General features: G+C 60.7%; 51 protein-coding genes and 1 tRNA gene (1 of these 52 running past the window's edge). 15 read left to right on the forward strand and 37 right to left on the reverse strand.

What is annotated here, in order from left to right:
* The 3 genes from AC13Q5_RS06125 to AC13Q5_RS06135 form a co-directional block, all read right to left on the reverse strand.
* Window positions 1-269, reverse strand: partial view of a hypothetical protein gene (locus AC13Q5_RS06125; RefSeq protein ID WP_457880535.1) — the 5' portion only. 322 nt of this gene lie to the left of the window's left edge; the window shows 269 of its 591 coding nt (coding positions 1-269); the start codon lies at window positions 267-269; its stop codon lies beyond the left edge, outside the window.
* A 3-nt stretch (window positions 270-272) separates the two neighbouring features.
* Complete coding sequence (guaB, locus tag AC13Q5_RS06130; RefSeq protein WP_075855685.1) at window positions 273-1757, reverse strand: IMP dehydrogenase; 1485 nt, start codon at window positions 1755-1757, stop codon at window positions 273-275.
* A 208-nt stretch (window positions 1758-1965) separates the two neighbouring features.
* A complete protein-coding gene (locus AC13Q5_RS06135; protein WP_488501103.1) occupies window positions 1966-2154 on the reverse strand; it encodes a hypothetical protein in 189 nt (62 codons plus the stop codon).
* A gap of 74 nt (window positions 2155-2228) precedes the next feature.
* Between AC13Q5_RS06135 and AC13Q5_RS06140 the strand changes: the two genes are divergently transcribed.
* Together AC13Q5_RS06140 and plsY are read left to right on the forward strand one after the other, a co-directional pair.
* The gene (locus AC13Q5_RS06140) at window positions 2229-2597 is read left to right on the forward strand and encodes an NIPSNAP family protein (RefSeq protein WP_075855686.1); all 369 of its coding nucleotides are present in this window, start codon (window positions 2229-2231) and stop codon (window positions 2595-2597) included.
* A 66-nt stretch (window positions 2598-2663) separates the two neighbouring features.
* A complete protein-coding gene (gene plsY, locus AC13Q5_RS06145) occupies window positions 2664-3329 on the forward strand; it encodes a glycerol-3-phosphate 1-O-acyltransferase PlsY (protein ID WP_488501104.1) in 666 nt (221 codons plus the stop codon).
* Between the two features lie 53 nt (window positions 3330-3382).
* Here the strand turns inward: plsY and AC13Q5_RS06150 are convergent, their stop codons facing one another.
* A complete protein-coding gene (locus AC13Q5_RS06150; protein ID WP_488501105.1) occupies window positions 3383-4255 on the reverse strand; it encodes an MBL fold metallo-hydrolase in 873 nt (290 codons plus the stop codon).
* 446 nt (window positions 4256-4701) lie between these two features.
* Between AC13Q5_RS06150 and AC13Q5_RS06155 the strand changes: the two genes are divergently transcribed.
* Entirely contained in the window at window positions 4702-6132 is a 1431-nt protein-coding gene (locus tag AC13Q5_RS06155) for an MFS transporter (RefSeq protein WP_075855689.1), read from the forward strand.
* An 80-nt stretch (window positions 6133-6212) separates the two neighbouring features.
* Here the strand turns inward: AC13Q5_RS06155 and AC13Q5_RS06160 are convergent, their stop codons facing one another.
* The 5 genes from AC13Q5_RS06160 to AC13Q5_RS06180 all read right to left on the reverse strand — a co-directional run bounded on the left by AC13Q5_RS06160 (window position 6213) and on the right by AC13Q5_RS06180 (window position 10706).
* Window positions 6213-6947, reverse strand: a complete 735-nt coding sequence (locus AC13Q5_RS06160) for an RlmE family RNA methyltransferase (RefSeq protein ID WP_075855690.1) — start codon at window positions 6945-6947, stop codon at window positions 6213-6215.
* Complete coding sequence (locus AC13Q5_RS06165; protein WP_457880541.1) at window positions 6944-8521, reverse strand: Ppx/GppA phosphatase family protein; 1578 nt, start codon at window positions 8519-8521, stop codon at window positions 6944-6946. Before AC13Q5_RS06165 ends, AC13Q5_RS06160 begins: the two co-directional genes overlap by 4 nt.
* A gap of 145 nt (window positions 8522-8666) precedes the next feature.
* Complete coding sequence (locus tag AC13Q5_RS06170) at window positions 8667-9470, reverse strand: anti-sigma factor family protein (protein ID WP_488501106.1); 804 nt, start codon at window positions 9468-9470, stop codon at window positions 8667-8669.
* Window positions 9463-10104 (reverse strand): RNA polymerase sigma factor, encoded by a 642-nt coding sequence (locus tag AC13Q5_RS06175; protein ID WP_488501107.1) that lies wholly within the window; start codon window positions 10102-10104, stop codon window positions 9463-9465. Before AC13Q5_RS06175 ends, AC13Q5_RS06170 begins: the two co-directional genes overlap by 8 nt.
* Window positions 10105-10163: 59 nt before the next feature.
* Window positions 10164-10706: a tetratricopeptide repeat protein gene (locus tag AC13Q5_RS06180; RefSeq protein ID WP_075855693.1), complete on the reverse strand. Its 543-nt coding sequence runs from the start codon at window positions 10704-10706 to the stop codon at window positions 10164-10166.
* 197 nt (window positions 10707-10903) lie between these two features.
* Between AC13Q5_RS06180 and AC13Q5_RS06185 the strand changes: the two genes are divergently transcribed.
* The 3 genes from AC13Q5_RS06185 (at window position 10904) to AC13Q5_RS06195 (ending at window position 13819) form a co-directional block, all read left to right on the forward strand.
* Window positions 10904-11956, forward strand: coding sequence for a type III polyketide synthase (locus AC13Q5_RS06185; RefSeq protein ID WP_488501108.1), 1053 nt, complete (start codon window positions 10904-10906; stop codon window positions 11954-11956).
* Window positions 11956-12441 (forward strand): isoprenylcysteine carboxyl methyltransferase family protein, encoded by a 486-nt coding sequence (locus AC13Q5_RS06190; RefSeq protein WP_488501109.1) that lies wholly within the window; start codon window positions 11956-11958, stop codon window positions 12439-12441. Before AC13Q5_RS06185 ends, AC13Q5_RS06190 begins: the two co-directional genes overlap by 1 nt.
* A gap of 130 nt (window positions 12442-12571) precedes the next feature.
* Window positions 12572-13819, forward strand: a complete 1248-nt coding sequence (locus tag AC13Q5_RS06195; protein ID WP_488501110.1) for an NAD(P)/FAD-dependent oxidoreductase — start codon at window positions 12572-12574, stop codon at window positions 13817-13819.
* A gap of 9 nt (window positions 13820-13828) precedes the next feature.
* Here AC13Q5_RS06195 and AC13Q5_RS06200 read toward each other — a convergent pair whose 3' ends face one another.
* From AC13Q5_RS06200 to AC13Q5_RS06250, 11 genes are all read right to left on the reverse strand, one after another.
* On the reverse strand, window positions 13829-14356 hold the full coding sequence (locus AC13Q5_RS06200; protein ID WP_488501111.1) for a gluconokinase: 528 nt from the start codon (window positions 14354-14356) through the stop codon (window positions 13829-13831).
* Window positions 14357-14623: 267 nt separating this feature from the next.
* Window positions 14624-15577, reverse strand: a complete 954-nt coding sequence (locus tag AC13Q5_RS06205) for a peptide ABC transporter ATP-binding protein (RefSeq protein WP_075855698.1) — start codon at window positions 15575-15577, stop codon at window positions 14624-14626.
* Window positions 15574-16590 (reverse strand): ABC transporter ATP-binding protein, encoded by a 1017-nt coding sequence (locus AC13Q5_RS06210; protein WP_075855699.1) that lies wholly within the window; start codon window positions 16588-16590, stop codon window positions 15574-15576. Before AC13Q5_RS06210 ends, AC13Q5_RS06205 begins: the two co-directional genes overlap by 4 nt.
* Window positions 16590-17498: an ABC transporter permease subunit gene (locus AC13Q5_RS06215; protein ID WP_075855700.1), complete on the reverse strand. Its 909-nt coding sequence runs from the start codon at window positions 17496-17498 to the stop codon at window positions 16590-16592. The genes AC13Q5_RS06210 and AC13Q5_RS06215 overlap by 1 nt, the downstream gene beginning before the upstream one ends.
* 9 nt (window positions 17499-17507) lie before the next feature.
* Entirely contained in the window at window positions 17508-18512 is a 1005-nt protein-coding gene (locus AC13Q5_RS06220; protein WP_075855701.1) for an ABC transporter permease subunit, read from the reverse strand.
* Between the two features lie 89 nt (window positions 18513-18601).
* Complete coding sequence (locus tag AC13Q5_RS06225; protein WP_075855702.1) at window positions 18602-20197, reverse strand: ABC transporter substrate-binding protein; 1596 nt, start codon at window positions 20195-20197, stop codon at window positions 18602-18604.
* Window positions 20198-20540: 343 nt separating this feature from the next.
* On the reverse strand, window positions 20541-21029 hold the full coding sequence (gene rirA / locus AC13Q5_RS06230; RefSeq protein ID WP_075855703.1) for an iron-responsive transcriptional regulator RirA: 489 nt from the start codon (window positions 21027-21029) through the stop codon (window positions 20541-20543).
* 118 nt (window positions 21030-21147) lie between these two features.
* Window positions 21148-22251 carry a M48 family metallopeptidase gene (locus AC13Q5_RS06235; protein WP_488501112.1) on the reverse strand — a complete coding sequence of 368 codons (1104 nt, stop codon included), beginning with the start codon at window positions 22249-22251 and terminating at the stop codon, window positions 21148-21150.
* Complete coding sequence (locus AC13Q5_RS06240; RefSeq protein WP_488501113.1) at window positions 22223-23290, reverse strand: YjgN family protein; 1068 nt, start codon at window positions 23288-23290, stop codon at window positions 22223-22225. Before AC13Q5_RS06240 ends, AC13Q5_RS06235 begins: the two co-directional genes overlap by 29 nt.
* Window positions 23291-23519: 229 nt before the next feature.
* Window positions 23520-23867, reverse strand: coding sequence for a VOC family protein (locus tag AC13Q5_RS06245; protein WP_488501114.1), 348 nt, complete (start codon window positions 23865-23867; stop codon window positions 23520-23522).
* Between the two features lie 142 nt (window positions 23868-24009).
* Window positions 24010-25506: a CoA-acylating methylmalonate-semialdehyde dehydrogenase gene (locus tag AC13Q5_RS06250; protein ID WP_075855706.1), complete on the reverse strand. Its 1497-nt coding sequence runs from the start codon at window positions 25504-25506 to the stop codon at window positions 24010-24012.
* Window positions 25507-25647: 141 nt separating this feature from the next.
* On the opposite strand from AC13Q5_RS06250, the gene AC13Q5_RS06255 reads away from it, so the two are divergent.
* Window positions 25648-26529: a LysR family transcriptional regulator gene (locus tag AC13Q5_RS06255; protein ID WP_488501115.1), complete on the forward strand. Its 882-nt coding sequence runs from the start codon at window positions 25648-25650 to the stop codon at window positions 26527-26529.
* 39 nt (window positions 26530-26568) lie between these two features.
* Here AC13Q5_RS06255 and AC13Q5_RS06260 read toward each other — a convergent pair whose 3' ends face one another.
* On the reverse strand, window positions 26569-26778 hold the full coding sequence (locus tag AC13Q5_RS06260; protein WP_488501116.1) for a hypothetical protein: 210 nt from the start codon (window positions 26776-26778) through the stop codon (window positions 26569-26571).
* Window positions 26779-26805: 27 nt separating this feature from the next.
* On the opposite strand from AC13Q5_RS06260, the gene AC13Q5_RS06265 reads away from it, so the two are divergent.
* On the forward strand, window positions 26806-27117 hold the full coding sequence (locus AC13Q5_RS06265) for a hypothetical protein (protein ID WP_488501117.1): 312 nt from the start codon (window positions 26806-26808) through the stop codon (window positions 27115-27117).
* Between the two features lie 53 nt (window positions 27118-27170).
* Here AC13Q5_RS06265 and AC13Q5_RS06270 read toward each other — a convergent pair.
* Window positions 27171-27247, reverse strand: a tRNA-His gene (locus AC13Q5_RS06270).
* Window positions 27248-27464: 217 nt separating this feature from the next.
* Window positions 27465-27911, reverse strand: a complete 447-nt coding sequence (locus AC13Q5_RS06275) for a phasin (RefSeq protein WP_069612335.1) — start codon at window positions 27909-27911, stop codon at window positions 27465-27467.
* Window positions 27912-28133: 222 nt separating this feature from the next.
* On the opposite strand from AC13Q5_RS06275, the gene AC13Q5_RS06280 reads away from it, so the two are divergent.
* On the forward strand, window positions 28134-31808 hold the full coding sequence (locus AC13Q5_RS06280) for an ATP-binding protein (RefSeq protein WP_488501118.1): 3675 nt from the start codon (window positions 28134-28136) through the stop codon (window positions 31806-31808).
* 18 nt (window positions 31809-31826) lie between these two features.
* Here AC13Q5_RS06280 and AC13Q5_RS06285 read toward each other — a convergent pair whose 3' ends face one another.
* Both AC13Q5_RS06285 and AC13Q5_RS06290 read right to left on the reverse strand, forming a co-directional pair.
* A complete protein-coding gene (locus AC13Q5_RS06285) occupies window positions 31827-32225 on the reverse strand; it encodes a GFA family protein (RefSeq protein WP_488501119.1) in 399 nt (132 codons plus the stop codon).
* Window positions 32226-32342: 117 nt separating this feature from the next.
* Window positions 32343-33233: a LysR family transcriptional regulator gene (locus AC13Q5_RS06290; RefSeq protein ID WP_457877696.1), complete on the reverse strand. Its 891-nt coding sequence runs from the start codon at window positions 33231-33233 to the stop codon at window positions 32343-32345.
* 175 nt (window positions 33234-33408) lie between these two features.
* Between AC13Q5_RS06290 and AC13Q5_RS06295 the strand changes: the two genes are divergently transcribed.
* Window positions 33409-34305: a DMT family transporter gene (locus tag AC13Q5_RS06295; RefSeq protein ID WP_075855712.1), complete on the forward strand. Its 897-nt coding sequence runs from the start codon at window positions 33409-33411 to the stop codon at window positions 34303-34305.
* A 17-nt stretch (window positions 34306-34322) separates the two neighbouring features.
* Here the strand turns inward: AC13Q5_RS06295 and chrA are convergent, their stop codons facing one another.
* The 4 genes from chrA to AC13Q5_RS06315 all read right to left on the reverse strand — a co-directional run bounded on the left by chrA (window position 34323) and on the right by AC13Q5_RS06315 (window position 41028).
* Complete coding sequence (chrA, locus tag AC13Q5_RS06300; RefSeq protein WP_488501120.1) at window positions 34323-35726, reverse strand: chromate efflux transporter; 1404 nt, start codon at window positions 35724-35726, stop codon at window positions 34323-34325.
* 6 nt (window positions 35727-35732) lie between these two features.
* Window positions 35733-36545, reverse strand: coding sequence for a chromate resistance protein ChrB domain-containing protein (locus tag AC13Q5_RS06305; RefSeq protein ID WP_488501121.1), 813 nt, complete (start codon window positions 36543-36545; stop codon window positions 35733-35735).
* Window positions 36546-36796: 251 nt separating this feature from the next.
* Window positions 36797-38719 (reverse strand): DEAD/DEAH box helicase, encoded by a 1923-nt coding sequence (locus AC13Q5_RS06310; RefSeq protein WP_488501176.1) that lies wholly within the window; start codon window positions 38717-38719, stop codon window positions 36797-36799.
* A gap of 356 nt (window positions 38720-39075) precedes the next feature.
* Window positions 39076-41028 (reverse strand): acetoacetate--CoA ligase, encoded by a 1953-nt coding sequence (locus tag AC13Q5_RS06315; RefSeq protein ID WP_488501122.1) that lies wholly within the window; start codon window positions 41026-41028, stop codon window positions 39076-39078.
* A gap of 166 nt (window positions 41029-41194) precedes the next feature.
* Here AC13Q5_RS06315 and AC13Q5_RS06320 point away from each other — a divergent pair, with 166 nt between their 5' ends.
* Complete coding sequence (locus tag AC13Q5_RS06320) at window positions 41195-43090, forward strand: AsmA family protein (RefSeq protein ID WP_075855753.1); 1896 nt, start codon at window positions 41195-41197, stop codon at window positions 43088-43090.
* Between the two features lie 33 nt (window positions 43091-43123).
* On the opposite strand, the gene AC13Q5_RS06325 is transcribed toward AC13Q5_RS06320, so the two are convergent.
* The 4 genes from AC13Q5_RS06325 to AC13Q5_RS06340 form a co-directional block, all read right to left on the reverse strand.
* Window positions 43124-43939 carry an ABC transporter permease subunit gene (locus AC13Q5_RS06325; RefSeq protein ID WP_075855716.1) on the reverse strand — a complete coding sequence of 272 codons (816 nt, stop codon included), beginning with the start codon at window positions 43937-43939 and terminating at the stop codon, window positions 43124-43126.
* A 3-nt stretch (window positions 43940-43942) separates the two neighbouring features.
* On the reverse strand, window positions 43943-44854 hold the full coding sequence (locus tag AC13Q5_RS06330) for an ABC transporter permease subunit (protein WP_075855717.1): 912 nt from the start codon (window positions 44852-44854) through the stop codon (window positions 43943-43945).
* A gap of 2 nt (window positions 44855-44856) precedes the next feature.
* On the reverse strand, window positions 44857-45999 hold the full coding sequence (locus AC13Q5_RS06335) for an ABC transporter ATP-binding protein (RefSeq protein WP_075855718.1): 1143 nt from the start codon (window positions 45997-45999) through the stop codon (window positions 44857-44859).
* Between the two features lie 188 nt (window positions 46000-46187).
* The gene (locus AC13Q5_RS06340; protein WP_488501177.1) at window positions 46188-47276 is read right to left on the reverse strand and encodes a polyamine ABC transporter substrate-binding protein; all 1089 of its coding nucleotides are present in this window, start codon (window positions 47274-47276) and stop codon (window positions 46188-46190) included.
* Window positions 47277-47617: 341 nt separating this feature from the next.
* Between AC13Q5_RS06340 and AC13Q5_RS06345 the strand changes: the two genes are divergently transcribed.
* On the forward strand, window positions 47618-48616 hold the full coding sequence (locus tag AC13Q5_RS06345; RefSeq protein WP_488501123.1) for an aldo/keto reductase: 999 nt from the start codon (window positions 47618-47620) through the stop codon (window positions 48614-48616).
* 37 nt (window positions 48617-48653) lie between these two features.
* Here the strand turns inward: AC13Q5_RS06345 and AC13Q5_RS06350 are convergent, their stop codons facing one another.
* Window positions 48654-49526 carry a LysR family transcriptional regulator gene (locus AC13Q5_RS06350; protein WP_075855721.1) on the reverse strand — a complete coding sequence of 291 codons (873 nt, stop codon included), beginning with the start codon at window positions 49524-49526 and terminating at the stop codon, window positions 48654-48656.
* A 100-nt stretch (window positions 49527-49626) separates the two neighbouring features.
* On the opposite strand from AC13Q5_RS06350, the gene AC13Q5_RS06355 reads away from it, so the two are divergent.
* Entirely contained in the window at window positions 49627-49872 is a 246-nt protein-coding gene (locus tag AC13Q5_RS06355; protein WP_488501124.1) for a hypothetical protein, read from the forward strand.
* Here the strand turns inward: AC13Q5_RS06355 and AC13Q5_RS06360 are convergent.
* From AC13Q5_RS06360 to AC13Q5_RS06370, 3 genes are all read right to left on the reverse strand, one after another.
* Window positions 49848-52385: a methyl-accepting chemotaxis protein gene (locus tag AC13Q5_RS06360; protein WP_488501125.1), complete on the reverse strand. Its 2538-nt coding sequence runs from the start codon at window positions 52383-52385 to the stop codon at window positions 49848-49850. The genes AC13Q5_RS06355 and AC13Q5_RS06360 overlap by 25 nt on opposite strands.
* A 324-nt stretch (window positions 52386-52709) precedes the next feature.
* On the reverse strand, window positions 52710-52853 hold the full coding sequence (locus AC13Q5_RS06365) for a hypothetical protein (RefSeq protein ID WP_167376544.1): 144 nt from the start codon (window positions 52851-52853) through the stop codon (window positions 52710-52712).
* Window positions 52854-53007: 154 nt separating this feature from the next.
* Window positions 53008-54189 carry a BaiN/RdsA family NAD(P)/FAD-dependent oxidoreductase gene (locus tag AC13Q5_RS06370; RefSeq protein WP_488501126.1) on the reverse strand — a complete coding sequence of 394 codons (1182 nt, stop codon included), beginning with the start codon at window positions 54187-54189 and terminating at the stop codon, window positions 53008-53010.
* Between the two features lie 137 nt (window positions 54190-54326).
* On the opposite strand from AC13Q5_RS06370, the gene AC13Q5_RS06375 reads away from it, so the two are divergent.
* Both AC13Q5_RS06375 and AC13Q5_RS06380 read left to right on the forward strand, forming a co-directional pair.
* Window positions 54327-55763, forward strand: coding sequence for a glutamine synthetase family protein (locus tag AC13Q5_RS06375; protein WP_075855725.1), 1437 nt, complete (start codon window positions 54327-54329; stop codon window positions 55761-55763).
* Between the two features lie 12 nt (window positions 55764-55775).
* Window positions 55776-57074 carry an NAD(P)/FAD-dependent oxidoreductase gene (locus tag AC13Q5_RS06380; RefSeq protein ID WP_488501127.1) on the forward strand — a complete coding sequence of 433 codons (1299 nt, stop codon included), beginning with the start codon at window positions 55776-55778 and terminating at the stop codon, window positions 57072-57074.
* The last annotated feature ends 44 nt before the right edge of the window (window positions 57075-57118 follow it).

The following is a 57118-nucleotide window of genomic DNA, read 5'->3' on the forward strand; positions in this document are numbered from 1 at the left end:
AGCGGGAAGATCAGTTCAGGCCCGAGATACATGGAATGCAGGATCGCAGCCGGATCGGGATGATCCTTGAGATAGCGCAGCATGGCGATGACGTCTTCGCTCTCATAGCCGCCGATGCGCGCATCGAGCATCGACTGGCCGGCTGCGGTATCGCTGAATGCCCGGACGAAGCCGGCCTGTATCCAGGCGAAAAGTGCCAGGGAAAGAGCTGCAAGGATCGCCGCCAGACCCTGCAAGGATCTGGCGTTGCCCGAAGCGCGATCAGTCATCAATCAGCCGCCTGCGCCCGGATAGTTCGGGCTCTCGCGGGTGATCGTGACGTCGTGCGCATGGCTTTCACGCAGGCCCGCGCCGGAGATGCGCACGAAGGTCGCGCGCTCCTGAAAATCCTTGAGGTCGGAGCCGCCGACATAGCCCATGGCCGCCTTGAGGCCGCCTGCGAGCTGATGCAGCACGCCGGAGACCGAGCCCTTGTAGGGAACCTGGCCTTCGATGCCTTCCGGCACGAGCTTCAGGGTGTCGCGGACCTCGGCCTGGAAGTAGCGGTCGGCCGAGCCGCGCGCCATGGCGCCGACAGAACCCATGCCGCGATAGGCCTTGAAGGAACGGCCCTGATAGAGATAGACCTCGCCCGGGCTTTCATCCGTGCCGGCGAGCAGCGAGCCGATCATGGCGGCGGAAGCGCCGGCGGCGATCGCCTTTGCCAGATCGCCGGAGAACTTGATGCCGCCATCGGCGATGACCGGGATGTTCTGATCCTGCGCTGCCTGTACAGCCGACATGATGGCGGCGAGCTGCGGCACGCCGACGCCAGCGACGATGCGCGTCGTGCAGATGGAGCCAGGGCCGATACCGACCTTGACCGCATCAGCGCCGGCATCGATCAGCGCCCGCGTGCCGTCATAGGTGGCGACATTGCCGGCCATGATGCGGACCGAGTTTGACAGCTTCTTGACGCGGGTGACGGCATCGAGAACACGCTGGGAGTGACCGTGGGCGGTATCGACGACCAGAAGGTCGACGCCGGCGTCGATCAGGCGCTCGGCGCGTTCGAAACCGTCATCGCCGACGCTGATGGCGGCGGCGGCGCGCAGGCGGCCCTGGGCGTCCTTGGAAGCGTTCGGATTCAGCTGCGACTTCTCGATATCCTTGACGGTGATCAAACCGACCAGACGGCTGTCGCCATCGACGACGAGCAGCTTTTCGATGCGATGCTTGTGGAGCAGGCGCTTGGCTTCCTGCTGCTGGACGCTTTCCGCGACCGTGACCAGATTTTCTCGGGTCATCAGCTCATAGATTTTCTGAGAGGGGTCGGAAGCGAAGCGGACGTCGCGATTGGTGAGGATGCCGACGAGACGATGTGACTTTTCAACGACCGGGATGCCGGAAATGCCATGCGCCTTCATCAGGGCGAGCGCTTCGGCAAGCGTGGCGTCCGGGCCGATGGTAACCGGATTGACCACCATACCGCTTTCGAACTTCTTGACCTGGCGGACCTCTTCGGCCTGCTGCACCGGCGTCAGATTGCGGTGGATAACGCCCATGCCGCCGGCCTGGGCCATGGCGATCGCAAGGCGGCTTTCCGTAACCGTATCCATGGCGGCAGAGAGGATCGGCAGGTTGAGCTCGATGTCCTGGGCGATGCGGGTGGCGATATTCGTCTGGCCCGGCATGACCTCGGAGTGTCCCGGCTGCAGGAGCACGTCGTCGAATGTCAGAGCATCCAACCCGGTTGACGTTTCAATAATGCGTGCCATGGCCAATTCCTTCGTCTGTGAAAAACAGGAAAGCCCGGAACGAATCGTCTACCGGGCGATCTTGCAAGTGTTGCTTGGAAGTTGGCGAGGGCTGGTAACACGTCTATGACAGGAAGGGAATAGCAAAAAGCGACGGGCAGATATGCCGATCATGGGCATCAATGCGGGATTCGGCTGCAATGTTCAGAGATTTTCATGCGGGGTGTTGTCAAACACATGCAAAAGCCCAGCCTGCCGGCGTCTTTGCCACCACCCGCACGAAGCCGGCGGTATTGAGATCGAGGCCATCGACAAATGCCTTGATGAAGTGGACCGGATTGTCCGGCCCCACGTAATCGCCGGCCGCTTCCGGCAGGAGCAGCAATTGCGGGCGGTCTATTCCAGAAAGGTGCGCCATGGCATAAGGTATTCACGGTCGATTGGACGCAGGAATCCTGGTGCCTGCTTGTGACCTAAAGAGATGACCTTTCAATGCTCAAAAGCCCGGTTACGTGCGAAGTTCGCTACCGCATCGATCATCACAGAATTTCGGAATTTGAAGCTTACAGTCGGATTTGGATTCAGCTCATCGAACGTCATGGCGGAACACATCACGGCTATTTCATACCCAGAGACAAGCCGGCAGAGGCCGGAGTGAGCTTTCCGGGCATGGCTGAGGAAGGACCCGACGACGTCGCCGTCGCACTATTCACATTTCCGGATGAGACAAGCTACTTGCAATACCGCAAGCGTGTTGCAGCCGATCCGGACGGAATTGCCGCGAACGAACGCTTCGGCAAAAATCCGCCATTCATTAGCTACGAGCGCACTTTCTTGCAGCCGGTGCTACGAGCAAACTGACACCAGCATAGGACCGCTTCTGCTCGTGATCGACGATGGGCAAAAACTTAGACAGAGATGACACTCATGGGTTTCTGGATAGCAAGTGCCGTTGGATTGGCGATTGCCTATTTCTTCGGCTCCATACCCACGGGCTACCTGGCGGGGAGACTGCTCAAGGGCATCGATATCCGTGAGCACGGTTCCAGATCGACCGGCGCGACGAACGTATTGCGGATCCTTGGGAAATGGCCGGCCTTGGTGGTGCTCCTGGTCGATGTGCTGAAAGGTGCCGCGGCCATCGTCTTCGCCCGTTGGTTCTATGCTTGGCTACAAACACTGCCAACCGTGCTTGATCTGCAGAATCAGCAAAATTGGGTTCCCTGGGCTGTTTGTCTGGCAGGATTTGCTGTGCTGCTGGGGCATAGCCGCCCGATTTGGTTGAACTTCAAGGGCGGCAAGTCAGTCGCGACCGGGCTCGGTCTGCTGCTGGCGATATCCTGGGCAACGGGTCTAGCCGCTCTGGCGGTTTTTGGCCTCGTGCTGGCTGTTTTTCGGATTGTCTCCCTTGGTTCGATCCTCGCGGCCTTGACGGCGATTGCGCTCATCTGCAGCTTTGACCAGCCGTTGCCCTATCGGCTGCTGGTGATTGCAGGCGGCCTTTATGTGATCATACGCCATCGGGCCAACATACAACGGCTGCTGGCAGGAACGGAGCCTCGCCTCGGGCGAAGTGCCGTGGTCCAGAACTGAAACAGGATCGCACATCCAGCGCGGGCGATCCCGTTTGCCGTGGCTAGCTTATCTCAAATGTCGAGCTGATAGGTTTTCGGAATGTAGCGGAAGCCTTCCGGCTGCTTTTCGACGAAGCCGATGGCGGGGAAAGGCATGTGGAAGCCGAGGAAAGGAATGCGATCGGCGGCGATCATGTCGAAGATGCGGCGGCGGGTCTTGGCGGCCTGTGCCTTGTCCGCATCGAAGCGAACTTCCCAATCCGGACGGCCGAGCGACAGGACATAATGGTTGGCGGTGTCGCCGGTCATGACCAGCTGCCTGCCGGCGGATTCGAGATGAAAGACGAGATGGCCGGGCGTGTGGCCCGGAGCCAGCATGGCAGTCATGCCGCTGACGATCCGGTCGCCATCCCTAAGGAAGGTCATCTTTTCGGCGAAAGGTACGACATTGGCGAGCACGGCCTTGTGACCGCCTTCCGCCGGCGTTCCCTCGCGCGCCTTGTCAGTCCAGAACCCGTACTCGATCTCGCCGGCGACATAGCGAGCGTTCGGAAAGGCCGGGGCGCCGTCCTCCATCAGTCCGTTGATGTGATCGCCATGCAGATGCGTCAGGGCGACGACGGTCACCTGCTCCGGCGTATAGCCGGCAGCCTTCAGCCCCTCGCGGAAACGGCCGAGACCACGGGCACGGCCAGCCGCACCAAAGCCCGTATCGACGACGATCACGTCGGAGCCGTTATCGATGATGGCCGGCGTATAGCTGTTGACGAACTTTTCCGTTGGCAGGAAATTCTGCTCCAGCAGTTTGCGAACGGTGTCCGGCGTCTGGTTCGAGCCGAAGGTCTCCCAAGGGTTATCCATGACGTTGGCGCCGTCCTTGACGACGGTGATGGTGCAGGATCCCAATTTGAACCGGTGCGTATCCGGGGGCAGGACGGCAGTCATGAACTCACTCCTTGTGTTGATGCGCAGCGTAAGCTGCGCCTATCGGCATCGCCGGCGGCAACGGCCCGGAAGGTCATCGTCCTCGACCGGAATTTTGGTCATGACAAGACAATCCAAATCCGCTAATAGACCGGACGACGTTTTATGCGTTTAGCATTTCCATGCTCTTAGCATATGTCAAATCCTGCATTCCACCCCGTGTGGCAGTGGATATCACGAAGACGTGATCCCCAAGCCTTGATGGAGCAAAATCCGGGATTGGCAGCTGCCTCGCATAGGACTACAGAGCGGCTGATCGCCCTGCAGCGCCGTGCGCCACATGTGACGCGCAATGGTCGCTGTAGCACTTTCAGTCTGCTGAATAATTCCTCAAATCGATTCCGATTTGAGGAATTATTCAGTGGGCGGCAGCCTTCCCGAAGACCGACCCATCAAGGCAGATGCCTATGAATCGCATCGTTCCGTTGATCCTCGCCGTAGCCCTTTTCATGGAACAGATGGATTCCACCGTCATCGCGACAGCGCTGCCGGCCATCGCCAATGATCTCCATGTCGGCCCGATCACACTCAAGCTGGCACTGACCTCCTACATGGTGTCGCTCGCCGTCTTCATCCCGATCAGCGGCTGGATGGCCGATCGCTTCGGCGCGAAGAACATCTTTCGCATCGCCATCTGCATCTTCGTCATCGGCTCCATCATGTGCGCGGCCTCCGGCGGCCTCCTGGAATTCGTCTTTGCTCGCTTCCTGCAGGGCGTCGGCGGCTCGATGATGACGCCGGTCGGACGCCTCGTGCTGGTGCGCACCACACAGAAGAGCGATCTGGTTTCGGCCATGGCGCTGCTCTCCATTCCTGCACTTGTCGGTCCGCTCGCCGGCCCGCCGCTCGGCGGTTTCATCACCACCTATGCCTCCTGGCACTGGATCTTCCTCATCAACGTTCCCGTCGGCATCCTCGGCGTCATCCTGTCATCGATCTTCCTGCCCGACGTGGAAGCGACCATGCCGCCAAAGCTCGACTTCATCGGCTTCCTGCTGACATCCTTCGCGGCCTCCGGCGTCGTCTTCGGCATGTCCGTCATCAGCCTGCCGGCGCTGCCGCCCTATATCGGCATCTCTGCCGTCGTCATCGGCTTTATCTGCGGCTTCCTCTATATCGGCCATGCACGCCGTCACCCGGCGCCGATCCTCGACCTCACGCTGTTGAAAAACGCCACCTTCCGCGCCTCGGTGACCGGCGGCACACTGTTTCGCATCTGTATCGGCGCTATGCCCTTCCTGACACCGCTGATGCTGCAGCTCGGCTTCGGCCTCAATCCGTTCCAGTCCGGCCTCATCACCTTTGCCGGCGCCATCGGAGCGATTTCCACGAAGTTCATTGCACGCCGCGTCTTCACCGCCGTCGGCTTCAAGACGGCGCTGTTGTCGGCCGCTGCGATCACCACCATCACCACGATCTGCACCGGCTTCTTCCAGCCCTGGACGCCGCATCTCGTCATCGTGGCCATATTGCTGATCGGTGGCTTCTCGCGCTCGTTCTTCTTTACCGGCATCAATGCACTGGCTTTTGCCGATATCAGCGACAAGCAGGCAAGCCAGGCGACATCGATGAGCTCGGTCATGCAGCAGATCAGTCTGGCGCTCGGCGTGGCCGTCGCCGCCATGATCCTGGAAGCCTCGACCTTCTTCAGCGGTACGGAGTTGCAGGTGCGCGATTTCCATATCGCCTTCTTCTGCATCTCGATCCTGACCGTCGTTGCGACCATTCCGTTCATCCGGATGGATCGCAGCGCAGGCGCCATGGTCTCCGGCCACAAGGCCGGCCTCAAGCGCGTTGCGGCACTCCAGCCGCAGGTTCAACAGCCGGCCGCGAAGTGATGATATGATCCTCGCTATGCTTCGACCAAGCCGAGGCATAGCGAAGGTTTCGTCGATTTATTGATTAAGGATCGCCGGGTTTAGCGATCGGTGACGGCGTCTTCTTCCGTCTCGCCTTCCGGCTTCCGGCCCTTGAAGCCCTTCGCCAGCAGGAACATTTCCACCGACTCGGCTCTCGATGCGCCGGGCTTCACATGGATGACCTGACGGAAATTCTGCTTCAGGAAGGTCAGGAGATCGCGCTCTGTGCCGCCCTGGAAGGTCTTGGCAAGGAAATGCCCACCCTCGGCCAAAACTTCGACCGCGAAATGCGCCGCGACTTCGCAAAGGTGCATGGTCCGCAGATGGTCGGTGCGGTGATGGCCCGTCGTCGGCGCCGCCATATCGGAGATCACGAGATCCGGCGTGCCGCCAACGGCATCGATCAGCCGCTGCGGCGCGGCCGGATCAAGGAAATCGAGCTGCAGGATGCTGACACCCGGGATCGGTGCCATTTCGAGAAAGTCGATAGCTGCGACGCGGATATCCTCTTCGGTCGAGTCCGTCACCTTGGCGGCGATCTGCGACCAGCTGCCCGGTGCCGCACCCAGATCGATGATCCGGCGTGCGCCCTTCAGGATGTGATGCTTCTCGTCGATTTCCAGCAGCTTGAAAGCGGCGCGGGCGCGATAACCCTCAAGCTGCGCGCGCTGCACATAGGGATCGTTGATGTGCCGCTGCAGCCATTGCCGCGACGAGGCCTTCAGCTTCTTTTTCTTGACGCGCTGGCCGAGCTTGCGGCCCGTGCGGTTGCCGGCGATAGTTGGCTTGGTCACGTCTGCGGCCCCTTCATATCCCTCGGTCGATGACCCCGGCGCGAGCGGCCCCGCCGCCAGACGCCATCGTCTGCCATCATATCGGTCAGCAATCCCTCGCGGAGGCCGCGATCGGCAACGCGCATGCGCGGGCTCGGCCAACGGCGGCGGATCGCCTCCAGAATGGCGCATCCCGCCAGCACCAGATCGGCGCGATCCGGCCCGATGCAGGGATTGGCGGCGCGGCCGGCAAAATCCCAGGACAACAGCTTGGCCTGCATCGCACTCACTTCATCGTCCGACAGCCAGACGCCGTCGACCCTGCGACGATCGTAGCGCGGCAGGTCGAGATGGACGCCGGCAAGTGTCGTCACCGTGCCCGAAGTGCCGATCAGATGGAAATCCCCACTATCGCGCGCCGCGCCATGGACCGGCGGGCAATCGAAACGCTCGAGCATGCGCTGGACTTCGCAGACCATCGTCTCGAACAGCTCGGGCGTCACGTCGCGTCCGCCATGCCGCTCAGAAAGCGTCACGACGCCGACGGGCAGCGAGGTCCAATGGGTGATGTGATTGGCAAGTCGGCTGGAGCGGTTGTCACCGATACGGATGACGGCGATTTCCGAGGAGCCGCCGCCGATATCGAACAGCACGACCGAGCGCGCCTCCGGCCCGACGAGCGACGAGCAACCGGAAACGGCAAGCCGTGCCTCGGTCTCGCGGTCGATGATCTCCAGCCTCAGTCCCGTCTCTTCGGTGACGCGCGAAAGGAACGCTTCACCATTGTCCGCGGCGCGGCAGGCTTCGGTCGCAATCAGCCGCATGCGGCGGATTTCGCGTGTCTTCAGCTTGGCGGCGCAGATGCGCAGCGCTTCCACGGCGCGATCCATGGCGTCGGTCGACAGGCGCCCGCTGGCCCCGAGCCCCTCACCGAGGCGCACGATGCGGGAAAAGGCATCGACGACGCGGAATTGACCTGGGCGGGTCGGCTGAGCGATCAGCAGGCGGCAATTGTTGGTGCCGAGGTCGAGGGCGGCATAAAGGTCGAGCGGACGGGAATCGGCGTCGGCATAATGATGATGCCCCTGGCCTTCACGCCGTGGCTGCGATTGCCGGTTCTGGCGGTGATCGTCATGGGCTGGAGCATGCGCGTTCGAAGGCGCATTAGCGGGTGCGACGATCTGCGCCGTCTTCTCATGCACCAGCGGTCGACCTTGTAGCCCACGCTTGCTGCGATGCTTGCGCCGGCTCTTGCCGCTCTTGTGCGAAGATGGATGGCCATGATCCGGCGAAGCACGATGCTCCGCCGGTGCCGAAAGCTGTTGTGTCTGGGAAGCAGGTTGCCCGTCATTTTGAGCTGCGCCGCGCGCACGACGTCGACGCTTGCGCTTTCTGGCCGGAGAACCGGCCTCATCCTCTACTGGGCGTTGCGCCACCTGGCTGGACTTGCCTGCCTGGCTGGCCTCCGCAGAATGAGCGTTCGGGCGGCCGTGACCGCGCTTGCGCTTCGCGCGCCGGGAGGATTTACCCTTCCTGCGCTCTGCTGCCGACGCCCCGTCTGCCTGCGGCGCTGGGCCGCTGTCGGGGTCACTCACGTATCTTTTCCACCGCGCCGCGCAAGGCCTTGGAGGCATGCTGCTGGCACTCGTTCGATTTTCGTTGGGCAAAGAATACCAGCAGGATGGGTTTTCGCCAAATTCTTTTTGAATTACGCCAATTTGGCGTTGGCCGAAGCAGCCCTCAGGCGATCAGATGCGCCCTGACATCAGCTGCAAGTTGCTGCATCCGGTCGATCGGCGCATGGCCGATCAGCATGAAGGCATGGGTGGCGCTCGACCAATAGACGACGTTCATGCCTTTGCGATTTTCCATGTCCGGCGCAGCAACACCCTTGGTGGATTGGACGATGCAAAGCGCCATGGGACCGCTTTCCGGATCGAGATAGGCGATCTGTGCGAGCGGCTTGCTGTCATAATTCAGGATCTGGGCACGTTTGAACTCGACATCAGGCATGGCAACAGCTTCGGGCGCCAGTGGCAGATCCAGTTTGGCTCCGACCTCATTCAATTGTGCAACCTGTTGCGCATGATCACCAGCCGGAGCGCTCAGCGTATCAGCCGTATAGAGCGAAAGATATTCCGCAACCACAGCACGCCATTCCGCATCCTCGTCCGGCTTCGAAAGCCGATGGCCGATGCCGATCACGGCGCGGTCGACGGCAATGGCGGCGACGAAGCTTGCGGCCATTGCGGCGAGGAAACCGCGGCGACCGATGCGAGCATCGCGGACGTTGCTCTCCTGCGTCGAGGGAATGGCGGCAAGCATGGCGTCCAGCCTTGCAGCCGGCGCTTCGGCAAGCATCGGCTGAAACGCATCCGTGAAGGGCAGCGTGCCGCGCGACAGGAAATCGAAACGCTCCGCCACGCGCTCATCGCTGGCGATCAGCCCCTCGATCCTGTTGCGGTCGGCAGCATTCAGCTCGCCATCGATGAAGGCGGTGAGCTGCTCGTCCGTGACCATCTGTCCTTTGTTCAATTCAGTCATTTCCATTCCCCAGTCGCCCACCTCCGGACGCTTTTCCGTCAGCCGCCGCCATGCCTTCAGCGAGTTTCGCCCGCGCCGCCGCCAGCCGGCTCATGACCGTTCCGATCGGCACATCAAGAACTTCGGCCACCTCGCGATAGGAAAGCCCTTCGACATAGGCCAGGAATACGGCCGTGCGCTGCGCCTCCGGCAAGGCTTGCACGCGCTGCAATACCTGCCCGGCGAGAACATGCGTTTCGGTTTCCCGCGCGCCGTCAAACACCAGCGACTCGTCGGCATCGACGAAGCCCTGCCCCATACGCACCCGGCGCGAACGGATCTCGTTCAGCCATATCGAATGCAGGATGGCAAACAGCCAGCGGTCGAGCCTCGTGCCGGCGGTAAACTGCGCCGCCCGCTCCAAAGCCCTGACGCAGGTCGCCTGCACGAGATCATCCGCCACGTCGCGCTGGCGCGACAGCACGACGCCGTAACGCCACAGCCGCGTCAGGTGCTGGGACAGGCCTGCCCTGATATGCTCTTCGCTCGCTATGGCATCCTCCGCGGCATTCGCACATCCGGAAGCCGCCGACCTTTTCGGCGGCTCCGTTGCCATCAGACTATAAGCAGAAATCGCGCTACGAGCGACCGGCATCACTCCCATATCCCTCGCAAAGCTCCCTGCTTATGCCTCACCTTCGATCCCGACCGACCTTAGAGGCTGGACGGGTTCATGATCGCGGCGTGAAGGTCACGGTATTCCTCGCAGCTTGTATTGCCGCAAAGCGTCTTGATCGTGCTCAGCTGATCCTTGGCGAGATCCATCTGGCCCTTGATGACATAGGCTTCGCCGAGATATTCGCGAACGAGCGTGTACTTCGGGTCCATGGCGACGGACTTCTTGTAGTAGGAAATACCCTCATCCGTGCGGCCGAGCTTGCGGGTGACATAACCGCGGTAGTTCAAGGCCTCAGCCGTATTCGAGTTCTTCATCGTGTCCAGAACCGCCAGAGCTTCCTCGTAGCGATGATCCTTCTTGGCGAGCGAATAGGCGTAGTCGGCGCGGTTTTCATCGGTGACGTTGGCGCTCTGCTGCTTGACGCATTTCTTCGCCTTCTGATCGTAGATCTCGCCCTTCTTGCAGGTCGGCGTCGTGCTCGAATCGTCGCCGGCGGCAAAGACGGGAACGGCGAAAGCGCCGAGGGTCAGGCTTGCACCGAGAGCGATGGAAGCGAGGCGAAATGCTTTGGTCGTCATGGACTGTCTCCTTGGCAAAATGAACGTTGCGAGGAGAGAACACACCACCTGCACATTTTATTCGGACGGTGCTCTAAATTTTTTCGGCGCGTCCCATGTCGGGATGCCGTCACTCTTTTGTGACCGCTCCTGCATCGAATAGACCGTCGCCATCGCGTGTTTTCGCAACATGCCCCTCAAGGGCGCAGGAGAAACTCGTGACCGATACCGTCAAACTTCTAAGCCTCGCCGTCGCGACGCCGGATAACATCATCCTCCAGACCGATGCTGCCGAGACGGCAGCCCGTCTGTTCTCGGACCGCTTTCAGGACTTCAAATATCTTGCCCGCGTGTTCGAGAGCACGGGCATTCGCAAGCGCCACGTGGCGCGGCCGCTGTCTTGGTTCGAAGAGCCGCATGGCTGGCAGGATCGCATGGCCGCCTATACGGAGGTGGCCTCCGAGCTTTTCCGCCGTTCGGCAACGGCGGCGCTGCAACGTGCCGGTCTCGAAGCCAGTCAAGTCGATTGCATCGTCACTGCATCGTCGACCGGGCTTGCGACGCCGAGCCTTGAGGCGCGGCTTGCGGGCGAGATGGGCTTCCGCTCGGATATCGAACGCGTGCCGATCTTCGGGCTCGGATGCGCTGCCGGCGTATCCGGCCTTGCCGTCGCAACGAAGATGGCCAGAAGCCGGCCGGGAGCCGTCGTGCTCTTCGTTGCGATCGAACTCTGTTCGCTCGCCTTCCGCCTGGACGAACTGACCCGGCCTAATATCATTGCAACCGCCCTGTTCGGAGATGGAGGGGCGGCCTGCGTGCTCAGGACCGGCGAGAGCGGCATTGCGGAGGTCGAATCGACGGGCGAACATCTCTTCCCCGATAGTCTCGGCATCATGGGCTGGAAGATCGATGATACAGGTTTCGGCATCATCCTCGAACAATCGCTGCCGGTCTTTGCCGAGACGCATCTGAGGAACGCCGTTGCCGGCATTCTGGAGCGCTCCCGGCTGTTGCTCTCCGATATCGACCGCTTCATCTGTCATCCGGGCGGCGCCAAGGTGCTGTCGGCCCTCGAGAAGTCGCTCGGTCTTGAAGATGGTTCGCTCGATCTCGAGCGCGAGGTGATCGGCGACTACGGCAACATGTCCTCGCCCACCGTGCTGTTCGTGCTGGAGCGCGCCATTGCAGCCGGCTTGCCGGAGCGCTCCGCGCTCCTCGCCATGGGGCCGGGATTTTCGGTAAGCTGCATTACCCTGAGGAGGGTCGCCTGATGCTGTGGCCTTCGATCGCGCTTCTTGCCTTCGTGACGCTGCAGCGGCTGGCGGAGCTCATATATGCCCAGCACAATACTGCCTCCCTGCTTGCCCGCGGCGCTAGAGAATATGCCCCAGAGCACTATCCCTTCATGGTGGCGATGCATGCCGCCTGGTTGATCGGATTGTGGTTCTTCGCCATCGGCCGGCCGGTCGATCCCGGCTGGTTTCTGCTGTTCATGCTGCTGCAAGGGCTGCGTCTCTGGGTGCTGGCGACGCTTAGGGAACGCTGGACGACACGCATCATCATCTTGCCCGGTGCAGCTCTCGTGACCACTGGCCCCTATCGCTTTCTCAACCATCCCAATTATGCCGTCGTCATCGGCGAGATCGCCGTGCTGCCGCTTGCCTTCGGTATGCCGCTCTACGCCGCAGTCTTCTCAGCGTTGAACGGCATCATTCTCGCCATCCGCATCCGGGCTGAAAATGCCTGTCTCAGATAGAGTGCGGGCTGATCCGCACTTTTCCATTGCGCCGCTAAAATTTGGCAGGCATTTTCGATGCTTAGAGCGCGTCCCGGCTATGTCGAAGGACCGGGCGGCAATGCAATAAGCATGCGGATAGCAGGGTAAGATGACAAAGGACGCAATCGTTCTCGGCGCAGGCATCGTCGGCGTTTCTACGGCAATCCATCTGCAACGGCGGGGACGACAGGTTGTCCTCGTCGACCGGCAGCCACCGGGCCAGGGAACATCCTTTGGCAATGCCGGGCTCATCCAGCGCGAAGGCGTGGTGCCCTACGGTTTCCCGCAGCAATTCGGCCTGCTGCTGCGCTATGCTTTCAACAACCGCATCGACGCGCATTACCATTTGCGGGCGCTGCCCGCACAGATCGCCTTCCTCGCCCGCTATTGGTGGAACTCCAACACCAAGCGCCATGAGATGATTTCGCGCGCCTATGCGCCGTTGATCGAACATTCCGTCAGCGAACACAACGACCTCATCGAGGCCTCGCATGCCGAAGAGCTCATTCGCAAGAACGGCTGGGTCGAGCTGTTTCGTTCGAACGAGAAGCGTGACGCGGAGTTTGCCGAGGCCGAACGCCTCAGTCGCGAATTCGGGATCGGTTACGACGCCTTGAGCAGTGCGGAGATCACGGCCGCAGAGCCGCATCTCCGAGGCAACTTCGCCGGGGCATTGCGCTGGCGCGACCCCTGGTCGGTGCTGGACCCGCATGGGCTGACATCAGCCTATCGCCGCTATTTCGAAAGTATCGGCGGCCGCGTGACGACGGGGGATGCCGTCTCGCTCGGCATGGCCGGTTCCGCCTGGAGAATGGTGACGGCGGAAGGATCGATCGAGGCGGAGGATGTCGTCGTCGCACTCGGCCCCTGGGCCGATATCGTGACGAAACGCTTCGGCTATGCCTTTCCGCTCGGCGTCAAGCGCGGCTATCACATGCACTATGCCGCCGAGGGCAATGCCGTCCTCAACAACTGGACGCTGGATGCCGAACGCGGCTATCTGCTGGCGCCGATGAGCCGCGGCATTCGGCTGACCACCGGCGCCGAATTCGCCCTGCGGGATGCGCCGAAAACACCGGTGCAGCTCGACCGTGCCGAGGCCGTCGCCCGCACCGTTTTCCCGCTTGGCGAACGGCTCGATCCGGAGCCCTGGATGGGTGCGCGCCCCTGCACCCCTGACATGATGCCGATCATTGGCAAGGCCCCGCGCCACAACGGCCTTTGGTTTGCCTTCGGCCATGCCCATCATGGCCTGACGCTCGGGCCGGTGACCGGCCGCGTGCTTGCCGAACTCATCACCGGCGAGACGCCGTTCATCGACATTTCCGCCTATGCTCCGGGCCGGTTTGCGCCGTAAGCCTATGATTTAGAGGATAGCCTTGAGGCTTTTGACAGAAGCGTCGACGATCTCCCCGATCGTCGCGTCGATGCCCACTGTGACGACGCCAGGTTCGCCCGTAGGCACTTCCAGCGTCTGCAACTGACTTTCGAGCAGCGAAGCTGGCATGAAATGCCCCTTTCGCTCACCCATGCGCTTCGTCAGCAGCTCCTTCGAGCCATCGAGATAAATGAAATAGAGATGGCCGCCAGCGGATGCCCGCAGGCGTTCGCGATAAACGCGCTTCAGGGCCGAGCAGGAAACGGCGATCCCCTCGCCCTTGGCAAGGCTTGCGGTGATTTCCCGGCCGATCCGTTCGAGCCAGGGCCACCGATCCTCGTCGGTCAGCGGAATGCCCTTGCTCATCTTCTCGACATTGGCGGCCGGATGCAGCGCGTCACCTTCGATGAAATGCACACCGAGCCGAGCCGCGACACCCTCGCCGATCGAGGATTTGCCGCTGCCGCTCACACCCATGACGATGATGGCGAGGGGTGTCTTGGATTGTTCATTCATACTGTTTTCTGCCTTGGACCATGGCCGATAGGAATAGTCAGGCAGAAGCTACCACTGACGCATCTCAGTGCCTGGCCCCTCACCCTAACCCTCTCCCCGTAAACGGGGCGAGGGAACGACCCAGCATGCCAATCAGCGTCCAGGGCTAGGACAGAGCCAATTCTGCGCGAGGCCGGCCCCCTCTCCCCGCATGCGGGGAGAGGGCTGGGGTGAGGGGCCAGGCAGAAAGGCGCGGCAAAGCGACATCTGCCCGACTCACAACTTGGATCAATCCAGCGGAAAGAAACAGGAAAATTTATGCGTTCCCTCGCCCGCCAGCTCCGGTGCGACTTCACGGCACTTGTCCTGGGCACGCCAGCAGCGCGGATTGAAGTGGCATCCCTTCGGCGGATTGAGCGGCGACGGCAGCTCGCCCTGCAAACGGATGCGGTTTTTCTCGCGATCCGGATCGGCGATCGGCGTCGCCGACAGAAGGGCGGCCGTATAGGGATGGCGCGGCCGGCTGAAGACCTCTTCGGCCGTGCCTGTTTCGACCGGGCGCCCCAGATACATCACCATCACATCGTCGGCGATATGGCGGACGACAGAGAGGCCGTGCGAAATGAAGAGATAGGCAAGCCCCATCTCCTTCTGCAGGTCCATCAAGAGGTTCAGCACCTGCGCCTGGATCGACAGATCGAGTGCGGAGACCGGCTCATCGAGCACCAGTACCTTCGGCCGCAGCATCAGGGCGCGCGCAATGGCGATACGCTGGCGCTGGCCGCCGGAGAACATATGCGGATAGCGATCGTAGTGTTCGGGACGCAGGCCGACGCGCGCCATCATCTCCTCCGCCTTGCGGCGGCGGGTGGCGGCGTCGTCATCCGTGTTGATCTTCAGCGGCTCCTCGAGAATGGAGCCGACCTTCTGACGCGGGTTCAATGAACCATAGGGGTTCTGGAACACGATCTGCACGGCGCTGCGCAGGCTGCGGTCGCCAAGCTTGGCGGGCTTGCCATCGATCAGCAATTCGCCAGCCGTCGGATTTTCGATCATCGTCACCAGACGGGCGAGCGTCGACTTGCCGCAACCGGATTCACCGACGACGGCGAGCGTGCGGCCCGACTGCAGGCTGAAGCTGACGCCGTTCAGAGCCTTGACGGTGGCTTCCGGTTTGAAGCTGCCACGCTTGACGGTGTAGAAGCGGGCGAGATCGCGCCCTTCGAGAACAGCGCCGGTCATGCGGCACCTCCTGCTTTTTGCGTGGTGACAATGCCGGGATGACCGAGCGGCTTGCCATGTTCCAGCGGATAGTTGCAAAGGGTCAGGCCGAGTTCGGCGCCCTGGCGCTTGACGCCCCTGTCGCATTCCGGCGTTGCGAAGGAACAACGCGGCGCAAAGAGACAGCCCGTCGGCCGATCATGCTGACCGGGAACGACACCGGCAATCGACGGCAGGCGCTCGCCGACTTCCGCACGCTCCGGCAGGGCCGAAAGAAGCGCTGCCGTATAAGGGTGATGCGGATCGCGGAACAGCTCCTTGACCGGCTGCTCCTCGACCTTCTGGCCGGCATATTGCACCTGCACGCGCTCCGCCGTTTCGGCAACGACGCCCATGTCGTGGGTAATGAGCACGAGCGCCATGCCCTGCTCCCGCTGCAACCGCACGAGCAGGTCGAGGATCTGCGCCTGGATCGTCACGTCGAGCGCGGTCGTGGGCTCGTCAGCGATCAGAAGCTTCGGATTGCAGGCGAGCGCCATGGCGATCATAACGCGCTGGCTCATGCCGCCCGACATCTGATGCGGGAAGTTCGACAGGCGATCTTCCGGTGCCGGAATGCCGACGAGCTTCAAAAGCTCGATGGAGCGCTCGCGGCGTGCCTTGCGGTCGAGGCCCATGTGAATGCGGAGCGTCTCGCCGAGTTGGAAGCCGACCGTGAAACACGGATTGAGGCTCGACATCGGCTCCTGGAAGATCATCGCCATGTCCTTGCCGATGATCTTGCGTCGCTGACGCGAAGAGATACCGCGCAGGTCCTTGCCGTCGAACATCATGCGGTCGGCGGTGATCTTCGCCGTCCATGGCAGAAGGCCCATCATGGCAAGCATGGATACGGATTTCCCGGAACCGGATTCACCGACGATCGACAGGATCTCTCCCTTGTCGCATGTCAGCGAGACGCCATCGACGGCCCGGAACAGGCCGGACGAGGTCTGGAATTCAACGGATAGGTTTTCAATATCGAGGAGTGCCATTACGACCTCTTCAGCTTCGGGTCGAAGGCATCGCGCAGGCCGTCGCCCATCAGATTGATGGCGAGCACCGTGATCAGGATGCAAAGACCGGGGAAAGTAACGAGCCAAGGGTTGCTCTGGAAGAATTCACGCGAGTCCGCGAGCATCGTGCCCCATTCCGGCGTCGGCGGCTGGGCGCCCTGGCCGAGGAAGCCGAGCGCCGCGGCTTCGAGAATGGCCGCCGAGAAGGCGAGCGTCGCCTGCACGATCAGCGGACCCAGACAGTTTGGCAGGATGGTCTTGAACATCAGTCGCAAAGGCCCGGCACCAGCAACCCGCGAAGCGATGACATATTCCTTGTCACGCTCGGCCATGACGGATGCGCGCGTCAGACGAACGAAATGCGGCTGGTTGACGATCGAGATCGCGATCATCGCATTGATCAAACCCGGGCCGAGGATTGCCACGAGCACCAGGGCGAGCAGCAGCGACGGAACCGCGAGGATAATGTCCATGACGCGCATGATGATCGTATCGATAGAGCCGCGGGCATAGCCGGCGACAAGTCCGATCAAAATGCCGACGATCGCCGAAAGCGATGCAACGACGAGGCCGATGAACAGCGAGAAGCGCGTGCCGTAGATGAGGCGCGACAGGAGATCGCGTCCGTTGGCATCGGTGCCGAGCAGGAAACTGCTGTTGCTGCCCTCCGCCCAGGCGGGCGGCAGGCGCTGCATATCGCTGCCGTAGGCAATATCGGGATTATGCGGCGCTACGAGACCGGCGAAGATCGCCAGAAACAGGACGAAAAGGAAGATCGCAAGGCCGATGACGGCGCCCTTGTTGCGAGAGAAATAATACCAGAACTCCGCAAGAGCGGAAGGACGATCGGATTTGACACTAACCGTTTTGACGCTAACCGTGCTCATGGGCCGCTCCTAGTGACGAATGCGTGGATTGACGAAGCCGTAGAGCAGGTCGACGACGAGATTGACGAGCATGACGATGCCGGCGATCAGCAACAGGCCGCCCTGCACCACCGGATAATCGCGCTTGAAGACCGCATCGATCATCCATTTGCCGATACCCGGCCAGGAGAAGATGCTTTCCGTCAGGATGGCACCGCCGAGCAGCACACCAACCTGCAGACCGATCGTGGTGATGACGGGGATCATCGCATTGCGCAGCGCATGCACGGAAACGACGCGCAGCGGCGACAGGCCCTTGGATCGGGCCGTGCGGACATAATCCTCGCCGAGCACTTCGAGCATCGCCGAGCGCGTCTGGCGGGCGATGACGGCGAGCGGGATGGTGCCAAGCACGATGGTCGGCAGGATCAGCGAATTGAAAGCGGACCAGAAGGCACCCTTCTGGCCGGACAGCAGGCTGTCGATCAGCATGAAGCCGGTGATCGGCTTGAAGAAATAGATGAGGCCGATACGACCCGAAACCGGCGTCCAGTGCAGATAGCCGTTGAAGACGATGATCAGCAGCAGGCCCCACCAGAAGATCGGCATGGAGTAGCCGACGAGGGCCACGCCCATGACGCTCTGGTCAAACCATGTACCCCGCTTCACGGCGGCGAAAACGCCGGCCGGTATGCCAAGACAGATTGCGAGGATCATGGCACAGATCGACAGCTCGAGCGTCGCCGGGAAGAAGGTCAGAAAATCGGTCAACACGTCACGCTTGGTGGTGATCGAGGTGCCGAGGTCGCCGTGCAGGGCATTCCAGATATATCGGCCGTACTGAACGACCATCGGCTGGTCATAACCGAGATCGTGGGTGATCTGCGCATGGCGTTCCGGCGACATGACGCGTTCGCCCGACAGCAGCATGACAGGATCGCCGGGAAGCAGGCGGATGAAGGAGAAGGCGACGATCGATACGCCGAGAAATGTCGGGATCAGCACCGCAAGGCGGCTGAGAAGAAATCGCAACATGGCAGATGTCCAAATTTTTCCGGCGGTCAGGCAAGTTGCCTGACCGCCGGGTCGCCCGATCCTAGCCGGGCATTCTCACAGATTTTTCGTTATTCGGCGATATCGACGCCGTCGAAGCGGTGAACGCCAACCGGATCCTGATGATAACCGGAGACATTCTTCGTCATCGGGATGAATTCTTCCGAATGGTCGATGGTCATCCAGGGTGCTTCGCGCTTGAAGATAACCTGGGCTTCTTCGTAGAGCTTGGAACGCTCCTTGAGGTCGGCCGTCTGCTTGGCCTTCTTCACCAGATCGTCGAATTCCTTGTTGCACCACTGTGCACGGTTGTTGCCGCCAACAGCGTCGCAGCCGAGCAGCGTGTCAAGGAAGTTGTCCGGATCGCCGTTGTCGCCGGTCCAGCCGAGGATGGCCGCACCGTCGCGGTCCTTGGCGGAGGAGAGCTTCAGGTACTGCGCCCAGTCATAGGTAACGATCTCGACCTTGACACCGATCTTAGCCAAGTCTGCCTGCATCAGCTCGGCAGCACGGCGGGCGTTCAGCATGTATGGACGCGAAACCGGCATGGCCCAGATCTTCATGCTGAGATCCTTGACGCCAGCCTTTTCAAGCAGCTTCTTGGCTTCTTCCGGATTGAAGGCGTCGTCCTTGATGTCCTTGTTGTAGGACCACATGGTCGGCGGGATCGGGTTCGTCGCAACCTTGGCGGAGCCCTGGAAGACGGCGTCGACGATGGCCTGCTTGTTGACGGCCATGTTGATCGCCTTGCGCACTTCGACCTTGTCGAACGGAGCAACCATCGTGTTGTAGGCGAGGTAGGAAACGTTCAGACCAGCCTGCTCGAGAACCTTGAGGTTCTTGTCAGCCTTGAGGTCCTTGATGTCGGCTGCGTTCGGGTACGGCATGATGTTGCATTCGCCGGACTTCAGCTTCTGCGCACGGACGGAGGCGTCCGGCGTGATGGCGAAGACGAGATCGTCGATCTTTTCCTTGCCCTTGAAGTAGGTCTCGTTTGCCTTGTAGCGAATGACGGCATCCGGCTGGTAGGCAACGAAAGTGAAGGCGCCAGTGCCGAGCGGCTGCTGGTTCATCTGTTCCATCTTGCCATCGGCCTGCAGCTTGTCTGCATATTCCTTCGACAGGATCGAGGCGAAGTCCATGGCGAGGTCGGCGAGGAAGGGAGCTTCCGGACGGTTCAGGACGAACTTGACCGTGAGGTCGTCAACCTTGTCGATCGACTTGATGAGCTTCGGGAAGCCCATGCCATCGGCGTATTCATAGGAGCCGCCGGCGACATACTTTGCCCAGGGGCTATCCGTGCCCAGCTGACGGCTGATCGAGAAGATCACGTCATCGGCATTGAGGTCACGCGTCGGCGTGAAGAAGTCGGTGGTCTGGAACTTCACGCCCTTGCGCAGCTTGAACGTGTATTCCTTGCCATCCGGAGACACGGTCCAGCTTTCGGCGAGGCCCGGCTCAATTTCGGTGCTGCCATGCTTGAATTCGACAAGACGGCTATAGATCGTGCGCGACGAGGCGTCGAAGGTGTTGCCGCCCGTGTAGAGGCCCGGATCGAAACCTTCCGGCGAGCTTTCAGAGCAATAGACAAGCGTTTTTGACCAGGCGGACGTCGCCATGACCGAAGCCAGGGCTGTCACTGCCAGCAGGACAGAAATCTTTTTCATGATATCGTTTCCCAGATTTGTTATTCTTTTGAAGCCGTGGACACCACCAGAGGTTCCCATCCGGATCGCGCCGATGGAACTTTATTTTAAGTTTGAAAGCAACAAGCGCCGCCTAAAATTTTTCCAAATCGTAGAGTTTGGAAATTTTCAGACGAAAAGACCTCTGAATTGGTAAGATTCTGGCAAAATTTTGCATCTTTTTGTCAGATTCAGAACGATTTGACGTTTTCTTCTCACAATCCGCAAACCCTATATTGCCCGGATAGGAGGCAACGCAAACAAAAATCCGCAGCTACCGGAGGTAACTGCGGACCAAAAGCTTGATCGAATTCTGAATGGCAGATCAGGCGGCCGGCGCTGCGACCGTCGGCTTCTTCGCGATCGCCTTGTGATCCTGGGCGGTAATGCCAAGCAGGAAGTTGATCTGCGGACGCGCCTTGACCAGATCGTCGATGGAATATTCGGTCAGAACGTCGAAGAAAGCGTTCAGTGCCTTGCGCAGCGCCGAATTAAGGCCGCAGCTATCGACCAGCGGGCATTCCACCACGCCATCCTCGAAGCATTCCGCCATGGCGAAGCTGTCCTCGGTGACGCGGACGACGTCGAACAGACTGATATCGGTTGCCGGCTTTGCAAGGCGCACGCCGCCATTGCGACCACGCACCGTTTCGACAAGACCTGCCTTGGTCAACGGCTGCAGGATCTTGAAGAGAAACAGCTCGGATACGCTGTATGCTCTCGCGATTTCCGGGATGCGGCTCAGATGGCCATCATTGGCGGCGCAATACATCAACATGCGCACTGCGTAATTGGTCTGCTTCGTCAAGCGCATGCCGATCTCCTGGAATCAAGGCTGCTTAGGGGCTGGACCCGTATATAGTGGCTTTCTCAGTTTTGAACAATTCCAAAATATGAAATTCATATTCACGTTATTTCGAAGCTGAACCCCCTCACCCACTCGGGACTACCTGCTTCTCCTTCAGCTCCTTGGCATAATCAAGGATCGCCTGCCTTCGTTCCGGCGTGCCCGGATGGGTCGACAGCATGCTGGTGCTGCTATGGTCATCAAGTTTCGTTTCGAGGATATCGAAGAAGCGCGAAAGAGCCGCCGGGTCCTTTCCGGCCGCCTGCATCAGCTCCACAGAGCGACGATCAGCTTGCGCCTCCGCCTCACGGGAATAGGAAAGCGCCAGCAGGCCGCCACCCTGCGTCAAGATATCCTGAACGCCGGAACCAACGTCACCCGCGATCAGCAGGACAAGACCAGCGACGCCTGCGGCGCGATAGAGCTGGCGCAGGCTGTGCTTGTATTCGACATGGCCGATCTCGTGCCCAAGAACGGCAATGACCATCTCCTGATCGCCGCCGGCGAGCTCGACAAGTTGATCCGTGAGCACGAGATTGCCGTCCGGCAGTGCAAACGCGTTGGCGCCAATGAGGCCACCATCGCGGAAATTCAGATGGTAGCGATCCGCCCCGCCCTGCGCATTTGTGGCTAACCTCTCAAAGCCGCTGCGAATTGCATCCTGCTGCGCGTTGGGGAGTTTGCTGGGGCTAAAGGTCACCCTATCAAGCGTCTTCAACGTTCCCGCAGACATCATCTCCGGCACCACGGGTGGCGTCACAACGACCGCAAGCTCCACCAGAACCGGCAGGGCGTAGCGATAGACGATCGAGGCGAGGACAACCGTCGCCAAGGCAAAGGCGATCAGGCGGGGACGAACGATCTCAAGCCCATGAATGAAGCTGCTGCGCCCTTCGCCGCGACTTCGCAGATAGGCGTCCATGGCATTATTGTCTCGCGTTTCGAAGACGGATTCGTTGCCGAACACAACTCGACGCGGGATGGAGCCGACACGCTGACTGATCTCGACATCGGAGCGAATGCCCCAAGCAAGTCGCTTGCCTTCTTCGCCCTCTTCGGCCGAAAGCACCATGAGCGACCCGCCTACATCCACCAGCCGGGCTGAAACTTCCCGGCTGGAATGCGGTGGATACCAGAGGCCGATCGCAATCGGTATCGTGTCAGAAACCAAAGTCGAATCCATCGACATCAAGATATTCCGCACCCACGGCACTGCCTGTCGAGCGGATCTGATCGAAGACCACACCGATGTCGCCGTCGACGCTGATAGAGGTATGCTCCGCCAGGAAACGCTGCATCTGAACCGCTGCCCACGGGCGCATCAGACCTAACGTCACCACGGTCAGAACGGTGTTGACAATCACGATCCAGATATACTGCCGACGGCCGAGATTGCTGCGAAGCTGATGGCGATGATCGATCATTGCCGCCGACCAGATGATGTTACGCATCGAGGCTCGATAATAGAGACCCGCAAATATGTAGGCGAACATGCCGACAAGAAAACCGAAAAGCGCTGGGCCGAGATCAGCCCCTGCCGGGCCAATTGGGATTCCCCGAAAAATACCGGAGGCGCCCACAACGAACCCCAAAACCACGGCGCCTCCGATGCCGATTGCGATCATCGCGCCGAAAACCTTATAAATCGCACCCAGTCGCGGCTCGGTCGAGAATGGTCGATCGCCATAGCGCAGATTGTCGAAGATATATTTATAGAACCAACGGCTTGCGATCGGCGACAGTAGCCCGATCGATATTATCGATATCAAGGCACCCAGGAAGATTGCCTTGAACGCGCCACCATACGTTCCCACGAAATCGAAACGCACATTGCGGTAGCTCGTCACGCGGGCATTGAACCGCAATCCGCGCATGAGAAACCATGGGAACACGACCAGCAAGACGGGCCAAAGCGCCAGTAATGCGAGCGGCGCCACGTGAGAGAGGATATTCACCAAGATCAGGAAGCCGAAGACGATCAAGCGTCCAATCAGTATCTGCTTGCCCTTGGCGTGATATTCGAAGCTCTGACCCAGAATGACCGTGTTGCCGTAGAAATACCGGTTGCGTCGCACCTTCGCCCAGGCGGAATAGATGCCTATCGTGACGATCGTCAGCAAAATGTTGACGATCCAGATGCCGAAATATTCAGAAGCGTTGCCCGTAAAGGAAGCCCTTTGGAAAGGAGGCCTCCCGTCCAACGGATAATTTTGCTCGACAGCTGCCATGCTATACTCCCCTACTCCACAAGAGGACGAGCATTCCAACGGGCGCTCCACTTAGGCACAAGCCGCCGGGAGACGTGTTGCGCGACACGCCGCTCGCCTTACCGTTGCATTTGAGATCAGGAAAACGACCGTCAATCAACGGAAAAATACGGGCTTGCCGCACGTGAAGCGCGAACGATCAATTTGCCCGCAAGACTGCAACCTTAATGCCACAGCGACGCCAACTCGTTTATGGCACAGATACCCAGACCGCCATTTCACAGCCGCCGGGTTCGCGGAAGTGAAAGCGCCGGCCGCCGGGAAAATCGAAGGCCGGGCGCGTGATGACGCCGCCGGCGAATTCGACGGCGCGCTGTGCGGCTTCCAGATCGGTGGTGCGCACGACGGGCAACGGCGTGCCGGCAGCCTCTCCCGCGTCGCCATCTATGCCGGCATCTATTCCGGCCGCCTCGATGACATGGTAGGTCGGTCCATAGCTGACAAAGCTCCAGTCGAAGGCTTCCTCGAAGAAGCGGCGGGTCTTCAGGCCGTCTTTCGACGGAAATTCGAGATAGTCGATCTGATAGGTCACGGCCATCGCTCGGCCCTCCCGTTGTTCTTGTTTTGTTCTAAATGAAAACGGCGGCCCTGACAAGATGACTCCATCGAAAACAAACGCAATAAAAAAGCCGCCGTCCGAAAGATGGACGGCGGCTGACACGGGTCAGTGATTACGATGCTTACTTCATCGTCGGCATGACGAATTCCGCACCGTCCTTGATGCCGGACGGCCAGCGGGCGGTGATCGTCTTGGTGCGCGTCCAGAACTTGATGGAATCCGTGCCATGCTGGTTGAGATCGCCGAAGCTGGAAGCCTTCCAGCCGCCAAAGGAGTGGTAGGCGAGCGGAACCGGGATCGGAACGTTGACGCCGATCATGCCGATATTGATGCGCGAGGCGAAGTCGCGGGCCGCATCGCCGTCACGGGTGTAGATGGCGACGCCATTACCGTATTCGTGCTTCATCGGCAGGTCGAGAGCTTCTTCGTAGTTCTTGGCGCGAACGACGGAGAGAACCGGTCCGAAGATCTCGGTCTTGTAGATGTCCATGTCGGGCTTTACGTGGTCGAACAGCGTGCCGCCGACGAAATAGCCATCCTCATAGCCCTGCAGCTTGAAGCCACGGCCGTCGACGACCAGCTTGGCGCCTTCCTCGACACCGCGGTTGATCAGGCCGGTGACGCGGTTATAGGCGTCCTTGGTGACGAGCGGGCCGAGATCGGCCTTGTCGTCGGTATAGGGGCCGATGCGCAGGGATTCGATCTTCGGTACCAGCTTCTCGACGAGACGGTTGGCCGTGTCTTCGCCGACCGGGACGGCGACCGATACCGCCATGCAGCGCTCGCCAGCCGAACCGTAGCCGGCGCCCATCAGCGCGTTGACGGCCTGGTCCATGTCGGCATCGGGCATGATGATCATGTGGTTCTTGGCGCCGCCGAAGCACTGCGCGCGCTTGCCGTTCATGGCAGCCGTTCCATAGACGTAGCGGGCAATCGGCGTGGAACCGACGAAGGAAACGGCAGCGATATCCGGATCGGTCAGGATGGCGTCGACGGCGGCCTTGTCACCATTGACGACGTTGAGAATGCCTGCCGGCAGACCGGCTTCGATCATCAATTCGGCGAGACGGAGCGGCACGGACGGATCACGCTCGGACGGCTTCAGGATGAAGGCATTGCCACAAGCGATTGCCGGCGCAAACATCCACATCGGGATCATGGCCGGGAAGTTGAACGGCGTAATGCCGGCGCCGACGCCAACCGGCTGGCGAATGGAGTACATGTCGATCGCCGGGCCGGCACCCTCGGTGAATTCGCCCTTCTGCAGGTGCGGGATGCCGCAGACGAATTCGCAGACTTCCAGACCGCGAATGACGTCGCCCTTGGAATCTTCGACCGTCTTGCCGTGCTCCTTGGAGAGCAAGGTGGCAAGTTCATCCATGTTCTTGTTCAAAAGCTCGACGAACTTGAAGAAGACGCGGGCGCGGCGCTGCGGGTTGGTAGCAGCCCATTTCGGCTGCGCGGCCTTGGCGTTTTCGACGGCTGCGCGGATTTCCTCGACGCTCGCAAGCGCGACGGTTGCCTGCATTTCGCCGGTTGCCGGATTGTAAACCTTGCTGCTGCGCCCGCTCGTGCCGGCGACGTGCTTGCCGCCGATGAAATGACCGATCTCACGCATGGATGTGCCTCCTCGTTTTCTTGGATGGCCACAGGATGGCACTTCAATTTGCACAAATCAATGAGCTGTTATAAGCAACCGTTGTGCAAAAATTAAAGTCCTTGCTGTGCAAAAGAGGCCAATCCGAAAGGGGATGTGCAAATGGACTGGGACGATGTCCGCATGTTTCTGGCCGTGGCGCGCACCGGGCAGATTCTCGCCGCCTCCAAAAGGCTCGGCGTCAACCACGCTACCCTCTCCCGCCGGGTAACGACGCTGGAGGAGCGGTTGAAGACGCGGCTGCTCGTGCGCCGCACCAATGGCTGCGATCTGACGGCGGAAGGCGAGATCTTCCTGCACGCAGCCGAGCGCATGGAAACGGAGATGCTGCGCGCGCAGGCCAGCGTCGGCCACCTCGACAGTGCCATTACGGGCACGGTACGGATCGGCGCGCCCGACGGCTTCGGCGTGTCCTTCCTGGCGCCCAGGCTCGGGAGGCTGATCGCCCGCTATCCCGAGCTTCGCATCCAGCTCGTGCCCGTTCCCCGCTCCTTTTCGCTGTCGCAGCGCGAAGCCGATATCGCGATCACGCTCGAACGCCCGGAACAGGGCCGTCTGGTTTCATCGAAGCTGACGGACTACACGCTCGGGCTCTATGCCTCGAAAACCTATCTGGAACAGGCCGGGCTGCCCGACAGCGTCGAGGCGCTGAAGCTGCATCCGCGCGTCGGCTATGTCGAAGACCTGATCTTTACCGCATCGCTGAATTTCTCAGGCGAGATCATGCGCAGTTGGGACGCCTCTTTCGAGATCTCAACCGCCATCGGCCAGACGGAAGCCGTGCGCTCCGGCGCCGGCATCGGCATTCTGCATGATTACATCGCCAGGCAGTTTCCGGAGCTGACCCGCATCCTGCCCGATATCTCCATCAAGCGTGCCTACTGGACGACCTATCATGAAAGTGCCCGCGACCTCGTGCGCGTGCGCACCGTTGCGGACTTCCTGCAGGAGCTGGTGAGCGAAGAGCGGCGGACCTTCCTATGAGGTAAAGTTGGCGGATGCGGCGCCGCTTACAGGCAAAAATCACGGCATCAAGCTGCACCACCATGATGGCGCATGCGGCAGCGGTCGAGCCTCGGCATGTTTCGGCGGCTCCTCGTTCTCGTCAGGATTGGGAACGGGAACTTCGTCCGGCAACCTGTCCGGCTCCGGCTCTTCGATCGGTGGCTTCGGCGTCCAGCCTGGTTCCGGTATCGGAGGCGACTCGGGGATCGGCTCGTTCGGTACAGACATGCCCGCTCCTTTCGTCCGGTTGCCGATATGGAGACAACGACGAACGCCGCGGACGGTTCCAAGATAATTTCGGCGAGCGGCCCGCGTTTACGAGATGGGCGCGATTTGCCATTCCCCGCCGTTCGTCCCTCGCTGCTGGACAAAGACCGGACGAAGCCTAGTATTTCAGATAGAAATCAGGGAGCCAGGATGATGAGCGACAAGAAGCAACAGAAACTGGACGAAAAAGAACACAAGGAACAGGACGATTATCTGGAAGAAGCGCTGGAAGAGACTTTTCCGGCAAGCGATCCGATATCGCCCGGGCACGTGTCGAAGAAGCCCGAGGACAAGAAATAGGCTTCAGCGGCCAATGGCGCCGACATCTGCTACGAACGGATCAAGGGAGATAATGGTACGGTTGGGGGGTCTCGAACCTCCGACCTCAGGTGCCACAAACCTGCGCTCTAACCAACTGAGCTACAACCGCACATGCTCGCGTCGCCGCGAACGGGGGTGACATACGAGGACTTTGAAATTATTTCAAGTCCTATCTCCCCGCAATACAAAAAAGCTTTGCAGATATCCAAATGATGATGCGCGGCCGGATACCGGCCACGCCGGCTTGCGGCGGAAATGAAAAGTCCCGCCAGAGGTTTTCACCTGCAGGCGGGACATTCGTGCCTTGGGAGGCTTATCGGAGGTGATTAGGCCTTGAAGGAGGCCATTGCCTTTTCAGCGGCATCCTTGGCAGGCTTTGCCAGCTTTTCGGCGACCTTCTTGGTGGTGTCCTGAATGGACTTGGCCTGCTCGACGGTGACTTCGGCCTGCTTGCGGATGAAAGCCGTCTGAAGTTCGAAGAGTTCGGCAACGGACTTGACGCGAAGCAGGGCTTCCATGTGAGCCAGCGAGCTTTCGGCATTGGTGCGCAGAACGTCGATGGCCTTGAGGCCGATTTCTACGGAACCAGCCTGTGCGGTCTGCACGGTTGCTTCAACCGTCTTGCCGGCTTCTTCGGTAGCAGCCTTCAGCTTGGCGAAGGCTTCCTTGGACTGGGCAGCACCCTTTTCAGCGAAATCGCGGAAGGATTCGGAGAACTTGGACGGATCGAATGCAGCCGTTGAAAAAACGTCGTCTTTCTTTACAGTAGCCATGATTACGCTCCTAAAAAGGCCCTCTCTGAGGCGCCTATCGTGAACCTGTGTGAGGTGTATATAATATAAAATATTGTGCAGTGCAACATATTTGTGCGACGCACAAGGCGTTAACCTTTCCGGCCGAAAAATGGGCCGTTCGCTGGACCGAAAAGCGGGGCGCCGTTATTAATAAAGCGTTAAATCACGAGAGGCGATTACGCCCGCAAAACAGGTTGGAAAATGCCCGCAATTCAATATCCGTTCATTGACATTGCCGTGCATCCGCGCGTTCGGGAACGCTTCGCGCGCGGTGAAGCCATGGTCATGTTTTCGACCGGCATGGATCGCGTGCTCTGGGCCAACGGCGCCGGCGCCAACCTCTTTGGCTATGACGCCATTTACGATTTTGTCGAACAGGGGCCGAAGTCCGGCGACGTCTCTTTCCGCCAGATCGAGGCGACGGCGCGCGGCCTTGGTGCTGTCGGCGATCAGCGCACATTCCTGATCCGCATGGCCTCGGGCTTTCAGCGGGCTGTCGTCAATGCGGCCGTCGAACTCATTCGCATCCAGGCCGGCGAAGAAGCGGTGCTGTTTTCCTCTCCGGTTTCTTCAAAGCCGCTCTCATCGGCCGAATGCGCCAAGCGCATGATTGGCGGGTTCGATGACCCCGATACACATATGGCCGTCATCGGCCGCGATGGCGAAATCGTCACCGCGTCCGCCGGCTTCCAAACGCTCGGCGTGACGCCGCAGACGGCGCGGATGTTAACGACCATGGCCGGCGCGCAGCCGGATCGGCTGATCAAGCGGCCGATCTCGACCGCCCATGGTTATCTGCCCGCCGCCATCGGCAAGCTCTCAGAAATCCCTGCCCTGCATTTGCTCTTCGTGGTCGAGGCTGTGATGAGCCGCCTCGATCCAACCGAAGGCCCTGCCGGTCACGAGCGGCCCGCCGCAAACGTGGAGCCACAGGCGGAGGAAGCTCGCACGGAACTTGAGGCAGCGGCCGCCGATGAAGCGCCTCAAACCGCTCCGGCGGCACCGTTCGGCGACGTCATCGATGCGGTGGCCGATATCGAGGAGCTGGACGAGACGCCGGAATATCGGGAGGACGAGCAACAGGTGGTGGCCCCGGCCGCCAGAAACCCAAGCGAATCAGGAACGGAAGCGACTGCTGATGCGAATGGCACGCCCAGCGCGGTTGCCGCAACCGAAGCTCACGTCGATGAGCATCAGCCGGAAGCCACAACGGCTAGCGAAGATGAAGCTGGCGTAGAGGCGACGGCGGCGGCAGAACCGCCTCCGCCAGAAACCCATACCGATCCGGAAACCCATACCGATATTGAAAACACGCCTGCGGAGGGATTCAATTTCAAGCACAACGGGCGCGCCACCCGTTTTGTCTGGAAGATCGATGCGGCCGGGCATTTCAGCGAGGTTTCCCGCGAATTTGCCGATGCGGTCGGACCGCATGCCGCCCAGATTGCCGGCACCGCTTTTGCCGATGTCGCTCGCCGTTTCAATCTCGATCCTGACGGCAAGATCGCGGAACTATTGGCGCGGCGCGATACATGGTCCGGACGAACCATCTACTGGCCAGTGGAAGGTACGAACCTGACCGTGCCGGTCGACCTTGCCGCCCTGCCGACCTATACGCGCAGCCGCGAATTCGACGGCTTCCGAGGCTTCGGCGTTGTCCGCCTGGCGGATGCCGTCGAAGATCCGATGAAGCGCGGCATGGCGCTCGGCACACAAGCGACCGACGATGCTGCAGCTTTCGCCGAACCTGCCGTGGAAGCGGAGGCGGCATCGAATGAACAGCCGGCTCCCGAAGTCGAATCTCCATTGGCGACAGAAGAGATCGAAAGCCCCGCCCGGGATACCGCAGAAACCGGGCCGGTCCTGCATTACGAACCGCCTGCATTGCGGATTTCCGAGACACCGAACCGCCGTGAGTCGGACAAGGTCGTCCGTCTGCACGAGCGCCGGACGGTGACGCAGGCTGCCCTTTCGCTCAGCGAACAGGCAGCTTTCCGCGAAATCGCCCGACAGCTCGAGCCCTTCGGCAAGCGCACGGAACCGCCAGCGGAGCAGCCGCACGATGGGCTGCATGAGGAAGGTGCCGATACCCCTCCACAACCGAATGCGGCGGACGAAATCCTCTCCGAGGCACCCAAAACGACTGATGGAAATGGCCACGGCGATGACCAGCCGCCGGCAGCGCCAACTATAGAAGAGAATGTAGCGCCGCCGGTCGTGAAGCTCGTCGACACTGCGGATGATAACGGCCCGAAAACGGGTGACGAGGCGGCCACCGAAGTTTCGCCGGCATCGGCCGAGCCAGAAGAGGATTTCGACCCCCTCGATGTTCTGAGCAATGCCATTCCGCCGCGCGTGAAGATGCGCACCGGCCTGTCGTCCGACATCGTCGACCAGCTGCCGCTCGCCGTTCTCATCCATGCCGGTGATCGGCTGATCCACGGCAATCCGGAATTCCTGCGGCTGACCGGCTATGACAGCCTCGATGAGCTCGAACAGGTCGGCGGATTGGATGCGCTGTTGCAGCGCAATGATCTGGAGAGCAAGACCGAGCAACCCGGCACGATAATGGTCGTGCGCGCTGACGATGCGCTGGTGCCTGTCACGGCACGGCTGCAGTCGATCCGCTGGGAAGAAGACGGTACGGCCCTGATGCTGGCGCTGATGCCGGTGGAAAGAAGCGAGCCCCCGGCACCGCCGCCGCAACCCATTCCTGAAGAAGCCCGCCCCGAGCGCATCCTCGAGAAGGTCGCGAAGCTGCAAGTGGAGATCGAGGAGCTACGCTCGACGCTGGAGACGGCAACGGACGGCGTCATCATCATCGGCCAGGATGGCGAGATCCGCTCGATGAACCGCTCGGCCAGCGCCCTCTTCAACTATGACGACCAGGAAACCCGCGGCAAACCCTTCGTCATGCTGTTTGCCCATGAGAGCCAGAAGGCGGTGCTCGACTATCTCGGCGGCCTTTCCGGTCATGGTGTCGCCAGCGTGCTCAATGACGGCCGCGAAGTGATCGGCCGCGAGGCATCCGGTGGCTTCGTGCCACTGTTCATGACCATGGGGCGCCTCAACTCCTCGAACGGCTACTGCGCCGTCATCCGCGACATCACGCAATGGAAGCGAACCGAGGAAGAGCTGCGCAACGCCAAGCGCGCCGCCGAAACCGCCAATGCCCACAAGACGGACTTCCTGGCTCGCGTCAGCCATGAAATCCGCACGCCGCTCAACGCCATCATCGGCTTTTCCGACATGATGGCCGGCGAGCGCTTTGGGCCGATCGGCCATTCGCGCTATGTCGAATACGCGACCGATATCGGCCGCTCCGGCCGCCATGTGCTCGATATCGTCAACGATCTCCTCGACATCTCGAAGATCGAAGCCGGCGAGATGGACCTGGATTTCGCCTCGGTCGGCCTCAATGAAGCGATCACCGAAGCCGTGTCGCTGGTGCAGCCGCAGGCCAACAGCCAGCGCGTCATCATTCGCACGGCGCTGTCGCAAGCGGTGCCAAATGTCGTCGCCGACCTGCGCTCGATCAAGCAGATCGCGCTGAATATCCTCTCCAATGCCATCCGCTTCACGCCGTCGGGCGGCCAGATCGTGGTGTCGACAGCCTATGAAGGCAATGGCAGCGTGGTGATGCGCATCAGGGATACCGGCGTCGGCATGACGCGCTCGGAGCTGGAACAGGCGATGAAGCCCTTCCGGCAGGTCTCGACGAATGCCCGCAAGCGCGGCGACGGCACCGGCCTCGGCCTGCCGCTGACCAAGGCCATGGTCGATGCCAACAGGGCGACCTTCTCGATCAACTCGGCCCCGAACGAGGGCACTCTGGTCGAGATCACCTTCCCCTCGCCGAGGGTGCTGGCGAACTGAGAGACAATTGGCTCGCCGTCAAAACCAGAGATCGCGCACGCATCGCCCGTCGGAAGGCAGGTCTTCGAATGTGTCCAGGCCGTCGAAATGATCGATGGGCAGGTCGGCGACGAGATCCGGCGGTGCCAGCCGCAGGTTGACGGCCATGCGACGGCGGCCATCCTTCTGAAGCCGCAGGCCGCGCCAGCTCAAGACATTGGCGCAGGATGAGCAGAACAATATTTCGAGGGACGGCTGCTTTTCCGCGCGGGCATAGGAAGCCGTCGGTCCGGTCACGGAGACCCGCTCTCCTTCGTAATCATATGTCCATAGCGCGCCGTAGCGCCGGCAGAGGGTGCAATTGCATGCCGTGATCGAGCCTGGGTCGCCTTTGAGCGTCCAGCCCGTCTTGCCGCAATGACATGAGCCGATCAGCATGAGCGCCACTCCATTCCGCTGCCTGTCCGACGTGAGCATTCTGCCCCAGTCACGCAACGCGTGCAAATCTCCGTGTTAGAGATCGCTCATGGAAAGAACGCTCATCGGCAGCTTCGTTCAGCTTGCGAGAGCCAGCCCTCCGTAACGACTGACTTCGCTCTCGATCTCTGCAACGAGGGTATCGAGCGCGGGATTTCTCACCTTGCGTCCGCGACGCACCACATAGGCCAAATTAGGTGGCGCCGGCAGACCGTTGGTGACGATCTCCATATCGGGCTGCAAGTGGCGGCCGTTCAGCAACGCCACGCCCAAGCCCGAGTTCACGGCCGCGATGATGCCCGCCGCGCTCGCACATTCGAAGACGGTTTCCAGAACCACGCCGCCATCCTGCCCGATATCCAGCGCCCATCGGCGATAGAAGCATTCATCATCGAAAGAGAGGAAGGGGACCGGGCCGCCCGGCGACAGAGTCAGGTCCGGATGCTTGACCCAATGCAGCTGTTCGCGAAAGAGAACGACATCGGTCGGGCGGACCTCATGGGCGAAGACCTGGATAATGGCGGCGTCAAGCTCCCCTCGTTCCAGCATTGCCCGAAGGGTGAGGCTCATGCGTACCTTGGTGCGCACGGAGACATTCGGATGCAGGCGGCGGAACCGCCCCAAGATGCGGGCAAGGTCGGTGCAGGTCGTATCCTCGGTCAGGCCGAGAGCGACACGACCGGCAAGCGATGTCTTCGAGAGGCTCAGCAGCGCCTCGTCATGCAGGCCGAGGATGCGCCCGGCATAGTCAAGCAGATCCTCGCCGGCTGCGGTGAACATCGACGCTCCGGGCTTGCGACTCAGGAGATCGCAATCGAGGCTGGTCTCAAGCCGCTTGATCTTGTGGCTGACGGCGGATTGCGACAGGCCCAGCGCCTCGGCGGCGCGGGTGATACCGCCGTGGTGACGGATCGCCCACAGCGCACGCAGAGCATCGATTTCCAAGCGGCGGCTTGTCAATTCGGTCATGGCAAACTCGCTCCAGATTATAGTTCGGCGGAGAGAATGCATATTCCGGCAGCGTTAAGCAAATATTCATGAGTTTTTAGACTGAAATGTCATGCCTTGATCGATATTTGTCATGTGTCATCAAGCCGATACTCGCCTATGGCTGAACCGAGACGGACATGTAATCGAGAGTCTGATGACAGACCAAAGCCTATCCCGGACCGCGCCGAACGAACGCCGCTTTCTTTGGCCGCTAATGGCCGCGCTCCTGATCGTCAGCTGGAGTTCCGGTTTCATCGGCATTCGCTATGCCAGCCAGGAGGCCAGCGTCATGCTGGTGCTGTTCTGGCGCACGCTTCTATCCGGTTTGATTCTGCTGCCCTTTGCGCTTTCGATCGGGCCACGGCTGCGGCCGCGCGCGATAGCCGAACAGATGCTGTTCGGCGTGATGTCGGTCTTCCTCTATCTCGGCGGATTCGCACTCGCGATCGAGCAGCGGGTGCCGACGGGGCTGGTGGCGCTGATCTCGGACCTCTTGCCGCTGGCGATTGCAGCTCTCTCCCAACCGGTCCTCGGGGAGCGGCTGACTGGACGCCAATGGCTGGGAACGGCGATCGCAGTCGCAGGCGTGCTGATCGTATCGATCGATAGCCTCAGCTTCGGCGCAGCTCCCATCTGGGCCTATGGATTGACCGTCGGCTCGATGCTCGTCTTTGCCTTCGCATCGGTGCTGCACAAGCGGCGGCGCACGGGGCATTTGCCCGTTCACCAAAGCCTCTGCATCCATACGCTGACAGCCTCGGTGCTCTTCGGCATCTGCGCGATGATGCAGGGCGACATCGCACCGCCTCTGACCCGCGGCTTTGCGATCGGCATGATATGGCTGGTGCTGATCGCGACCTTCGCCGCCTATTCGGTCTATTACACCAGCCTGCGCCTCTTTCCTGTCGCGCAGGTCAGCGCGGCCATCTATCTCAGCCCGCCCGTGACCATGCTGTGGGCCTGGGCCTTGTTTTCCGAACCGCTGACAACGGCAATGTTCGCGGGATTGGCGGTGACGCTGGTAGGAGTTTGGCTGACATCCCGCAGATGAGGGGCGGATGCCTTCCGTTACGAAACGAAGACGGTCCAGCCAACGCCCAAAGCGGCGGACGCCAATAAGGTCGAGATCACCGACATCTTCAGGCGAAAGATCGCGATGGCGGCAAGCAAGGTCAACACCAACGAGGGCGATGAAAGCGAGGTCAAGACGGGCACGTCCATCGTCCAGGAACCATAGGTGAAGCTTGTAGTCTTGCCGAACAGCGCATGGAGCCCGAACCAAATCGCGAGATTGAGGATGACACCCACCACAGCCGCCGTTATCGCCGACATGGCTCCGGTCAGCGCGACATTGCCGCGCATCTTCTCGATAAACGGCGCGCCTGCGAAAATCCAAAGGAAGCTTGGCAGGAACGTGACCCATGTTGTCAGCACGGCAGCGAAGGTTGCTGCCGCAAGAGGCCCGAGGGTACCGGGATTGCGATAGCCCGCGAGGAACCCGACGAACTGCGTGACCATGATCAGTGGCCCAGGGGTCGTTTCCGCCATACCCAGACCGTCCAGCATCTCGCCAGGCCGCAGCCAGCCCAACTGCTGTACGGCCTGCTGCGCCACATATGCCAGCACGGCATAGGCGCCCCCAAAAGTCACGATTGCCATCTCGCTGAAGAATATCCCGATTTTGGAAAAGACGTTATCGGGACCGAGCGTAATCAGGAGGGCCGCAACCGGAATGAGCCACGCGGCCGCTAAGGCACCTGACGTCTTCAGAGACCAAGCGAGATTCGGTCGAGCGTGCAAAGGGATCTCCTCGCCAAGAACGGAGTCCCTATCCTCCAAAATCGTTCCGGAGCCCGATTTGTGTCCGCCACCTATCTTGAAGGCAGCGACCCCTCCGCGAGAGGCGAGGTAGCCGATAAGTCCGGCCCCAACGATAATGATCGGAAACGGAACGTGCAGGAAGAAGATCGCCACGAAAGCAGCCGCGGCCAATGCAACCATGGCCTTGTTTTTGAGGGCTCGGCTGCCGACGCGGAAGACGGCCTGGATTACGACCGCCAGTACGGCGCATTTGAGCCCGAAAAACATCCCTTCGACAAAGGTCAGGCTCCCGAACAGAACGTAGACATAACTGAGCGCGAGGATTGCCAGAAAGCCCGGCAGGACGAAAAGAATGCCTGCGATCATGCCGCCCAGCGTCCCGTTCAGCAGCCAGCCGATATAGATGGCAAGCTGATGCGCCTCCGGACCCGGCAACAGCATGCAGTAGTTGAGCGCATGGAGGAACCTGTGCTCTCCCACCCATTTCTTTTCATCGACGACGATACGGTGCATGACGGCGATCTGCCCAGCCGGTCCGCCGAAGCTCAAGGCGGCAACGCGGGTCCAGACCTTGATCGCCTCACGGAGGGGAACAACGTCCCGATCAGGCGTGCTTGATCGCGCGGCCGCGTTCTTGACGAGGTCGGTCATAGTTTCTCACACCTTCCTCGGGTTCGGCCAGTTGTGCGTTTCTTCCGTCGCGTCACGACACCAACGATAGAAGGCATCATAGAGCGTCATGCCGGCTTCCAATTGCTGCAGATCGTCATTGAACATCCGCGAAAGCCCGAGCGACGCCGCGAGCAGCCCGGAGACTTCAGGTGCAAGGTCGGGCCGGGCGGTATCGGCGCCCCGAACAATGGTTGCAAGATGAAGGAGAGGCTCGCTGCCGAGACCGAGCTCCTCAACCATGACATCGAAGGTGCATAGCTCGCCACGATGGCTCCAGAAGACATCCTCGATGTCGAATGGCGTCGCCTTGAAGCGATCGGCGACGGCCGACACTTCGGTTGCCGGAACGAACAGGAAGATCGCTGACGGATCGATGAAGCGCCGGATCAGCCATGGGCAAGCGATGCGATCGATCTTCGGCCGCGCCCTCGTTACCCACACGGTCCGGCCCTTGGCATCTCTGGAAGGCAGCTTTTCCTCGGCGACCAGCATGTACTTCGCGCTTCGCCATGCTTCGAATCCGCCTTCAAGGACCTCCGCCTCCTTTCCCAAGACACGCAGATGGGCAGCAACTCCGTGACCGAGTTTCTGTCCTTTCTGGCAGAGAACGATGGCTGGCCCAGCCAATTCATTCGCCCAGTCGGTTACCGTTCGGTAGTCGCGGCGGACCGAGCCGGGAATAAGACGGGGATCGGCGGCGAAGTCCTCTTCATTGCGAACGTCGATAATCGTCGGCAAATTGGGCGTGCCTATAATGCGATTCAGCTTGTCGGGTGTGATTTCCAGAAATGACGGCATGGCGCGTCCTCCGTTGGCTCGGGTTCAAGGACGCGATTCTTCGGCCGTAGCCTCGTGGGGTGATCGCAACCCCATGAATAATCATCTGCTTGACGTGATCCAAATGTCAAGCTGAATAACGCTTGTGGCACCAGGCAGACATTTTCTCAACGCCCTCAGTCCACTCACGGATTGCCCGCGACGTCGCGGTGCTGCGAAGTCCTGCGACAACGACGGGCTCGCCGCGCTAACCTTAAGCGCGGCGATTAAGTTCACTCGCCCCGCGCCTTCCCAGCCTTGCGGGCCGCCCTGGAATTCGGCTTTCCGCCCTTCGGCGGGCCGCTGTCATTCTTGGCGAAGCTCGGCTTACCAGGCTTTTTTGCCCAGGGCTTTTTGTCGGGCCGCTCGGAAACGCTGCCCTCGCCCGCATGCGTCCGTTCGGGCTTGCGATCGGATTTCCATTTGGGCTTTTGGCCGTCGTTCGAACGAGGTCCCTTGTCGGCGAAGGGTTTTTTCTTTGCGAAGCCGCCTTCCCGCTTGGCCTGGAAATCCGGCATGCCGGCGAGCTGCTTGACGCGGATGCCGCGCTCAAGGGTCTTGTCGGGGCCGATGGCCGTGAGGAAGCGCTCGGCACTATCAGGCGCAAGCTCGACGAAGGTTTCCTCGGGCTGCATCTTGATCGCGCCGATATCGCGCTTGGTCAGGTTGCCGTTGCGGCAGAGCATGGGGATCAGCCAGCGCGGCTCGGCATTCTGCTTGCGCCCCACGGAGAGCGATACCCAGATGCCGTCGGTAAAGTCGTTTCGTCCCGCGGAAGGGCCGTCGTCGCGGGGAGTAACCGGGAAATCGTCACGACGAGGTTTTCTGCGCTCACCTTCGGCCGGGACGTCCTGCAATTCCTCGGGCGCGGAATGGCCGGCGCGGTATTGCCGCAGGAATGCGGCGGCGACCTGCTCGGCACCATGGCGCTCCAGCAACTGCCGGACGATCGACTGTTCGTCTTCGCCAAGCGGACCGGCAAAGACCGGATCGGCGAGAAGACGCTCGTCGTCACGCTGGCTCACTTCCTCAGCGGAAGGCGGCTTTGCCCAAGTGGCACGGATCCGGGCGGCTTCCAGCAGGCGCTCGGTGCGACGGCGGGCGCTGAGCGGCACGATCATGGCGCTGACGCCCTTGTTGCCGGCGCGGCCCGTGCGGCCGCTGCGGTGCAGCAGCGTTTCCGGATTGGTCGGCAGATCGGCGTGAACGACCAGTTCCAGGCCCGGCAGGTCGATACCGCGGGCGGCGACGTCGGTTGCGATGCAGACGCGGGCGCGGCCGTCGCGCATGGCCTGCAGGGCGTGCGTACGCTCATTCTGGCTGAGTTCGCCCGAGAGAGCGACGACCGAAAAGCCACGATTGTTGAACCGCGCCGTCAGATGATTGACGGCAGCGCGCGTCGAGCAGAAGACGATGGCGTTGCGCGCTTCATAGTAGCGCAGCACGTTGATGATGGCGTTTTCCCTGTCGCTCGGCACCACGGTCAGCGCGCGATAATCGATATCGACATGCTGCTTGGTTTCGGAAGCGGTGGCGATACGGACGGCATCGCGCTGGTAGTTTTCCGCAAGCTTGGCGATCGAGCGCGGCACGGTCGCCGAAAACATCAGGGTACGGCGCTCGGAAGGTGCGGATTCCAGAATAAACTCGAGATCCTCGCGGAAGCCGAGATCGAGCATTTCGTCGGCCTCATCGAGGACGACGGCCCGAAGCTCGGAAATATCGAGCGAGTTGCGGCGGATGTGATCGCAGAGACGGCCCGGCGTGCCGACGACGATATGGGCGCCGCGCTCCAGGGTGCGTCGCTCCGTGCGCATGTCCATACCGCCGACACAGGAGGCAATCGTCGCGCCCGTCAGCGCATAGAGCCATTCCAGCTCGCGCTGCACCTGCAGCGCCAGTTCGCGCGTCGGGGCGATCGCCAGTGCCAGCGGCGCTTCGGCCGGGCCGAAACGCTCCGAGCCATCGAGCAGGCCTGGCGCCAGCGCCAGGCCGAAGGCAACCGTCTTGCCCGAGCCGGTCTGGGCCGAGACAAGCGCATCCTTGCCGGCGAGGCCCGGATCGAGCATGGCCTTCTGCACCGGCGTCAGCGTTTCGTAACCGCGCTTCGCCAAAGCCTGGGCAATCGCAGGAGCGATGCCTTCGAAATCAGTCATCATCTGTCTTTCGGAATTCTTCGCGCGCCAGCAGGCGGCGATCATCGTGGTTCGCACGTCGCGAACCTCTTCTTCAGGCGTGCACATACTTGCTCAATGCGGCAATGTACAGAGCGGACGCACCTTCACGCGGGACGAAACGAAAAAAAGGCAGCGAACCGCGCTGCCTTTGAAGTTTATGCTGTCGAAAGCAAGCTCGAGTCGGTGAACTTCATGTCTCGGGAGCCAAGGGCGGCTCCAATCCGCTCCTAGCTCATGCGAACGGTCTCAAGTTAGCCTTTACCTTTGACCAAGCTTTCTTAACGCGGGGTTACCAAAGGAGGGTCATCGTTTGCCCCTCAGTTTTAAGGCTCACCTTAACTTTTCAGCTCTTCCAGCCCTGCAAAGAGATTGAGCGCCTCCGGATTGGCGAGCGCTTCCTTGTTCTTGACCGGGCGGCCGTGCACCACCTCGCGCACCGCAAGCTCGACGATCTTGCCGGATTTCGTGCGGGGGATATCGGCAACGGCGATGATCTTGGCCGGCACATGGCGCGGCGAGGCACCAGTACGGATGCGGGTCTTCATTACCTTGACCAGATCCTCGGTCAAGGAGACACCGGCGGCAAGGCGAACGAAGAGTACGACGCGGACATCATCGTCCCAATCCTGACCGATGCAGAGCGCCTCCAGAACCTCAGGGATCTGCTCGACCTGATTGTAGATCTCAGCCGTGCCGATGCGTACGCCGCCGGGATTGAGCGTCGCGTCGGAGCGGCCGTGAATGACGAGGCCGCCATGCTCGGTCCATTCGGCGAAGTCTCCATGGCACCAGATATTGTCGAAGCGCTCGAAATAGGCGGCGCGATATTTGGCGCGCTCCGGATCGTTCCAGAACATGACCGGCATGGAGGGAAACGCCTTGGTGCAAACGAGCTCGCCTTTTTCACCGCGCACCGGCTTGCCCTCGTCGTTCCAGACGTCGACGGCAAGGCCGAGGCCAGCCCCCTGGATCTCGCCGCGCCACACCGGCTGCAGAGGATTGCCGAGCACGAAGCACGAAACGATATCGGTACCCCCGGAGATCGAAGCGAGCTGAATATCATCCTTGATACCCTCGTAAACGAAGGTGAAGCCCTCGGGCGACAGCGGAGAACCGGTCGAGGTCATCAGCCGCAGGCTCGAAAGATCATGCGAGGTCTTCGGCGTCAGGCCGCTCTTGTGGACGGCATCGATATATTTGGCCGAAGTGCCGAACAGCGCGAATTTCTCTTCCTGGGCATAGTCGAACAGGATGTTGCCGTCGGGAGCGAAAGGCGATCCGTCGTAGAGGCAAAGCGTTGCGCCGGCGGCAAGGCCGGTCACCAGCCAGTTCCACATCATCCAGCCGCAGGTGGTGAAGTAGAAGACCTTCTCGCCGGGCACGACGCCGCAATGGAGGCGATGCTCCTTGATGAGCTGCAGCAGCGCTCCGCCAGTGGAATGCACGATGCATTTCGGGACGCCCGTGGTGCCGGAGGAAAACAGGATGAACAGCGGATGGGAGAAGGAGACAGGCTCGAACTCGACCGCTTTCGCCCCGAAGGGTGCGACCAGATCATTGAGGGTTCGCGCGCCCGGCGTTGCCGCCACGACCGCCTCGGCATTGCCGGCATAGGGCACGATGATGGTAGGCGCTTTCAGGCGCTCGGCGATTGCGCTGACTTTCGCGGTGATATCCTGTAGCTTGCCGCCATACCAATAGCCGCTGCAGACGATGAAGAGTTTCGGCTCGATCTGGCCGAAGCGATCCATGACGCCCTGCTCGCCGAAATCCGGAGAGCATGAAGACCAGATCGCGCCGAGCGACGCTGCGGCAAGCATGCAGGCGATGGTTTCGGGCATGTTCGGCATCATCGCCGCCACGCGGTCTCCTTTGCCGATGCCTTCGGCGCGGTAGGCCTGCTGCAGCCGCGAGACCATCGCGGCCAGCCGGTCCCATGACCAGCGATCGCGCACCTTGTCTTCGCCCCAGAACACCAAGGCATCGCCCTCGCCGCTCCGCGAGAGCAGGTTTTCGGCGAAGTTCAGCTCGGCATCGGGAAAGAAGCGGGCATCCAGCATGACATCGCCATGGATCAGCGCCCGTTCACCGCGCTTGCCCTTTACATCGCAGAAATCCCAGACTGCCGACCAGAAGTTTTCGCGGTCGGCGATGGACCAGGCGTGGAGGCCGGCAAAGTCGGACAGCGGGAGGCCGAAACGGCGGTTGCATTCCTGCATGAAAGCGAACATCGGACTCTGGCGACGAAATGCTTCCGATGGTGTCCAGAGCGGCTGCTGATCTTGCATATTTCTCTCCCCGCTTTTCGCACTATATAGCAATGCTGCAGCGCATTAATAAAATCACGGTGTTGTGGGTATTGCCAGTGCGTGACGTTTGCATCCGACAAACATTTCCTATATCCGGCAAACTCAGGCAGATTATCCCTATCAGTTCAAGAGTCTCCACGGGATCATGAGAGCTTCGAAAAACAATAAGTGGCGGTTGACGATGCGTTCGGCCTCGCGCTGGCTGCCTGCCGTTGCTCGCACGACCGGCATCATTCTTCTCACGATCCTCATCGTGTTCGCTGTCTTCAGAGCGACCGCGCCTTTCCTGATTTCCAGCGGCCTGGTGCGCTCCGGCATCGAGAAGGCGCTGTCGGACTGGACTGGATATCGAGCCCAGATCGAGGGCGACCCGACGCTCGAATTCTGGCCGACACCGCGTGTGACGCTCAATCAGGTCACCATCCGCGAACCGTCGAAGAACGGCAAGGTCCTCGGCCATGTCGACAGCCTTTCCGCGGACTTCTCTCTGTGGTCGGCGATCCGCGGGCACGCGCATTTTCACGAATTCCATTTCCTGCGCCCGATCCTCTACATCCGCCGCGACGAGAACGGCCTGATCGACTGGACGAACGAAGGCCGTCTGTCCAAGGCGATCGAGCAGGCCGAGACCTCATCCGGTCAGGGCATGCGGATGAGCAAGGAACAGGATGCCGCCATCGGCATGCTGACCATCGAGGACGGAAGCGTCGAAATGACCGACGAGCGCAGCGGCAGCATCTACAAGCTGAATGCCGTCAATGCCGACATCGCCTGGCCGCGGCTTTCCCAGTCGCTGAGCGCCGTCATTCTTGCCCGCTTCAACGACCAGGACATCAAGCTGAATTTCGACTCGGCGCAGCCCCTGCTCTTCTTCGCCGGCAAGAATGTAAACACCACGACCAGCTTCGTTTCGCCGCTGATCAACTGGACCTACACAGGCATCACCAGCATATCGGATTTTTCGGCACTTTCGGGCAATCTGGATCTGAGCGTGCCGAACGTGCCTTCCTTCATCGCCTGGAGCGGGCAGCGCCTGCCGGCCGCCGATGCCCTCAAGAATATCTCGCTGAGCGCCAATATCGCAGCAATCGACAATGGCCTGCGCTTCAACAATCTCAGCTTCAAGATCAATGATTCCGCAGCTTCCGGCATCATGGACCTGAACTATACGAAAGCTGGCAAACCGAAGATTTCCGGTACGCTTGCCTTCGACCAGATGAACCTCAATCCGTTCCTGGCCGCCTTCTCCATGCGTCTGGCGGCCGAAACCGCCATCGATGCGCTATTGAACGGCAATCCGCTGCAGCGGCTCGACCTCGATATGCGGCTCTCGTCGAACAAGGCGGCTCTCGGTCCCTTCCAGTTCGAGAATATCGGCGCCAGCCTTCTCGTGGCCGGCGGCAAGGCGAAGTTCGACATAGGCGACAGCAGCTTCGAAAACGGTTCGCTGACCGCGCATCTGGAGGTCGCACCGGGCGACTTCGACGGCGGCGGCAAATTGCAGATATCGATCCGCAACGCCGATTTCGGCGGCCTCTTCACACGCCTAAAGCTGATAGGCCCGCTGCCGATGCCCTCATCGGCGTCGCTGGATCTTTCGCTCAGCACCTCGAAGCCGATCTGGGTTGCCACGCTCAGCGACGTTGCCGGCACGCTGCACTTCACCTCGTCGGCGGGGTCGTTTCGTCAATTCGATATCTCGACCTTCCGGACGCTCGCCACCGAGAAGGCCTTCTTCCGGATGAGCGACATCGCCGATTCTTCTTTCGACTTCGACAGCATCAATGTGGATGCAAGTTTTGCGAAAGGCTCCGCCGAGGTACAGAACGCGGCCATTGCGGGACGCAACGAAACGATCAGCTTCAACGGGGTCGTTCCATTCCGCACCAACGGACTGGCCCTCTCCGGCGCGATCGAGGCGACCTCACCCTCCGACGCCGATGAGCTGCCGATGCTGCCCTTCTTCATCGGCGGCAGCTGGCCCAATCCGGTAATTTCGCCGGTCGCAACACTTCTGCAAAAACCGATACAGCAGCCATAGTTCTTCCGGGAACCGCCGTTCAGCCGCAGCGCTTCAAGCTGCGGCTGCCGCCTGCTCGTCCCTCTGCCGCTGGACCTCGCGACGCTTCGTCACGATGGACGCGCAGATGACGCCGACGGCGACCACGCCGATCAGGATCGTGCAGATGGCATTGATTTCCGGCGTAACGCCGAGCTTCACCTGGCTGTAGATCAGCATCGGCAACGTCTTGGCGCCGGCGCCCGAGGCGAAGGTCGCAATCACCAGATCATCGAGCGACAAGGTGAGTGCGAGCACCCAACCGGAAAAGACGGCTGGCGCGATGATCGGCAGCGTCACCTCGAAGAAGGTGCGCACCGGCGGCGCTCCGAGATCCATGGCCGCCTCCTCGATCGAGCGATCGAAGGTCAAGAGGCGGGATTGCACGACGACGGCGACGAAGCACATGGTCAGCGTGGTATGCGCCATGACGATGGTCCAGAACCCGCGGTCGACGCCTGAGGTGACGAAGAGCAGCAGCAGCGACAGACCGGTGATGACGTCAGGCATGACGAGTGGCGCATAGATCATGCCCGAAAACAGGATGCGGCCGCGGAAGCGCGTATAGCGAACCAGCGTGATTGCCGCGAAGGTGCCGAGCACGGTGGCGATCGTCGCCGAGAGCAGCGCGATGCGCACGGTCAGCCAGGCGGCGTTCAGCATGGTGTCGTTGCTGAAGAGATGCACGTACCATTGCGTCGAGAAGCCGCCCCAGACGGTGACGAGGCGCGAGCTGTTGAAGGAGTAGATCACCAGCAGCAGGATCGGCAGGTAAAGGAAGGCGAGACCGAGCGTGACGGAGACGATGTTGAAGCGAGACCAGCGGATCATCGGTTATCTCCCCTTCTCATCGGCTTTGGCCTGGAAATGCTGGAAAAAGACGATCGGGACCACGAGAACAAGAAGCAGGATGGTCGCCACCGCCGAGGCCAGCGGCCAGTCGGTATTGCTGTAGAATTCCGTCCAGAGCACCTTGCCGATCATCAGGGTTTGCGACCCGCCGAGCAGATCGGGGATGACGAATTCGCCGACGGCCGGGATGAAGACCAGCATGCAGCCGGCGACGATGCCGGGAATCGAGAGCGGAAAGGTGACGCGCCAAAAGGCGCCGATCGGCGTACAGCCGAGATCCTGCGCCGCCTCGATCAGCGTGCCGTCCATCTTTTCCAGCGACGAATAAAGCGGCAGCACCATGAAAGGCAGGTAGGAATAGACCATGCCGATATAGACGGCGGTATTGGTGTTCAGGATGACGAGCGGCTCGTGGATGATGCCGAGCCCCATCAGCAGCTGGTTCAGGAGGCCCGTCGTGCTCAGGATCGACATCCAGGAATAGACGCGAATCAGAAAGCTCGTCCAGAAGGGCAGGATGACCAGCATCAGAAGCGTCGGCCGAATCGTGCGCGGCGCCTGCGCCATGCCGTAGGCGATCGGATAGGCGATGATAAGCGTCAGAAGCGTCGAGATGCCGGCGATCTGCAGGCTCTCGATATAGGCGTTCATGTAAAGGGGGTCGCCGGTCAGCCATACGTAGTTGTCGAACGACATGGTCTGCAGTTTGTCCCACCAGTCGCCGAAGCTGTCGCTCCAGGCAAAGGACGGGTCATAGGGGGGCACCGACAACGCCTTCGTCGACAGAGAAATGCGGAAGACGATGAGGAAGGGCGCGAGAAAGAAGAGCAGCAACCAGGCATAGGGAACGATGATGACGAGGCGCTGATAGATAGAGGAACCGAGCGCTCTCATGGTCAATCCTTCAGCAAGACGCCGGCATTTTCGTCGAAGGAGACCCAGACGTCCTGGTCGTAGGCGAAGGGCTCTTCCACGGCGCGAACCGCATTCAGCGACGATGCCTTGACCACCTGCCCGCTCTTCAGTTTGACATGGAAGACGGTCATGTCGCCGAGATAGGCAATATCCCATATTTCGCCTTCGGCGGCATTGACCGAGGCATTGGCCGGCGGGCGCGGCGATACCCTGAGCTTCTCCGGACGGATGGCGAGGCTGGCGCGGCTTCCCGCCGACGGCGTCTCGCCGGAAGCGGAACGCACCGTGAAGCCGGCATCGACCGATATCTCGACAATGCCCGATTGCGCCGACGTCACATTGCCGTCGAGGATGTTCACATCGCCGATAAAGTCGGCAACGAAGCGGCAGTTGGGCGCCTCGTAGATCTCGGCCGGCGTTGCCACCTGCACCACCTTGCCGTGGCTCATGACCGCGATACGGTCGGCCATGGTCATCGCCTCTTCCTGGTCGTGGGTCACGACGACGAAGGTCAGCCCCAGGCTTTGCTGCAGATCCATGAGTTCGAACTGCGTCTCTTCGCGCAGCTTCTTGTCGAGCGCGCCAAGGGGTTCGTCGAGCAGCAGCACCTTCGGGCGCTTGGCAAGCGAGCGGGCGAGCGCCACGCGCTGACGCTGGCCGCCGGAAAGCTGGTTGGGCTTGCGCTTGGCAAACTGTTCGAGCTTCACGAGCTTCAGCATCTGCCCGACGCGATCGTCGATCTCGGCCTTCGGCATGCCGTCCTGGCGCAGGCCGAAGGCTATGTTCTTCTCCACCGACATATGTGGAAACAGCGCATAGGACTGGAACATCATATTGACGGGGCGGCGATAGGGCGGCGTGCCGGCAAGATCCTGGCCATCGAGCACGATCTCGCCGGTCGTCGGCTGTTCAAAGCCTGCGAGCATGCGCAAAAGCGTGGACTTGCCACAGCCCGATGCGCCGAGAAGGGCAAAGAATTCGCGGTTGTAGATATTCAGGGAGAGGTCGTCGACGGCGGTAAAATCACCGAACTTCTTCGTCACATTCTTGAAGGAAATGTAAGGCTTGGCCGAAGGATCGGTCCAAGGAGCAAAGGAACGCCGGATATTACCGAGTGACTTCATTATCTATCCCCAAATGGACGCCCGAATGGGCTTTCCGAAAGCATTTCCGCATTCCCCACGGAAAACCGCTGCGCACTTTTCCCGGAAATACGTTGGCGCCCGGCTCTTCCCCTTCCCGGCGCGCTCGTGATTCCTAACCTTACCCTCATAAGGAAAGGCCCGGACGTTGCCGTCCGGGCCGCTTCGAATTATTGGCCTGTCGTGACCTTTGTCCACAACCGCGTCGCCACGCGCTGCGTTTTTGCGTCCCAAGGTGTCAGTGTGTACAACTTCTCGCGGACCGCATCGGTCGGATAGACGGCCGGATCTTCCAGCACGTCCTTGCTCACGAACTGCTGCGATGCCTTGTTGCCGTTGGCATAGGCGGTGAAATTGCTCGCCTTGGCGATGACTTCCGGCTTCATGATGTAGTTGAGGAAAATATGCGCCTCTTCGACATGCGGCGCATCAGCGGGGATCGCCATGACGTCGAACCACATCTGCGCGCCCTTCGTCGGGATCGAATAGCTGATGTTGACGCCGTTCTTGGCTTCGGTCGCGCGATTGCGGGCCTGCAGCACATCACCGGAATAGCCGAAGGCGATGCAGATATCGCCATTGGCGAGCGCATTGATGTATTCGGAGGAGTGAAACTTGCGCACGAAGGGCCGGATCGACGTCAAAAGCTCTTCGGCCTTCTTGAAGTCTTCCTGCTTGGTCGAATTCGGGTCGAGGCCCAGATAGCGCAGCGCGGCCGGGATGACATCCGTCGGCGAATCCAGCACATAGATGCCGCAATCCTTGAACTTGGCTGCCACCGCGGGATCAAAGATCACGTTGATATCGGGTGCCTCGTCGGTGCCGAGGATCTGCTTCACCTTGTCGACGTTGTAGCCGACGCCGCTGGTGCCCCACATATAGTCGATGGCGTATTGATTGCCGGGGTCGTAGGTCGCGATGCGCTGCTGCACCGTATCCCACATGTTGGAGATATTCGGCAGCTTGGACTTGTCGAGCTTCTGAAAGACGCCGGCCTTGATCTGGCGTTGCAGGAAGTAGGCCGTCGGGACGACGATGTCATAACCGGTCTTGCCGGCCAGCAGCTTGGTTTCCAGCGTCTCGTTCTGGTCGAAGGTGTCATAGACGACCTTGATGCCGGTTTCCTTGGTGAAATCCGCCAGGATCGAATTGTCGATGTAATCCGACCAGTTGTAGATGTTGACGACCTTGTCTTCTGCCTGAGCGACCGTCGCCAGCGAAACGACCGCGAAAGCCGTTGCTGCAAGCCGTGCGAACATGGACTTCATAGTCTCTCCTGTTTTGTTCAAGGGCATCGAGGCGATACCCAACCCTCTGTTTTTCCCGTTAGACTAGAAAGGAAATCGGAAGGCGACAAGGGAAAAAGCAAGTCAGCACGAGCTTTAGCCGTTTTATCCGAAAACGACCGATCGCCTCGCAAAACGGCCCTCACCAGGAGCCAATGCCGTTCGCACGCAATTGTGAACTCAAGGCCTGCTTCGCGCGTGAATGCGGAAACCGGCTTTGCTAACATCGAGCAGTTCTCTTCCGCGAACATTTTCAAACCTGTTTCGCCATCCAGCCCAGCGGGCAAACTCAAACCCATCATCGGGGATTCATCATGCAGTATCAGAAATTCGGGAATACCGGTCTCAGCGTCTCGCGCCTGTGCCTGGGCACAATGACCTTCGGCCTGCAGATCGAGCAGGAAGACATCGCCCATGCCATTCTCGACAAGGCGACCGATGCCGGCGTCAACTTCATCGACACTGCCGACGTCTATCCGCTTGGCGGCGGCGAGCAGCTTGCCGGCCGCACCGAAGAGATCGTCGGGCGCTGGCTGAAGGGCAAGCGTGACCGCTTCATCGTCGCGACCAAGGCCGTTGGAAAAGTTGGTCCGTCTCCCTGGGACCAGGGCGCATCGCGAAAGCACCTTCTCGATGCTATCGACGCTTCGCTGCGGCGTCTCGGCACTGACTATGTCGACCTCTATCAATTGCATTCGGACGATCGCGAAACACCGATCGACGAGACGCTGGAGGCGCTCGATGTCATCGTGCGGTCGGGCAGGGCCCGCTATGTCGGCGTATCGAACTTCCTCGCCTACCGGCTGGCATTGGCGCTCGGCCGGGCCGATTTTCTGCGCAGCGCCCGCTTCGTCTCGGTGCAGCCGCGCTACAATCTCCTGTTCCGTCAAATCGAGCGCGAACTGCTGCCGCTTGCCGAAGAACAACGCATCGCCGTCATCCCCTACAACCCGATCGCCGGCGGTCTCCTTACCGGCAAGCACAAGCATGACCAGGCGCCGACCGAAGGCCGCTTCAGCGCGCAGCTGCGCGGCGCCGGCACCAACTATCTGCAGCGCTACTGGCACGAGCGCGAATTTGCGACGATCGAGAAGCTGCGCGGTATCGCCGAAGAAGCCGGCCAGTCGCTCACAAAGCTCGCCGTCGCCTGGGTGGCGGCCAATCCGGTCATCACCTCGGCCATCATCGGCGCAAGCCGTCCCGATCAATTGACGGACACACTCGCGGCCATCGATCTCAAGCTCGATCCGGAGCTGAAGGCGAAGCTTGACGACGCTACCGTCGAATATCGCTGGGGCGACGCGGCTCGCTGAACAAGCGCGAGCCGGCGGTAAACTGCCGCCGGTCCTTTCACAGATAGGTTGGGCGCTTGCCGGCAAAGAGCTCGGCATGGCTTTTCAACAGCTTGGCCATGCGGTCGACCACGGTGCGGATTTCCCGGCGATGGCGGTCGGCATTGTTCATGACGATCCATTGCCGGTGGCGCAGCTCCGAGATTTCCTCGCCCACCCGCTCCAGCCGCGGTTCCTGATCGCCAACGAAGCAGGGGAGCACGGCAATGCCGGATCCGGCGAGCACCAGATCGTACAGTGAGCGGGGGCGGCTGACGGTAAAAGCGATTTCCTCGCGCTTGTTCTGGTGTGGCCAGCGCAGATAGGCCGAGATCGCCTCCTCCTCCGCCACCGCGATCCAGCGCGGCGGGCCGGAAAAGCGCATGTTGCGCGCCTGATAGGCGGCATAGGCGACATCACCGGTCTTGATCGCCGCGAGATTGGTCTCCTCCGGCTCGAAGGCGCGGATACCGATATCGCTTTCGCGATGGGCAAGGCTGGCGCGGCGCTCGCCGAGATGCAGGTCGATGCGGAACCCATCCCGCTCGGAGCAGATCGTCGGCATGTTCTGGCTGAGCAGCCAGCCGACCCATGTGCCAGCCGCGATACGGACGATCGAAGCGCCTTGGGCATCGCGTTGCCAGCTATCGACCTTGCGGGCGGCGGCTTCCATCTCCAGCAGCTGATCGAACAAGGCCTGACCGTCGCCCGTCAGTGCATAGCCCGCCTGGCTGCGCTCGAACAGCGGGCGTCCGATCTGCCCTTCCAGTTCCAGCATTCGCCGGCCGATCGTTGCCGGGCTCAAGCCGCTGGAAGCGACGGCGCCGGTCAAGCCGCCACCGCGGGCGACATCGAGAAAAAGCCTATAGGAATCCCAGGTCGTGTTTTTCATAATTGAAAAACATAAGGCAAAAACGGCTGTTTATAAAGAAAATTCTGATGTGTAGTTGAAGGGATGCCTCACAGGAAGGAGACATCTCATGACAGAAAGCATGGCTCTGGCGAAAGCCATAGAAATACAAAGCCTGGCGCGCGAAGAACAATGGCGCCACAACGAGGACCTGTTCTATCTCGACTATGGGATCGAGCCACCGCGCCTCTTCATATGGATCGGACGGATGTTTGCGGCTTTGAACACCCTTTACAAAGCAATGAAAAAGGCGGACCAGCCGGAAATCGGCCAATCCGCCTGCGATAGCAATGATTACTGCGGTCAGGCCGCCTGCTCGCGCATGTAGCCTCCGTTGTAGCCCGCCTCGATCTTGAACTGCAGAATGAGGTGCAGCAGGGCATCGGCTTCGCCGGCGAGTTCTCGGCTCGCCGCCGTCGTCTCTTCCACCATGCCGGCGTTCTGCTGGGTCATCTGGTCCATGTGGTTGACCGAGGAATTGACCTCCTGCAGGGCGCTGGCCTGATCGTGGCTGGCGCGGGCAATCATTTCCACATGTTGGCTGATCGTCACGATCTGGCTGCTGATCTGCGCGAGGACCGAGCCGGCCTCCTGCACGAACTGCGAACCGGAATTGACCTCCTCGGTCGACTTGTTGATGAGCCCCTTGATTTCCTTGGCGGCAGCGGCCGAGCGCTGTGCGAGTTCGCGCACTTCCATGGCGACAACGGCAAACCCCTTGCCGGCCTCGCCGGCGCGAGCGGCTTCGATACCGGCATTGAGCGCCAGAAGGTTGGTCTGGAAGGCGATCTCGTCGATGACGCCGATGATCTGCTCGATCTTGCGGGATGCATCTTCGATGCGCGTCATCGCGTCGATGGCGTTGCCGACAACGACGGAACTGTCATCGGCGCTACGCTTGGCTTCGCGCACGATCGCATCCGCATCCTTGGCGCGTTCGGCGGATGAACGAACGGTTACCGTGATCTCGTCGACGGCCGCGGCGGTCTGTTCGAGAGAGGCAGCCTGCTGCTCAGTGCGCTTCGACAGATCCTCGGCGGAAGCCGCCATCTGCGCGCCGTTGCTCTGGATCATCTCGACATTGCTGCGGACCTGGCTCAGCGTCTGCTGCAGGCGAGACAGCGAACTGTTGAAATCCTGACGGAGCTGCTCGAGGCGGCCGATGAAAGGCGTCTCAATCGTTGCCGAGATATCGCCCTGGGCAAGACGCTCCAGACCAGCAGCAAGCTCGCTGACGGCATAGTCGATCTGACGGTCGAGTTCGCGCTTTTCGGCATCGTTGCGCTGGCGCTCATGCTCCGCAGCAGCGCGCTCCTCATCGCTCTGTTCCTCGATGCGGATCTTCGAGATGGCGTTTTCCTTGAAGATGCCGAGGGCTCTCGCCATGTCGCCGATTTCGTCGCGGCGCTGTTCGCCGGAGATCGAAGTCTCCAGCATGCCGTCGGCAATGCGGCGCATGGCAGCGGTGATCTGGCCGATCGGGCGCTGCAGGGTCAGAACGAGCGCGATGCCGCCGGCAACCGAGAGAATAATGCCAAGTGCAGTCGCCAGGATGGATATGGAATTTGCCTGGTTGCGCTCGCTGCCGGCGCTCTGCTTCTGCGTCTCGGCGAAGGCGGTCAACTGACCCCAGACCTGATCGAGCTGCTGGCGGGCGCTGGCATATTCGCCGATCCGCTGGTTGATCGTATCGACAAGCTTGCCGCCGGCGTCATCCATGGATTTGATGGCGGGACGAATGGCCGTGTCGATGTCGCCGGCAAAATCCATGCTCTTGGCGCTCTGGTTCAGCGTATCGATATCGCCGCCGAGCTTGGAAACTTCCTGGCGCAGACGGACGAGATTGTCCTTGTTCGTATTGGCGTTGAAATCGGCCAAAACGAGCTGCAGCGAATAGATCGAGTCTTCAAGGCGGCGCGTATCCTGCAGGACCGAATTCGTCTGCGCGACGCGGGCATCGAGGGACACGAAGGTCGTGGTCGCCTGGCGCATCATCTGCGTCGCCGCCAGCTGCGTATAGGTCGAGGTCTGGCGGAAGCGCGAGAGCAGCCGGCTGATGTTGGCAACGGTATCGTCCGTCGGCACATCGGTGCTTTCGGTGAAGGCCGCAAGATCCTTGATCGTGCCCACCAGCGACTGGACGACGCTCTTCTGGTTCTGTGGCAATGCGAGATCGATGGAGCGCTGCGCCTTGTTCAGATCCGTCAAACGATCCTTGAGAAGCTTGACCTTGTCGGCCGGGGTCGCTGCCTTGTTAAAGTCTTCCGCGACGGAACTCAGCATATCGCCGCCCTTCAGCAGGCGGTCGGCGGAGCGCAGCGTGGAGGTCGCGTCCGCCTGATCCTGGCGCATCCGGTCTTCCAGCTGCTGGCTGTTGAAATTGACGTTGAAACGGGCACTGATCAAAGCGCGCTGCGCGTCGTCGATCGTCTTGCGGAGCGAGAGTTCCTGTTCGTGCAGCGACCACAGCCTGCCGACAAGATTGGACATGTCAGCGGTCTTTGCTATCGCGTCAGTCAGATTGTCGCGACCGTCCGCATCTGCGCCGAGCTGGCCGAGAGTGGCATTCAGTACGCTCTGCTGCGACTTGATGTCCTCATAGAGCTTGTCGCGCTGCTGTGCGTTGGTGATGCGCAGGAAGTCATCCATCGAACCATAGAGGTTCTTGAACCCGGTCAGGGACTGCAGGACGCTGTTGGAGATCTCCATGCGGCCCTGAAGCAGACCCGACGCATAAAGCCCGGTGAGGCCTACGGCGGAAATGCTGATGACGAACGGCAGGACGAATATCAGAACCTTCGTCTTGATGTTGAAACGCGACAATATCTTGTCAATGAACATTTTGGCCCAGACCTCTCACACACCGCTCCCCCGTCGACGCCGCCTCGGCGCTGACCGGATGTATAACCATCGTTCTTGAAATATCTGCAGGCGGGGTTCCCGAGTATAAGTCAGGAAGCAATCATTGCTTCGGCTCTAGCTTGCAGTAGAGCACCCCAAGAAATCGATTGGGATTGTCGGTGTGATTAATTAATTTTCAGATAAGGGTGTAGTGTGACCCGCAACATACAATCAAACGCTGAAAAGCGGATGACGATACCTATTCCTTTGCGCGAGCCAAGGCCGCCGCTTCGCGGCGGCGAAGGACAATGAAAGCGGCCGAGATCAGAAGCCGCGTACAGTAAGGTAGGCGATGCAAGCGGCTGTCACGCCGGTCGCCAACATCAACAGTCTTGCCGCCAAAAGCTTGGCGTTGTCACGGGTCTGAGCGATTGCAATGGCGCGAGCGCGACGCTGTGTTCTGTTCATGAGTATATTCCCATTTTCGCACTGACACGATAACCGGCAAATGGTGTGTTCGGCAACTGCCAATGTATTCACTAATAATGTAGGAAAGGAAAACGCGAGAAACAGAGGCGGGTTCCATTTTCTCAGGGCGCCGGCAAGCCCCTGAAATGGCAGTTCAAGCGGCCTCGCCGGCCACATGGCCCGATGCCCAAGCCCATTGGAAATTGTAGCCGCCGAGCCAGCCGGTCACGTCGACGCATTCGCCGATGAAGAATAGGCCGGGAATGCTCTTTGCCTGCATCGTCCGCGAATCGAGGCAAGCCGTGTCGATACCACCGAGCGTCACCTCGGCGGTACGATAGCCTTCCGAGCCCGATGGCTTGACGGACCAGGCCTGCATGGCTGCCGCGAGCTGCTGCAGGCGCTTGTCGGATAGATCGGCCATGTTGCCGGAGATGCCTTCGCTCTCGACGACATGCTGCGCCAGCCGCTTCGGCAGGATTTCCGCAAGCGCCGTCTGCGCCGATTGCCGACCATTCGCGTGCTTTGCCTTTTTGAGCAGCGCGAGGATATCGATATCAGGTTCGATCACCACCGTGATGTCTTCCCCTTCGCGCCAATAGGAGGAAATCTGCAGGATGGCCGGACCGCTGAGGCCGCGATGGGTAAAGAGCAGCGCTTCGCGGAAGGATGTCTTGCCATGGCGGATCTCGGCGGGCGCGGCAATGCCCGAAAGCGGCGCGAGGCGCTGCAGCAATTGCGGATCAAGCGTCAGAGGTACGAGACCCGGACGCGTTTCGACCAAAGGCAAGCCGAACTGCTCGGCTATGCGGTAGGCAAAACCCGTTGCGCCCATCTTGGGGATCGACTTGCCGCCCGTGGCGACGACCAGCGAGGATGCTTCGAAAGCGCCTTCGGACGTGCTGACGCGATAGCCGCCGGCACTTTGCTCGATGTCGCCGATCTCCGTACGCAATCGCAGCTGCGCGCCGGCTGCCCGCATCTCGTCCATCAGCATGCGGATGATGTCCTTGGCGCTATCATCGCAGAAGAGCTGGCCGAGCGTCTTCTCGTGCCACGCGATGCCGTGGCGCTCGACCATGGCAATGAAATCCTGAGGCGTGAAGCGGGCGAGCGCCGATTTGGCGAAATGCGGATTGGTGGACAGGAAGTTCTTCGGGCCGGCATGGATGTTGGTGAAATTGCAGCGGCCGCCGCCGGAGATTCGGATCTTCTCGCCCGGCGCTGCGGCATGATCGAGCACAAGGACGGACCGTCCGCGCTGGCCGGCGCGGATGGCGCACATCATGCCCGCCGCACCCGCACCGAGGACGATCACATCATATCTGCCAGCCACGCTTCAGCCCTTCATTCTTCGCCGCGCTCTCTCGTCATTTTTCCATCATACGGCGAAAGTCCGAGCGGTTTTCCCCCTCGCCAATTGGCAAACTGCAGTTATGATGCACTCACCGATCAACCCAAATACGGTGTTTTATGCCCGCGAGAAAGACCCCGCTGAAAGCTTCCATACCCGTCTCGAAAGCCCCTATGGTACCTCCTGGTCTGAGATCGGCTCGCGGCGTGGCAAACTGGAAGGAAGCGGCTCAATGGCTGCGGGCACGCGGGATCGAGGACATCGAATGCATCACCCCAGACCTTGCCGGCGTGCCGCGCGGCAAGATGATGCCGACCTCGAAATTCACCTCCAACACCTCGCTGGCGCTGCCTTCGGCGATCTATCGCCACACGATCTCCGGCGAATATCCCGAGGAGACGGAGAGTTTCCGCTACGAGCCGCGCGACAGCGATCTCAAGCTCGTGCCGGATCTTTCGACACTTTCGGTTGTACCCTGGGAAACCGATCCGACTGCCCAGGTGATCTGCGATATCGTCAATTCCGAGGGCCAGGAAGTCTCCTACACGCCACGCAACGTCCTGAAGCGCATCATGGGGCTCTATCGCGATCGCGGCTGGAAACCCGTGGTGGCGCCCGAAATCGAATTCTATCTCGTCGCCAAGAATGACGATCCCGACTATCCGCTGCATCCGCCGAAAGGCCGCTCCGGCCGTTCGATCCTCGGCGGCCAAGGCTATTCGATCGCCGGCATCAACGAATTCGACGAGCTGATCGACGACATCTATCATTTCTCGGAGAAGCAGGGTCTCGAGATCGATACGCTGATCCATGAAGAGGGACCGGCGCAGCTGGAAATCAACCTGCGCCACGGCGACCCGATCGAACTGGCCGACCAGGTATTCCTGTTCAAGCGCACGATCCGCGAGGCAGCGCTGAAGCACGGCATTTATGCGACCTTCATGGCCAAGCCGATGCAGAGCCAGCCGGGCTCGGCAATGCACATCCATCAGTCGGTCGTGAACATCGAGACCGGCAAGAACGTCTTCACCAATCCGGACGGCAGCCCTTCGCCCGAGTTCTTCCATTTCATCGGTGGAATGCAGCGCTTCGTGCCGAATGCGCTTGCCATGCTCGCGCCCTATGTGAACTCGTATCGCCGGCTGGCGCCCAACATGTCCTGCCCGGTCAACAATGCCTGGGGCTACGACAACCGCACCACCGCCTTCCGCGTGCCCGTCTCCGACCCTCAGGCGCGGCGCGTGGAAAACCGCCTGCCGAGCTCGGACGCCAACCCTTATCTGGCGCTTGCCGCCTCGCTGGCCTCGGGCCTTCTCGGCATCATGAAACAGGTGGAGCCGACGGCGCCGACGGAAGATTCGGCCAATGAAGGCTCCATCGATCTGCCACGCGGCCTTCTGGAAGCGATTGCGCTGATGGAGGACGAGCCGGCCTTCGAGGAGGTTCTCGGCAAGGATTTCATCGACATCTATGCCGGCGTCAAACGCGGTGAATTCGAAACCTTCATGCAGGTGATCAGCCCGTGGGAGCGGGAATTCCTTCTGCTCAACGTGTGAGGGAGATCGCCCATGACATTGCAGGAAACATGGCAGAGCCCGATCGCACCGGGTCTTTCCTTCTATCAGGCGACCGTCGGCCCGCGCGCGCGCTATCCAAAGCTCGATGGCTCGCGTCAGGCTGACGTCGCGATCGTCGGCGGCGGCTATACCGGCCTTCAGGCCGCCTACAACCTCGCCAAGGGTGGTGTCGACGTCGTCCTGATCGACGCCAACCGTTTCGGCGATGGCGCCTCCGGCCGCAATGGCGGACAACTCGGCACCGGCCAGCGCTGGTGGCCCGAAGAACTCGAAGAGAAAATCGGCTACGAGCGTTCCAAAGCCCTCTTCGATCTGGCCGAAGATGCCAAGCGCCACCTTCTCGACTTCGCGTCGGAGCATGGCATCGACATCGATTTCCTGCCCGGCCAGATGAATGTCACGCACAAGCGCAGCTACAAGCGCGACTATATGGACAGTGCGGAAATCGCGGCGACCCGCTACGGCTATCCGCACATGTCGTTCATGGATGAGGCCGAAACCCAGGAACGGCTGGGTTCGCAATTCTATCTCTATGGTGTCCGGGACACGGGTACTGGCCATATCCATCCGCTGAAACTGCTCATCGGCCTTGCCCGCGTCGCGGCCGAAGCCGGTGCTTCGCTCTTTGAAATGACCAAGGCGAAGGGCTTTCGCCAAGCGGGCGGCAAGACGATCATCGAGACGGATGGCGGAGAGATCACGGCCGATCGGGTGCTGATCGCCTGCAACGGCTATATCGGCGACCTTGAGCCGGTGACATCGAGCCATGTCATGCCGATTCGCTCCTTCATCGGCACCACCGAACCGCTCGATGAGTTTCCGGCCGTGCTGCCCGGCAACGAGGCCGCGGCCGATTCGCGATTCGTCGTGCGCTATTTCCGCAAATCGAAGGACGGGCGACTACTGTTCGGCGGTCGCGAAGCCTATACGGCAGACAATCCACGCGACATAACGCAGCACATCCGCCGGCAGATCGCCGAAATCTATCCGGCTCTCGGCGATATCAACATCGATTATGCCTGGGGCGGCTCGGTCGGCATCACCATGCCGCGCCAGCCCTTCGTGCGCGAGGTCATGCCGGGCGTCACCTCGATCGGGGGCTATTCCGGCCATGGGGTGATGCTGTCAAATTATTGCGGTAAACTCTATGCGAAAACAATTCTCGGGAATGCGGACGAACTTCATCTCTTCAAGGAGCTGAACGTCCCGCCCTTCCCCGGCGGTGCGCGCATGCGGGCGCCTCTGCTGTTCCTGGCGCTCTCGTGGTTTGCGTTGCGCGACAGGTTTTGAAAACCGGAAGATGATTTCTTCCGCCGGCGATCCGCTCTAAAAAG

The sequence above is a fragment of the Martinezella sp. CNPSo 3964 genome (assembly GCF_057784375.1).

Bases quoted from the DNA above. Each gene is read 5' to 3' on its own strand.
- guaB (WP_075855685.1), bottom strand. From the start codon at position 1,757: ATGGCACGCATTATTGAAACGTCAACCGGGTTGGATGCTCTGACATTC.
- AC13Q5_RS06135 (WP_488501103.1), bottom strand. From the start codon at position 2,154: ATGGCGCACCTTTCTGGAATAGACCGCCCGCAATTGCTGCTCCTGCCG.
- AC13Q5_RS06140 (WP_075855686.1), top strand. From the start codon at position 2,229: ATGCTCAAAAGCCCGGTTACGTGCGAAGTTCGCTACCGCATCGATCAT.
- plsY (WP_488501104.1), top strand. From the start codon at position 2,664: ATGGGTTTCTGGATAGCAAGTGCCGTTGGATTGGCGATTGCCTATTTC.
- AC13Q5_RS06150 (WP_488501105.1), bottom strand. From the start codon at position 4,255: ATGACTGCCGTCCTGCCCCCGGATACGCACCGGTTCAAATTGGGATCC.
- AC13Q5_RS06155 (WP_075855689.1), top strand. From the start codon at position 4,702: ATGAATCGCATCGTTCCGTTGATCCTCGCCGTAGCCCTTTTCATGGAA.
- AC13Q5_RS06170 (WP_488501106.1), bottom strand. From the start codon at position 9,470: ATGACTGAATTGAACAAAGGACAGATGGTCACGGACGAGCAGCTCACC.
- AC13Q5_RS06175 (WP_488501107.1), bottom strand. From the start codon at position 10,104: ATGCCGGTCGCTCGTAGCGCGATTTCTGCTTATAGTCTGATGGCAACG.
- AC13Q5_RS06180 (WP_075855693.1), bottom strand. From the start codon at position 10,706: ATGACGACCAAAGCATTTCGCCTCGCTTCCATCGCTCTCGGTGCAAGC.
- AC13Q5_RS06190 (WP_488501109.1), top strand. From the start codon at position 11,956: ATGCTGTGGCCTTCGATCGCGCTTCTTGCCTTCGTGACGCTGCAGCGG.
- AC13Q5_RS06195 (WP_488501110.1), top strand. From the start codon at position 12,572: ATGACAAAGGACGCAATCGTTCTCGGCGCAGGCATCGTCGGCGTTTCT.
- AC13Q5_RS06200 (WP_488501111.1), bottom strand. From the start codon at position 14,356: ATGAATGAACAATCCAAGACACCCCTCGCCATCATCGTCATGGGTGTG.
- AC13Q5_RS06205 (WP_075855698.1), bottom strand. From the start codon at position 15,577: ATGACCGGCGCTGTTCTCGAAGGGCGCGATCTCGCCCGCTTCTACACC.
- AC13Q5_RS06210 (WP_075855699.1), bottom strand. From the start codon at position 16,590: ATGGCACTCCTCGATATTGAAAACCTATCCGTTGAATTCCAGACCTCG.
- AC13Q5_RS06215 (WP_075855700.1), bottom strand. From the start codon at position 17,498: ATGAGCACGGTTAGCGTCAAAACGGTTAGTGTCAAATCCGATCGTCCT.
- AC13Q5_RS06220 (WP_075855701.1), bottom strand. From the start codon at position 18,512: ATGTTGCGATTTCTTCTCAGCCGCCTTGCGGTGCTGATCCCGACATTT.
- AC13Q5_RS06225 (WP_075855702.1), bottom strand. From the start codon at position 20,197: ATGAAAAAGATTTCTGTCCTGCTGGCAGTGACAGCCCTGGCTTCGGTC.
- rirA (WP_075855703.1), bottom strand. From the start codon at position 21,029: ATGCGCTTGACGAAGCAGACCAATTACGCAGTGCGCATGTTGATGTAT.
- AC13Q5_RS06235 (WP_488501112.1), bottom strand. From the start codon at position 22,251: ATGTCGATGGATTCGACTTTGGTTTCTGACACGATACCGATTGCGATC.
- AC13Q5_RS06240 (WP_488501113.1), bottom strand. From the start codon at position 23,290: ATGGCAGCTGTCGAGCAAAATTATCCGTTGGACGGGAGGCCTCCTTTC.
- AC13Q5_RS06245 (WP_488501114.1), bottom strand. From the start codon at position 23,867: ATGGCCGTGACCTATCAGATCGACTATCTCGAATTTCCGTCGAAAGAC.
- AC13Q5_RS06250 (WP_075855706.1), bottom strand. From the start codon at position 25,506: ATGCGTGAGATCGGTCATTTCATCGGCGGCAAGCACGTCGCCGGCACG.
- AC13Q5_RS06255 (WP_488501115.1), top strand. From the start codon at position 25,648: ATGGACTGGGACGATGTCCGCATGTTTCTGGCCGTGGCGCGCACCGGG.
- AC13Q5_RS06260 (WP_488501116.1), bottom strand. From the start codon at position 26,778: ATGTCTGTACCGAACGAGCCGATCCCCGAGTCGCCTCCGATACCGGAA.
- AC13Q5_RS06265 (WP_488501117.1), top strand. From the start codon at position 26,806: ATGGAGACAACGACGAACGCCGCGGACGGTTCCAAGATAATTTCGGCG.
- AC13Q5_RS06275 (WP_069612335.1), bottom strand. From the start codon at position 27,911: ATGGCTACTGTAAAGAAAGACGACGTTTTTTCAACGGCTGCATTCGAT.
- AC13Q5_RS06280 (WP_488501118.1), top strand. From the start codon at position 28,134: ATGCCCGCAATTCAATATCCGTTCATTGACATTGCCGTGCATCCGCGC.
- AC13Q5_RS06285 (WP_488501119.1), bottom strand. From the start codon at position 32,225: ATGCTGATCGGCTCATGTCATTGCGGCAAGACGGGCTGGACGCTCAAA.
- AC13Q5_RS06290 (WP_457877696.1), bottom strand. From the start codon at position 33,233: ATGACCGAATTGACAAGCCGCCGCTTGGAAATCGATGCTCTGCGTGCG.
- AC13Q5_RS06295 (WP_075855712.1), top strand. From the start codon at position 33,409: ATGACAGACCAAAGCCTATCCCGGACCGCGCCGAACGAACGCCGCTTT.
- chrA (WP_488501120.1), bottom strand. From the start codon at position 35,726: ATGACCGACCTCGTCAAGAACGCGGCCGCGCGATCAAGCACGCCTGAT.
- AC13Q5_RS06305 (WP_488501121.1), bottom strand. From the start codon at position 36,545: ATGCCGTCATTTCTGGAAATCACACCCGACAAGCTGAATCGCATTATA.
- AC13Q5_RS06310 (WP_488501176.1), bottom strand. From the start codon at position 38,719: ATGACTGATTTCGAAGGCATCGCTCCTGCGATTGCCCAGGCTTTGGCG.
- AC13Q5_RS06315 (WP_488501122.1), bottom strand. From the start codon at position 41,028: ATGCAAGATCAGCAGCCGCTCTGGACACCATCGGAAGCATTTCGTCGC.
- AC13Q5_RS06320 (WP_075855753.1), top strand. From the start codon at position 41,195: ATGAGAGCTTCGAAAAACAATAAGTGGCGGTTGACGATGCGTTCGGCC.
- AC13Q5_RS06325 (WP_075855716.1), bottom strand. From the start codon at position 43,939: ATGATCCGCTGGTCTCGCTTCAACATCGTCTCCGTCACGCTCGGTCTC.
- AC13Q5_RS06330 (WP_075855717.1), bottom strand. From the start codon at position 44,854: ATGAGAGCGCTCGGTTCCTCTATCTATCAGCGCCTCGTCATCATCGTT.
- AC13Q5_RS06335 (WP_075855718.1), bottom strand. From the start codon at position 45,999: ATGAAGTCACTCGGTAATATCCGGCGTTCCTTTGCTCCTTGGACCGAT.
- AC13Q5_RS06340 (WP_488501177.1), bottom strand. From the start codon at position 47,276: ATGTTCGCACGGCTTGCAGCAACGGCTTTCGCGGTCGTTTCGCTGGCG.
- AC13Q5_RS06345 (WP_488501123.1), top strand. From the start codon at position 47,618: ATGCAGTATCAGAAATTCGGGAATACCGGTCTCAGCGTCTCGCGCCTG.
- AC13Q5_RS06350 (WP_075855721.1), bottom strand. From the start codon at position 49,526: ATGAAAAACACGACCTGGGATTCCTATAGGCTTTTTCTCGATGTCGCC.
- AC13Q5_RS06355 (WP_488501124.1), top strand. From the start codon at position 49,627: ATGGCTCTGGCGAAAGCCATAGAAATACAAAGCCTGGCGCGCGAAGAA.
- AC13Q5_RS06360 (WP_488501125.1), bottom strand. From the start codon at position 52,385: ATGTTCATTGACAAGATATTGTCGCGTTTCAACATCAAGACGAAGGTT.
- AC13Q5_RS06365 (WP_167376544.1), bottom strand. From the start codon at position 52,853: ATGAACAGAACACAGCGTCGCGCTCGCGCCATTGCAATCGCTCAGACC.
- AC13Q5_RS06375 (WP_075855725.1), top strand. From the start codon at position 54,327: ATGCCCGCGAGAAAGACCCCGCTGAAAGCTTCCATACCCGTCTCGAAA.
- AC13Q5_RS06380 (WP_488501127.1), top strand. From the start codon at position 55,776: ATGACATTGCAGGAAACATGGCAGAGCCCGATCGCACCGGGTCTTTCC.